Source organism: Paraburkholderia rhizosphaerae (assembly GCF_004366595.1).
GTDB classification, from domain to species: domain Bacteria; phylum Pseudomonadota; class Gammaproteobacteria; order Burkholderiales; family Burkholderiaceae; genus Paraburkholderia; species Paraburkholderia rhizosphaerae.
The window spans coordinates 1-56,798 of sequence record NZ_SORE01000027.1; the positions used below are offsets into that span (position 1 = coordinate 1).

General features: G+C 63.0%; 55 protein-coding genes, 2 pseudogenes and 1 riboswitch. Of the genes and pseudogenes, 49 read left to right on the top strand and 8 right to left on the bottom strand.

Annotated elements, in window-relative coordinates:
- The first annotated feature begins 267 nt into the window (after window positions 1-267).
- Both msrP and msrQ read left to right on the top strand, forming a co-directional pair.
- The gene (gene msrP / locus BX592_RS27345) at window positions 268-1,263 is read left to right on the top strand and encodes a protein-methionine-sulfoxide reductase catalytic subunit MsrP (RefSeq protein WP_134196416.1); all 996 of its coding nucleotides are present in this window, start codon (window positions 268-270) and stop codon (window positions 1,261-1,263) included.
- A 12-nt stretch (window positions 1,264-1,275) separates the two neighbouring features.
- Window positions 1,276-2,010 carry a protein-methionine-sulfoxide reductase heme-binding subunit MsrQ gene (gene msrQ / locus BX592_RS27350; protein ID WP_134196417.1) on the top strand — a complete coding sequence of 245 codons (735 nt, stop codon included), beginning with the start codon at window positions 1,276-1,278 and terminating at the stop codon, window positions 2,008-2,010.
- Window positions 2,011-2,104: 94 nt separating this feature from the next.
- Here the strand turns inward: msrQ and lysA are convergent, their stop codons facing one another.
- Together lysA and lptM are read right to left on the bottom strand one after the other, a co-directional pair.
- Entirely contained in the window at window positions 2,105-3,367 is a 1,263-nt protein-coding gene (lysA, locus tag BX592_RS27355) for a diaminopimelate decarboxylase (RefSeq protein ID WP_134196418.1), read from the bottom strand.
- 9 nt (window positions 3,368-3,376) lie between these two features.
- Entirely contained in the window at window positions 3,377-3,694 is a 318-nt protein-coding gene (gene lptM, locus BX592_RS27360) for an LPS translocon maturation chaperone LptM (RefSeq protein ID WP_134196419.1), read from the bottom strand.
- A gap of 36 nt (window positions 3,695-3,730) precedes the next feature.
- On the opposite strand from lptM, the gene cyaY reads away from it, so the two are divergent.
- The gene (gene cyaY, locus BX592_RS27365) at window positions 3,731-4,048 is read left to right on the top strand and encodes an iron donor protein CyaY (protein WP_134196420.1); all 318 of its coding nucleotides are present in this window, start codon (window positions 3,731-3,733) and stop codon (window positions 4,046-4,048) included.
- A 203-nt stretch (window positions 4,049-4,251) separates the two neighbouring features.
- On the opposite strand, the gene BX592_RS27370 is transcribed toward cyaY, so the two are convergent.
- Window positions 4,252-6,651, bottom strand: coding sequence for a penicillin-binding protein 1A (locus tag BX592_RS27370; protein ID WP_134196421.1), 2,400 nt, complete (start codon window positions 6,649-6,651; stop codon window positions 4,252-4,254).
- A gap of 330 nt (window positions 6,652-6,981) precedes the next feature.
- Between BX592_RS27370 and pilM the strand changes: the two genes are divergently transcribed.
- The 7 genes from pilM (at window position 6,982) to BX592_RS27405 (ending at window position 14,368) form a co-directional block, all read left to right on the top strand.
- Complete coding sequence (pilM, locus tag BX592_RS27375) at window positions 6,982-7,983, top strand: type IV pilus biogenesis protein PilM (protein WP_134196422.1); 1,002 nt, start codon at window positions 6,982-6,984, stop codon at window positions 7,981-7,983.
- Entirely contained in the window at window positions 7,980-8,675 is a 696-nt protein-coding gene (locus BX592_RS27380; RefSeq protein ID WP_134196423.1) for a fimbrial assembly protein, read from the top strand. Before pilM ends, BX592_RS27380 begins: the two co-directional genes overlap by 4 nt.
- Window positions 8,672-9,616 (top strand): hypothetical protein, encoded by a 945-nt coding sequence (locus BX592_RS27385; protein WP_134196424.1) that lies wholly within the window; start codon window positions 8,672-8,674, stop codon window positions 9,614-9,616. The genes BX592_RS27380 and BX592_RS27385 overlap by 4 nt, the downstream gene beginning before the upstream one ends.
- Window positions 9,613-11,265, top strand: a complete 1,653-nt coding sequence (locus tag BX592_RS27390; protein WP_134196425.1) for a type IV pilus secretin PilQ — start codon at window positions 9,613-9,615, stop codon at window positions 11,263-11,265. The genes BX592_RS27385 and BX592_RS27390 overlap by 4 nt, the downstream gene beginning before the upstream one ends.
- Window positions 11,266-11,360: 95 nt before the next feature.
- Window positions 11,361-11,912 carry a shikimate kinase gene (locus tag BX592_RS27395; RefSeq protein ID WP_134196426.1) on the top strand — a complete coding sequence of 184 codons (552 nt, stop codon included), beginning with the start codon at window positions 11,361-11,363 and terminating at the stop codon, window positions 11,910-11,912.
- A 20-nt stretch (window positions 11,913-11,932) separates the two neighbouring features.
- Window positions 11,933-13,009, top strand: coding sequence for a 3-dehydroquinate synthase (gene aroB, locus BX592_RS27400; protein WP_134196427.1), 1,077 nt, complete (start codon window positions 11,933-11,935; stop codon window positions 13,007-13,009).
- A 183-nt stretch (window positions 13,010-13,192) separates the two neighbouring features.
- Window positions 13,193-14,368: a deoxyguanosinetriphosphate triphosphohydrolase gene (locus BX592_RS27405; RefSeq protein ID WP_243849758.1), complete on the top strand. Its 1,176-nt coding sequence runs from the start codon at window positions 13,193-13,195 to the stop codon at window positions 14,366-14,368.
- A 252-nt stretch (window positions 14,369-14,620) separates the two neighbouring features.
- Here BX592_RS27405 and BX592_RS27410 read toward each other — a convergent pair whose 3' ends face one another.
- Together BX592_RS27410 and BX592_RS27415 are read right to left on the bottom strand one after the other, a co-directional pair.
- Complete coding sequence (locus BX592_RS27410) at window positions 14,621-14,998, bottom strand: ElaB/YgaM/YqjD family protein (protein ID WP_134196429.1); 378 nt, start codon at window positions 14,996-14,998, stop codon at window positions 14,621-14,623.
- 418 nt (window positions 14,999-15,416) lie between these two features.
- On the bottom strand, window positions 15,417-16,142 hold the full coding sequence (locus BX592_RS27415; RefSeq protein ID WP_134196430.1) for an OmpW/AlkL family protein: 726 nt from the start codon (window positions 16,140-16,142) through the stop codon (window positions 15,417-15,419).
- A 185-nt stretch (window positions 16,143-16,327) separates the two neighbouring features.
- Between BX592_RS27415 and BX592_RS27420 the strand changes: the two genes are divergently transcribed.
- The 4 genes from BX592_RS27420 (at window position 16,328) to thpR (ending at window position 24,584) form a co-directional block, all read left to right on the top strand.
- Window positions 16,328-17,035, top strand: coding sequence for a transposase (locus tag BX592_RS27420; protein ID WP_134196431.1), 708 nt, complete (start codon window positions 16,328-16,330; stop codon window positions 17,033-17,035).
- A gap of 329 nt (window positions 17,036-17,364) precedes the next feature.
- Window positions 17,365-22,068, top strand: a complete 4,704-nt coding sequence (locus BX592_RS27425) for a glutamate synthase-related protein (RefSeq protein WP_134196432.1) — start codon at window positions 17,365-17,367, stop codon at window positions 22,066-22,068.
- Between the two features lie 126 nt (window positions 22,069-22,194).
- Window positions 22,195-23,661, top strand: coding sequence for a glutamate synthase subunit beta (locus tag BX592_RS27430; RefSeq protein WP_134196433.1), 1,467 nt, complete (start codon window positions 22,195-22,197; stop codon window positions 23,659-23,661).
- A 320-nt stretch (window positions 23,662-23,981) separates the two neighbouring features.
- Window positions 23,982-24,584 carry an RNA 2',3'-cyclic phosphodiesterase gene (thpR, locus tag BX592_RS27435; RefSeq protein WP_243849756.1) on the top strand — a complete coding sequence of 201 codons (603 nt, stop codon included), beginning with the start codon at window positions 23,982-23,984 and terminating at the stop codon, window positions 24,582-24,584.
- A gap of 152 nt (window positions 24,585-24,736) precedes the next feature.
- Here the strand turns inward: thpR and BX592_RS27440 are convergent, their stop codons facing one another.
- Window positions 24,737-26,002 (bottom strand): D-amino acid dehydrogenase, encoded by a 1,266-nt coding sequence (locus BX592_RS27440; RefSeq protein ID WP_134196434.1) that lies wholly within the window; start codon window positions 26,000-26,002, stop codon window positions 24,737-24,739.
- A gap of 363 nt (window positions 26,003-26,365) precedes the next feature.
- Complete coding sequence (locus BX592_RS27445; RefSeq protein ID WP_134196435.1) at window positions 26,366-28,099, bottom strand: ABC transporter ATP-binding protein/permease; 1,734 nt, start codon at window positions 28,097-28,099, stop codon at window positions 26,366-26,368.
- Window positions 28,100-28,479: 380 nt separating this feature from the next.
- A riboswitch (TPP riboswitch) is annotated at window positions 28,480-28,589 on the top strand.
- A gap of 255 nt (window positions 28,590-28,844) precedes the next feature.
- Here BX592_RS27445 and BX592_RS27450 point away from each other — a divergent pair.
- The 30 genes and pseudogenes from BX592_RS27450 to tatC all read left to right on the top strand — a co-directional run bounded on the left by BX592_RS27450 (window position 28,845) and on the right by tatC (window position 50,892).
- Window positions 28,845-29,996: an FAD-dependent oxidoreductase gene (locus tag BX592_RS27450; RefSeq protein WP_134196506.1), complete on the top strand. Its 1,152-nt coding sequence runs from the start codon at window positions 28,845-28,847 to the stop codon at window positions 29,994-29,996.
- An 85-nt stretch (window positions 29,997-30,081) separates the two neighbouring features.
- Window positions 30,082-30,279, top strand: coding sequence for a sulfur carrier protein ThiS (gene thiS / locus BX592_RS27455; protein ID WP_134196436.1), 198 nt, complete (start codon window positions 30,082-30,084; stop codon window positions 30,277-30,279).
- Window positions 30,280-30,364: 85 nt separating this feature from the next.
- Window positions 30,365-31,189 (top strand): thiazole synthase, encoded by an 825-nt coding sequence (locus BX592_RS27460; protein WP_134196437.1) that lies wholly within the window; start codon window positions 30,365-30,367, stop codon window positions 31,187-31,189.
- Window positions 31,186-32,298, top strand: coding sequence for a thiamine phosphate synthase (gene thiE, locus BX592_RS27465; RefSeq protein WP_134196438.1), 1,113 nt, complete (start codon window positions 31,186-31,188; stop codon window positions 32,296-32,298). The genes BX592_RS27460 and thiE overlap by 4 nt, the downstream gene beginning before the upstream one ends.
- Window positions 32,299-32,376: 78 nt before the next feature.
- Window positions 32,377-33,216, top strand: a complete 840-nt coding sequence (locus tag BX592_RS27470; protein ID WP_134196439.1) for an ABC transporter ATP-binding protein — start codon at window positions 32,377-32,379, stop codon at window positions 33,214-33,216.
- Complete coding sequence (mlaE, locus tag BX592_RS27475) at window positions 33,213-33,980, top strand: lipid asymmetry maintenance ABC transporter permease subunit MlaE (protein ID WP_134196440.1); 768 nt, start codon at window positions 33,213-33,215, stop codon at window positions 33,978-33,980. The genes BX592_RS27470 and mlaE overlap by 4 nt, the downstream gene beginning before the upstream one ends.
- Window positions 33,981-34,061: 81 nt before the next feature.
- Window positions 34,062-34,598 (top strand): outer membrane lipid asymmetry maintenance protein MlaD, encoded by a 537-nt coding sequence (mlaD, locus tag BX592_RS27480; protein ID WP_208327985.1) that lies wholly within the window; start codon window positions 34,062-34,064, stop codon window positions 34,596-34,598.
- Between the two features lie 11 nt (window positions 34,599-34,609).
- On the top strand, window positions 34,610-35,602 hold the full coding sequence (locus tag BX592_RS27485) for an MlaA family lipoprotein (protein ID WP_134196442.1): 993 nt from the start codon (window positions 34,610-34,612) through the stop codon (window positions 35,600-35,602).
- A 127-nt stretch (window positions 35,603-35,729) separates the two neighbouring features.
- Window positions 35,730-36,359, top strand: a complete 630-nt coding sequence (locus BX592_RS27490) for an MlaC/ttg2D family ABC transporter substrate-binding protein (RefSeq protein WP_134196443.1) — start codon at window positions 35,730-35,732, stop codon at window positions 36,357-36,359.
- A gap of 77 nt (window positions 36,360-36,436) precedes the next feature.
- Window positions 36,437-36,712, top strand: a complete 276-nt coding sequence (locus tag BX592_RS27495) for an STAS domain-containing protein (protein WP_243849759.1) — start codon at window positions 36,437-36,439, stop codon at window positions 36,710-36,712.
- 174 nt (window positions 36,713-36,886) lie between these two features.
- On the top strand, window positions 36,887-37,813 hold the full coding sequence (locus BX592_RS27500; RefSeq protein WP_134196445.1) for an ABC transporter ATP-binding protein: 927 nt from the start codon (window positions 36,887-36,889) through the stop codon (window positions 37,811-37,813).
- Window positions 37,810-38,565, top strand: a complete 756-nt coding sequence (locus BX592_RS27505) for an ABC transporter permease (protein WP_134196446.1) — start codon at window positions 37,810-37,812, stop codon at window positions 38,563-38,565. The genes BX592_RS27500 and BX592_RS27505 overlap by 4 nt, the downstream gene beginning before the upstream one ends.
- 13 nt (window positions 38,566-38,578) lie before the next feature.
- Window positions 38,579-38,818: a BolA family protein gene (locus BX592_RS27510; RefSeq protein WP_134196447.1), complete on the top strand. Its 240-nt coding sequence runs from the start codon at window positions 38,579-38,581 to the stop codon at window positions 38,816-38,818.
- A gap of 132 nt (window positions 38,819-38,950) precedes the next feature.
- Window positions 38,951-40,219 (top strand): UDP-N-acetylglucosamine 1-carboxyvinyltransferase, encoded by a 1,269-nt coding sequence (murA, locus tag BX592_RS27515; protein ID WP_134196448.1) that lies wholly within the window; start codon window positions 38,951-38,953, stop codon window positions 40,217-40,219.
- Window positions 40,216-40,920, top strand: a complete 705-nt coding sequence (gene hisG, locus BX592_RS27520; protein ID WP_134196449.1) for an ATP phosphoribosyltransferase — start codon at window positions 40,216-40,218, stop codon at window positions 40,918-40,920. The genes murA and hisG overlap by 4 nt, the downstream gene beginning before the upstream one ends.
- 72 nt (window positions 40,921-40,992) lie before the next feature.
- A complete protein-coding gene (gene hisD, locus BX592_RS27525; protein ID WP_134196450.1) occupies window positions 40,993-42,315 on the top strand; it encodes a histidinol dehydrogenase in 1,323 nt (440 codons plus the stop codon).
- Window positions 42,316-42,326: 11 nt separating this feature from the next.
- A complete protein-coding gene (gene hisC / locus BX592_RS27530) occupies window positions 42,327-43,397 on the top strand; it encodes a histidinol-phosphate transaminase (RefSeq protein ID WP_134196451.1) in 1,071 nt (356 codons plus the stop codon).
- A 65-nt stretch (window positions 43,398-43,462) separates the two neighbouring features.
- Window positions 43,463-44,050 (top strand): imidazoleglycerol-phosphate dehydratase HisB, encoded by a 588-nt coding sequence (hisB, locus tag BX592_RS27535; RefSeq protein ID WP_134196452.1) that lies wholly within the window; start codon window positions 43,463-43,465, stop codon window positions 44,048-44,050.
- A gap of 117 nt (window positions 44,051-44,167) precedes the next feature.
- Window positions 44,168-44,788, top strand: coding sequence for a MarC family protein (locus BX592_RS27540; protein WP_134196453.1), 621 nt, complete (start codon window positions 44,168-44,170; stop codon window positions 44,786-44,788).
- A gap of 32 nt (window positions 44,789-44,820) precedes the next feature.
- A complete protein-coding gene (hisH, locus tag BX592_RS27545) occupies window positions 44,821-45,462 on the top strand; it encodes an imidazole glycerol phosphate synthase subunit HisH (RefSeq protein ID WP_134196454.1) in 642 nt (213 codons plus the stop codon).
- A gap of 166 nt (window positions 45,463-45,628) precedes the next feature.
- Window positions 45,629-46,381, top strand: coding sequence for a 1-(5-phosphoribosyl)-5-[(5-phosphoribosylamino)methylideneamino]imidazole-4-carboxamide isomerase (gene hisA, locus BX592_RS27550; RefSeq protein ID WP_134196455.1), 753 nt, complete (start codon window positions 45,629-45,631; stop codon window positions 46,379-46,381).
- Between the two features lie 176 nt (window positions 46,382-46,557).
- Window positions 46,558-47,331, top strand: a complete 774-nt coding sequence (gene hisF / locus BX592_RS27555) for an imidazole glycerol phosphate synthase subunit HisF (protein WP_134196456.1) — start codon at window positions 46,558-46,560, stop codon at window positions 47,329-47,331.
- A 1-nt stretch (window position 47,332) separates the two neighbouring features.
- Window positions 47,333-47,743 carry a phosphoribosyl-AMP cyclohydrolase gene (hisI, locus tag BX592_RS27560; protein WP_208327986.1) on the top strand — a complete coding sequence of 137 codons (411 nt, stop codon included), beginning with the start codon at window positions 47,333-47,335 and terminating at the stop codon, window positions 47,741-47,743.
- Entirely contained in the window at window positions 47,740-48,108 is a 369-nt protein-coding gene (locus BX592_RS27565) for a phosphoribosyl-ATP diphosphatase (protein ID WP_134196457.1), read from the top strand. Before hisI ends, BX592_RS27565 begins: the two co-directional genes overlap by 4 nt.
- Before the next feature lie 81 nt (window positions 48,109-48,189).
- Entirely contained in the window at window positions 48,190-48,585 is a 396-nt protein-coding gene (locus BX592_RS27570) for a DUF4870 family protein (protein WP_134196508.1), read from the top strand.
- A 91-nt stretch (window positions 48,586-48,676) separates the two neighbouring features.
- Window positions 48,677-49,042 carry a histidine triad nucleotide-binding protein gene (locus tag BX592_RS27575; protein ID WP_134196458.1) on the top strand — a complete coding sequence of 122 codons (366 nt, stop codon included), beginning with the start codon at window positions 48,677-48,679 and terminating at the stop codon, window positions 49,040-49,042.
- A gap of 171 nt (window positions 49,043-49,213) precedes the next feature.
- Window positions 49,214-49,459, top strand: coding sequence for a Sec-independent protein translocase subunit TatA (tatA, locus tag BX592_RS27580; protein ID WP_134196459.1), 246 nt, complete (start codon window positions 49,214-49,216; stop codon window positions 49,457-49,459).
- A gap of 61 nt (window positions 49,460-49,520) precedes the next feature.
- Window positions 49,521-49,797 (top strand): annotated as a pseudogene (gene tatB / locus BX592_RS35295) (Sec-independent protein translocase protein TatB); the annotation flags it as partial.
- A 116-nt stretch (window positions 49,798-49,913) separates the two neighbouring features.
- Window positions 49,914-50,069: pseudogene (gene tatB / locus BX592_RS35300) on the top strand (Sec-independent protein translocase protein TatB); the annotation flags it as partial.
- Between the two features lie 34 nt (window positions 50,070-50,103).
- On the top strand, window positions 50,104-50,892 hold the full coding sequence (gene tatC / locus BX592_RS27590; RefSeq protein WP_134196461.1) for a twin-arginine translocase subunit TatC: 789 nt from the start codon (window positions 50,104-50,106) through the stop codon (window positions 50,890-50,892).
- A gap of 182 nt (window positions 50,893-51,074) precedes the next feature.
- On the opposite strand, the gene BX592_RS27595 is transcribed toward tatC, so the two are convergent.
- Window positions 51,075-52,283: a Do family serine endopeptidase gene (locus BX592_RS27595; RefSeq protein WP_134196462.1), complete on the bottom strand. Its 1,209-nt coding sequence runs from the start codon at window positions 52,281-52,283 to the stop codon at window positions 51,075-51,077.
- Window positions 52,284-52,303: 20 nt separating this feature from the next.
- Between BX592_RS27595 and BX592_RS27600 the strand changes: the two genes are divergently transcribed.
- The 5 genes from BX592_RS27600 (at window position 52,304) to BX592_RS27620 (ending at window position 56,790) form a co-directional block, all read left to right on the top strand.
- Window positions 52,304-53,050: a Nif3-like dinuclear metal center hexameric protein gene (locus BX592_RS27600; RefSeq protein WP_134196463.1), complete on the top strand. Its 747-nt coding sequence runs from the start codon at window positions 52,304-52,306 to the stop codon at window positions 53,048-53,050.
- A gap of 238 nt (window positions 53,051-53,288) precedes the next feature.
- On the top strand, window positions 53,289-53,906 hold the full coding sequence (gene petA / locus BX592_RS27605; RefSeq protein ID WP_134196464.1) for a ubiquinol-cytochrome c reductase iron-sulfur subunit: 618 nt from the start codon (window positions 53,289-53,291) through the stop codon (window positions 53,904-53,906).
- On the top strand, window positions 53,907-55,292 hold the full coding sequence (locus tag BX592_RS27610) for a cytochrome b (RefSeq protein WP_134196465.1): 1,386 nt from the start codon (window positions 53,907-53,909) through the stop codon (window positions 55,290-55,292).
- A gap of 24 nt (window positions 55,293-55,316) precedes the next feature.
- Window positions 55,317-56,072, top strand: coding sequence for a cytochrome c1 (locus tag BX592_RS27615; RefSeq protein ID WP_134196466.1), 756 nt, complete (start codon window positions 55,317-55,319; stop codon window positions 56,070-56,072).
- Window positions 56,073-56,178: 106 nt separating this feature from the next.
- The gene (locus BX592_RS27620) at window positions 56,179-56,790 is read left to right on the top strand and encodes a glutathione S-transferase N-terminal domain-containing protein (RefSeq protein ID WP_006052302.1); all 612 of its coding nucleotides are present in this window, start codon (window positions 56,179-56,181) and stop codon (window positions 56,788-56,790) included.
- Window positions 56,791-56,798: the final 8 nt, after the last annotated feature.

Below are 56,798 nucleotides of genomic sequence, written 5' to 3' on the forward strand. Positions count from 1 at the left end.
CGCGTGGTGGGCGCTGACGGGCCTGCTGGTCACGACGTTCGCATTCCTCGGCGTGAACATGTTCCTGTCCGGGCTGCATAGTTACGGAAAGCTGTAATATCCGCCGTTCGAGTCCGACAAATAACCGCCGCGTGCAATGCACCGGCGGTTTTTTTATGGTCAAACGGGATGATTTCGGAATTCGTTTCGTTTGCTACAACAGAAGCAGTGAGACCACGCGTCGAACATCATTGAGCGCGCCCGGCGAGGCACGCAAGGAGTAGCAACATGAGGATCAAGCGTACTGACACTTCACGCCTGGCCGGCGACGATATTCCGCGCAGCGAGATCACGCCGCAGCGGGTATTCGAGAACCGCCGACGTATCCTGCAGGCGGCGGGTGCCGCGGCGCTCGGCGGTCTGATCGGGGTGCCGGGCGAGGCGTTCGCGACGTACTCGTCACCGGACCCGAAAGCGCAGAAGCTTGCCGCGACGACGAACCCGAAATTCGTCGTGATCGACAAGACGACGCCATACAAGGACATCACCACGTATAACAACTTCTACGAGTTCGGCACCGACAAGTCCGACCCGTCACGCAACGCCGGCACGCTGCGGCCGCGCCCGTGGAAGTTGAGCGTCGAGGGCGAGGTGAAGAATCCGAAGGTCTACGATATCGATGAGTTGCTAAAGCTCGCGCCGCTGGAAGAGCGTGTTTACCGGCACCGCTGCGTCGAAGGCTGGTCGATGGTGATTCCGTGGATCGGCGTGCCGCTGGCGGATCTGATCAAGCGCGCGCAGCCAACCGGCAACGCGAAGTACGTGCAATTCATCACGCTCGACGACCCGTCGCAAATGCCCGGCTTGTCGGACCCGATTCTGAACTGGCCGTATTCGGAAGGCCTGCGGATGGACGAAGCGATGAATCCGCTGACGCTGCTGACGATGGGCCTGTACGGCGAGGTGCTGCCGAACCAGAACGGCGCGCCGGTGCGGATTGTGGTGCCGTGGAAATACGGCTTCAAGAGCGCGAAATCGCTGGTGAAGATCCGCTTTGTCGACAAACAGCCGCCGACCAGCTGGAACGCTTATGCGCCGAACGAATACGGCTTCTATTCGAACGTGAACCCGAACGTCGACCACCCGCGCTGGAGCCAGGCGACCGAACGGCGCATCGGCGAAGACGGCTTTTTCACGCCAAAGCGCAAGACCTTGATGTTCAACGGCTACGGCGATCTGGTCGCGTCGATGTATCAGGGCATGGACCTGAAGAAGTACTTCTAGGCGGGGACGCAGATGGCAACCGATACGCAAACGGCATCCGCGGACGGCGCGCAGCGCTCGACCGCCGCAGCACGCAGCGCCGTCGGCGTCGGCTCTGCAAGCGCGAAGAAACGGCCGGCCGCGGCGAGCGGCCCGCGCTGGGTCGTACCGGCCAGGATCGCGGTGTTTATCGCGGCACTGTATCCGCTCGGACGGCTGGTGCTATTCGGCTTCACCGATCAACTGAGCGCGAACCCGATCGAGTTCATCACGCGCTCGACCGGCTTGTGGACGCTGGTGTTTCTTTGCATCACGCTGTCTGTCACGCCGTTACGCAGGCTGACGGGTATCAACGCGCTACTGCGGTTCCGACGGATGGTCGGTCTTTATGCGTTCTTCTACGGCGCACTGCACTTCACGACGTACTTCTGGTTCGACAAATGGTTCGACGTTGCCGAGATTCTGAAAGATATCGGTAAGCGCCCGTTTATCACGGTCGGATTTGCCGCGTTCGTGCTGCTGATTCCACTGGCGGTTACATCGACGAAGGGGATGGCGCGCAGACTTGGCCGTCGCTGGCAGATGCTGCACCGCGCGATCTATCTGATTGCCGCGCTGGCGATTCTGCACTTCTGGTGGATGAAGGCGGGCAAGCATGATCTGATCTTGCCGAAAATCTATGGCGCGATCGTGATTGCGCTGCTTGGGTGGCGGCTGATTGTGTGGGCGCGCGGCCGAATGGAGCGGCGTCAGGCGGTGCGACGCTGATTTACCTGGTCGGGTATCGACTCGGCGCCCGCGGGCGTTTGATAGGCGGCGTGGCGCGTGTGTGACCGTGCCACACGCTCACGCCTTCCCAGCTTCAATCAGGTAACCGCGATTCGCCGGCGAACAGCTGCGTGACCTCTTCACGCGCGCGAATCAGATGCACGGTGTCACCATCGACCATTACTTCCGCGGCACGCGGGCGCGTGTTGTAGTTCGAGCTCATTACGAAGCCGTACGCGCCCGCCGAGCGGATCGCAAGCAGATCGCCCGGTTCCGCGGCCAGTTCCCGTTCGCGGCCGAGCCAGTCGCCGCTTTCGCAAACGGGACCGACCACGTCGTACACCTGCTTCGGCGCGGAGCGCGCCACCACCGGCTCGATCGAGTGGTACGCGTTGTACATCGCCGGGCGTGCAAGGTCGTTCATCGCGGCGTCGACGATCAGAAAGTTCTTCTCGATGCCGGGCTTCAGGAACTCGACACGCGTCAACAGGATGCCCGCGTTGCCGACGAGCGAGCGGCCGGGCTCGAAATAGACGTCCCGATGACCGTGCCCGCGCGCGTCGATACGATCGAGCACGGTGCGCACGAACACGTCGATTTCCGGTGGCGTTTCGTCGTCGTAGGTGATTCCGAGGCCGCCACCGACATCGATGTGGCGAATCTTTACGCCATCGGCCTCGATCTGCTCGACGAGCTCCAGTAGACGATCGACCGCATCGAGGTAAGGCGAGACCTCGGTGATTTGCGAACCGATGTGGCAATCGATGCCGACCACCTCGAGGTGCGGCATCGCCGCGGCCGCCCGATAGGTCGCACGCGCGTCATCGAACGCGACACCGAACTTGTTCGACTTGAGGCCGGTGGAGATATACGGATGCGTTTTCGCATCGACATCCGGATTCACGCGCAGTGACACCGGCGCCCGCTTGCCGATCGCGCCCGCTACCTCATTCAGGCGGTCCAGTTCCGGAATCGACTCGACGTTGAAGCATTTCACGCCCGCGACGAGCGCGTCGCGCATTTCGGCGGCGCTCTTGCCGATGCCCGAAAAGACGGTGTTCTCCGCCTTGCCTCCCGCCGCTAGCACCCGCGCGAGCTCGCCGCCCGACACGATGTCGAAGCCGGCGTTCATGCGCGCGAACACGTTCAGCACCGCGAGATTGCTATTCGCTTTCACGGCGACATGGACGCTCGCGCGACGACCCGCGCATGCGCCCGCATAGGCTTGCCATGCGGCCGTCAGCGCGGCGCGCGAGTAGACGTAGAGCGGAGTGCCGAAGCGCTCGGCGAGCGATACGGCGGACACGCGTTCGGCGTGCAGGACGCCGTCAACGTGGGCGAAGACTGATCGAGTCATGCGAAGGTCTTATTGAGCTTGAGGAACGTCGGATGCGGGACGTTGCGGCATCGGCGTGGCGGTGCCGCTCGCGGGCGTCTGCATGGTGTCGTCCGGCGACAACGCAAACGGTTCGCCCGATGTGTCCGGAATGCTCGACGATGCGGTTTCCGGACTGGGTTTCACATCTTCGGGCGACGGCGGTTGCGTCTGTTGCTGCGGTTTTGGCGGCAGCGGCGGAACGGTAGGCAGATAGAGCGGGCCGCGTTGCCCGCAACCGGTGAGCGCGCCCGCTGCGAGAATGGACAAAGCCGCTACAATCGCGCTCATCCGGGATACGGCTCGCATGACAGTCCCTGTATAACGAATCCGCTGGAGTTTAGCATGTCCGATACTGATTACCTGGCTCGTGCAGAAGGTGTGCTGGCGGCGGTTGAGCGTGCGCTCGACTATACCGACGCCGATATCGAGTTCGAACGCAGCGGCAATGTGCTGACGCTCGAATTTGCGAACGACACGAAGATCATCGTGAACCTGCAGCCGCCGATGCACGAAATCTGGATTGCCGCGAAGTCGGGCGGGTATCACTTCCGTTTCGTCGACGATGCATGGCGCGATACGCGTAACGGCACTGAGTTCTTCTCCGCATTGTCGGACTACGCGACGCAGCAGGCGGGCGAGCCGGTGCGGATTACGCCTTGAACCGCAGGTGAAAGCGGCGCGGTGATGTAATGGCCGCGTGCGCCGGTGCGTGTGCGGTTGCACATGTGGGTGCGTCTGCGCATGCGTGTGGTCGGCCGTCGATGCGCGTCAATGGCGCGCTAAAGCTCGCCGTCGCCTTCGCCGGCGGCTGCCGCTAGCGTCGGCGAGCGCCGGCTAGTGCCGCGAGCGCTCGCCATTCTTCGCTAATGCCCGCGGAACAGGTTCATGATGTCCTGCTTCTCCTGTTCTCCGACCTGTTCCGGCGCGCCTTGCGTGCCGCTCGCTTCCTCGCCCGGCTGCGGCAGCGAAACACCGACCGCCGCGACGAAGCCGTTGCCCGGCGTAAAGCCATCGAGATACAACTCATCGCCGATCGTAACGACGCCACTGGGCATCGGCATCTTGTATTCGGGCACGCCTTTGAGCGCGCGGCCCATGTAGTCGATCCACACCGGCAGTGCGAGCCCGCCGCCGGTTTCCTTGTCGCCGAGGCTGCGCGGGTTGTCGTAGCCGATCCATGCGATCGCGGTGAGCGTGTGCTGGTAGCCGGCGAACCACGCGTCGCGTGAGTCGTTGGTGGTGCCGGTTTTCCCCGACAGGTCGGTGCGCTTCAATACGTTCGATTTCGCGCCAGTGCCGCGTTGCGCGACGCTTTGCAGCAGGCTGTTCATCACATACGCATTGCGCGGATCGATCGCGTGCGGCGCGCTTTGTCCGGCAACGAGCGGCTGCGCGTGCGCGACAACGACGCCGCGCTGATCGGTGACTTCCGCGATCAGATAGGGGTTGATCCGGTAGCCACCATTCGCGAACACCGAGTACGCGCCCGCCATCTGCAACGGCGTGACGAGGCCCGCGCCGAGCGCCATCGGCAGATATGCGGGGTGGCGATCTGCGTCGAAGCCGAATTGCGTGATGTAACGCTGTGCGTATTTAGTGCCGATGTGGTTCAGGATGCGAATCGACACCATGTTCTTGGACTTTTGCAGCGCGGTGCGCATCGTCATCGGGCCGTCGAAGCCGCCGCCGTAGTTTTTCGGTTCCCACGCCTGGCCACCGGTCTCGGCCGCGCTGAAAAAGAGCGGTGCATCGTTGATGATGGTTGCGGGTCCGAGACCTTTCTCGAGCGACGCCGAATAGATGAATGGCTTGAAGCTCGAACCGGGCTGGCGCCATGCCTGCGTCACGTGGTTGAACTTGTTCTTGTTGAAGTCAAACCCGCCGACTAGCGCGCGAATCGCGCCGTCCTGCGGCACGATCGATACAAATGCGCCCTCCACTTGCGGCAACTGCGTGATCGACCAGTCGCCGTCGGCATTCTTGACGACACGCACAATCGCCCCCGGCCTGATCCGCTGGTTCGGCTGTGCGCGCGCGTTCAGCGCAGACGCCGCATAGCGCAGCCCATCGCCGCTGACCGTCACGGAGTTGCCGCCGATCAGTGTGGCCTGCACCTGTTTCGGGTTCGCCGATGTCACGACCGCCGCGAAAATGTCGCCATTGTCCGGATGCTCGAGGAGCGCGTCGTCGATGGCCTGCTCGCGGTCGTCCGGGTCGCCGGGCAGGTCGATGAAGGCCTCCGGGCCGCGGTAGCCGTGCCGGCGCTCGTAGTCCAGCAGACCTTTACGCAACGCGCGATACGCGACGTCCTGATCGGCGGAGTCGATTGTGGTGACCACGTTCAGACCACGCGTGTAGGCCTCCTCGCGATATTGCGCGTACATCATCTGCCGGACCATCTCCGCGACGTACTCCGCATGCACGCTGAATTCCTTGCCGGCGCCCTTGACGACGAGCGGCTGGCGCACCGCATCGTCGTACTGCTGCTGCGTGATGTAGCGCAGTTCGAGCATGCGTTGCAGGATGTATTCTTGGCGAACCTTCGCCCGCTTCGGATTGACGACCGGGTTATACGCGGACGGCGCCTTCGGCAGCCCGGCGAGCATCGCGGACTCAGCGAGCGTGAGGTCTTTCAGATCCTTGCCGAAGTACACGCGCGCGGCGCTTGCAAAACCGTACGCGCGTTGGCCGAGGTAGATCTGATTCATGTAGACCTCGAGAATCTGATCTTTCGACAGCTTCGACTCGATCTTGTACGCGAGCAGCATTTCGTACACCTTGCGCGTGTACGTCTTCTCGCTCGACAGAAAGAAGTTGCGTGCGACCTGCATCGTGATCGTGCTTGCGCCCTGGGTTGCGTGGCCGTTCGTCAGCGCGACGAAGCCCGCGCGCAGGATGCCGGTCAGATCGACGCCGCCGTGATCGTAGAAGCGCGCATCCTCGATGGCCAGCACGGCCTTCTTCAGGTTGTCCGGCACGTCGCGTATGTGCACGATGTCGCGCCGTTCCTCGCCGAATTCACCGATCAGCACGTGATCGGCGGTATAGATACGCAGCGGCACCTTCGGTTGATAGTCGGTCAGCGCATCGAGCGACGGCAGGTTAGGCGTTGCGACGACGAGCGCGTAGCCGAGAACGAGCGCCACGCTCACGATGCCCGCGACGATAAGGCCTACGAAACCCAGGATAAGCGTGAGCCACAGCGGACGCCTGCGTTTGCGCGGCGCCGGCGGCGGGGACGAAGGACTTGAAGTTTGTTGCATATGACCACCAGAAACCAGTCCCGCGATTATAGCCGCGCACATCGAGAGCTTTCGATGCGCTTACATTGCGAGACACCCGTTACAGCCAGCGATGACGGCCAATGACAGCAGCCAACGACAGCTGTCAACGACAGCGGCAGACGCACGCGAGCTGCAACGGAAACGACATCACGGAATGACATCACTGTAGCGCCTCCAGCCGCGCCCGGGCACTTCTTCTGTTTGCGTTAGCCATTCGGCCGAATTTCGCAGAACGGATGGTCTGAGCACAATCCTCTCCGTTGTCCGCGTTCGAATGGGTTGTCCGCGGGTTGGTGAAAGGGAGGCAAGATGGCATTGAAAACTTCGTTGCAAATGGCGATGCGCCGGTTCGCGGCAGGCATCGACGTGAGTCCGCGGGCCGTGCGGCTCGTAGTGCTGAGCCGGCGCCCGCGCGGTGACGACACGCTGCGGATCGAGTGCGTCGCGTCGATGCCGCTGCGGCCCGGTGCGATGGCAGGCGCCGAGATTGTCGATCGGCAGGCGGTTTCGCATGCGCTGTACGAGCTGTTCGACAGCTTGCAGATCGAACGCGTGGTGGCGTCGTTGCCATGCGCGATGGCAATTCCCGGTTCGGCGACGCTCACCGCAAGCGTGCCGCTGCGTCAGCTCGTGCCGCTTTTGCGGCGCGGCGGGCCGTTATCGAAGGGCGAGGACGGCAGCGGCGATGCACTGGCAGTACTCGAGCCGGCGGTGCTGATCGAGGTGGAACGCATCGCCGGTATCGAGCGGCATGCGCTCGCGGTCGACTGGTATATCGACGAGTCGCCGTTGAACGAGGGTGAGGTAACGATCGCCGCCACTGCGCGACAGCATCTCGAAGCGCGCATCGAATGCGCGGCGATTGCCGGCATCTCGTTGACGTCGATCGACGGCGAACCGCACGCCGCGTTGCGGGCGATGCGTTACGCCGCGGCGATCGAACTCGAGTTGAACGACGAGTACCTGGCCATCTGGGTCGGCACCGACGGTGTCTATGGCTGGCGTATCGCTGAGGACGAGGTCGCTGCACATATGCGCTACCCGGCACCCGAGCACGGCAGTCTGGCCGATGCGCTGCGCGAACTCGGCGGCGGTAACGAACTCGCGTCGGTGCTCGTGTCCGGCGAAATCGATTTGCTCGACGGCGTCTCGTTGTCGCTTGCCGACATCGGCGACGTGCTCGGCTGCACGGTGCTGCCATTTCAGTGCGCGCTGCTTGGCCAGGCCGCGCATCCCGACGACGAGGAATTGCTGCGCGATCCCGCGTGTGCGGTCGCATTCGGCCTCGCGATACGCGGGGTTTACGAATGAAGTGGCTCACGTTGCGCTTCGGCGAAAGTCCCGCGCGGCGTGAGCGGCCGGTGTGGATAGGCGGATTCAATCTGCTGCCGCACCGGCAGCGCGCCGCGCGTCGCCAGCAGCGACGCCGCGTCATCGACGCGTTGGCCGCGGTGGCGCTCGGGTGCATCGCTGTACTTGCGCTGGCCGTCTGGCAGACCGTCGATCGCGCGCGGCTCGATGCGCAGCGCGTGTCATTCGAGCGGTCGCTCGCGCAATTGGCCGCACCGCTTGCCGAACACGCCCGGCTGACCCGTGACATCCATGATGCACGGACACGCGCCGCGCACGCGGCAACGTTCTCCGAACCACTCGCGCAGCTAGCGGCGCTGCTCGATGAGCTTGCTGCGGAGCCACGCGAACGAGTGCTGGTGCGGCAACTGCGGCATCGTGACCACGAAACGGAACTGTTCGCGCTCGCGGCAGATCATGCGGCGCCGGCGTCGTGGGTGAAGCGTTTGGGTGCGATCCGCGGAGTGAAGGACGCTGATGTCAAAGATCTGCGTCGCGCGACGCCTGCGCGCGGCGCCGTCGAAAACGCCAGCGATGCGATCGGGTTCTCGGCGCGCCTCTACTGGAACAGCTCACGTGAACTTGCGGCACGCAGGCCCGCGCCTGCTGCAGCACGTCCGGTACAAGGCGTCGACATGCGAGGTAACAAATGAGTGCAAGTATCACGGGCCGCTTCGGTGCGGCCAATCAACGAAAAACGCGCTGGCGCTGGGCGGACCTGCGCATCGCGCGTGGTGCGTCGAGCCCGCGCCGCCGGCTGCTGGTCTCGAGTGTGATCGCGGTGGCGACGTTTGTGTTGGGCGCCAACGCGTGGAATGCGGCGGATGTCGCAGGCGAGCGTGCGATGCGCACGGTAGTCGACGACACGCAACGCCGTTTCGACAGCGCGCAACGCGCAATCAGCGAACTGCCGGCACTGCGTGCGTCGGCGCGCGCAGCCAGTTCAATGCGCCTGGCAAGAGTGACCGAAAGCAGCGCCTCGACGGACGACGTGCGCATCGTGTCGCAACTCGCGGCGCGCGGCGGCATGACATTGATCTCGCTTGAGCCGGGTGCAGTAACGGGCGTTGGAATCGATGCAATGCGCCCGTTGCGTATGACCGCGCTTGCACACTTTTCGCAAGTGTTGGCCTTTGTGCGCGCGCTACCAAGCCTTCCGGTGCTGATCGTGCCAGACGAATTGCTGGTCAAACAAGCCAGCGACGCGCCGACAAGCGGTGGTTTGCTGTCAATCAGCGCGACATTGAATGTATTCGACGCGCTACGTCCGCTCGAGCAGCCCGCCGCCGCGGTACAGGACGATGCAGCCATCGACGATGACGAAGATTTCTTTCTCTACGATCCATTCTTGCGCCCGCCGCGACCTGACGCACCTGTAGCAGCCGCTGACAGCGCGGGCATTCGCCTCGTCGGTCTCCTATACGATCTCGCCCGCGGCCTCGGGCTCGTCGAAACGCCCGATGGCGAAACGATGCTTGAAGCCGGGCAGCGCCTGCGCGGCGAAAGCGTTGCGCGCATCGATGGATTCGGCGTCACGCTTGCGGCACGAGACGGCAGCGAGCATCGGCTGACGTTTGAGGAAACGGCGCAATGAACGCGCGATATCGGTTGAAGTACCGGTTGAGGTGCGCGACGGCCGCGGCGTCGATCGTAACGGCGGCAGCGCACGCGTCGCTGCCGCCGTTACCCGAGTCGATGCCGGACGACGACACGCTCGTGCGATATGGTGCGCCGCCGTTACCGCCGCTCCTGCGTACGGCATCTTCATTCGACGACGTGCGCAATCCGTTCACCGCGGATGCGCAAATCGACGAACGTGTGCCGGTCGACGTGGCGGCTGATCAGCGTGTGGCGCCATTCAACGGCGACGATGGATCACGGGCAATCGCAGCGGGCAGCGGCGAATCGACAATGCCGCGCGAGCCGACGCGCGCCGAGAGCCAGCAAGACACACTGGAAGGACCGCCGGTCCCGCTTGCTCCATTGGCAAGGCTCACTGATGCGCCGGTCGCATCCGCTGCCGACGGTCTACCGCCCGACCGGCCGATTTCGCTGAATTTCCGGCATGCGGAGCTTGGCGCCGTGCTGAACGCGTTCGCGCAATTCACCGGACTGAACATCATCGCGAGCGACAAGGCACGCGGTGCGGTCACGCTGCATCTCGACAAGGTGCCATGGCGCACCGCGTTCGATACGCTGCTTGACGTCAACGGGCTTGCGATGGAGCGTCGCGGCAACGTAATCTGGGTCGCGCCGCTTGCGGAACTCGCAGCGCGTGAACGGCTGCGTTTCGAGGCGCACGCACGCGGCGCCGATCTCGAACCGCTCGCGAGCCGGGCGTTCGAATTGCACTATGCGCACGCCGACGAAGTCCGCAAGATGCTGACCGGATCAGGCAACCAGCGCGTACTGTCCAAGCGCGGCTCGGTAATGGCCGATCCGCGTACGAATCTGCTCTTCATCACTGATCTGCACGCGCGTCTCGCGGAAATCGCGAAGCTGATCGATGCGATCGACCAGCCCACCCGTCAGGTGATGATCGAGGCGCGCATCGTCGAAGGCGAGCGGGGCTTTTCGCGCAACCTCGGAGTGAAGCTGTCGATGGCGACCACCAGTGAGGACGGGGCGGCGCGCGGCTTGACCGGCGGCAACGAAGGCGCGATTCACGACCTTTCCGCGCGGCCGATTTCCGGATTCGACGCGGCAACCGCCGGCCTGACGCTTTTCGCCGCGCGCGCAACGCGCCTGATCAACCTCGAGTTGAGTGCGCTCGAAGCGGAAGGGCGCGGGCAGATCGTGTCGAGTCCACGCGTCGTGACCGCGGACCGGATGAAAGCGATCGTTGAGCAAGGTACGGAGCTGCCGTATCAGGCCAAAGTCGGACAAGGCGTGTCTGGTGTGCAGTTTCGCCGCGCGAGCCTGAAACTCGAGGTGGAGCCGCAAATCACGCCGGACGGCCGCGTCGTGCTCGACCTCGACGTTGCGAAAGACAGCGTCGGCGAGCAGACCGCGGCCGGGCCGGCGATCAACACAAAACACGTGCAAACGCGCGTGCAGGTCGAGGACGGCGGCACGGTGTCGATCGGTGGCATCTATGAGACCGACGATCGCGACGATGTGACTCGCGTGCCGGTCCTGGGCAAAATACCGCTTTTGGGTGCGCTTTTTCGTCATCGCGCGCATCGCGACGCGCGCAGCGAGCTGGTCGTGTTCATTACGCCGACCGTTGTGCAGATGAATTGATGCGGGAAAGACCACGCCGGGCGCAGGCTCGACAAGCCGGCCGCTTTGACAGTAAGCTGCGCCACACACCAAACCGGATTAGCCAGAGGACACCGTTGCAAGCGCGGGACGCACACGCCAATGTTTTTTTCGTAGGGCTCATGGGAGCGGGCAAGACGACCGTGGGCCGCGCCGTGGCGCGGCGGCTCGATCGTCCGTTCTTCGATTCCGATCATGAGATCGAGGCACGCACGGGCGCCCGCATTCCGGTCATTTTCGAGCTCGAAGGCGAATCGGGGTTCCGCGAACGCGAAGTGCAGGTCATCGAAGAGCTGACCGGCCGCTCAGGCATCGTGCTCGCGACCGGTGGCGGCGCGATCCTGCGGCCCGAAAATCGCGATGCGTTGCGCAATCGCGGGCTGGTCGTCTATCTGCGCGCGAATCCGCACGATTTGTGGCTGCGTACCCGGCGCGACAAGAATCGCCCGCTGCTGCAAACTGAAGACCCCAAAGCGAAGCTCGAAGCATTGTATGAAGTGCGGGACCCGCTTTACCGCGAATGCGCGCACTTCGTGATTGAAACCGGACGTCCGTCGGTTAACGGCCTCGTCAACATGGTGCTGATGCAGCTCGAGATGGCGGGCGTCGGCAAACCCGCTGAGTCATAATTGCGAGCATGAGCACTTCCATGATTACCGTTAACGTCGATCTGGGCGAACGCGCCTATCCGATTCATATCGGCGCCGATCTGATCGGCAAAGCTGATCTGTTCGCGCCGCATATCGCGGGCTCATCGGTCACGATCGTCACGAACACGACGGTCGAGCCGCTGTACGGCGATGCGCTGCGTCGCGCGCTGGCGCCGCTCGGCAAGAACGTGTCGACCGTCGTGCTGCCGGATGGCGAAGCCTATAAGAACTGGGAAACCCTGAACCTGATCTTCGACGCGCTGCTCGGCGCGCGCGCGGATCGCAAAACCACGCTGATCGCGCTCGGCGGCGGCGTGATCGGCGACATGACCGGATTTGCTGCCGCGAGCTACATGCGTGGCGTGCCGTTTATCCAGGTGCCGACCACGCTGCTGTCGCAGGTCGATTCGTCGGTGGGCGGCAAGACGGGCATCAACCATCCGCTTGGCAAGAACATGATCGGCGCGTTCTATCAGCCGCAAGCGGTGATCGCCGATATCGGCGCGCTGCGCACGCTGCCGCCGCGCGAACTGGCAGCCGGCATCGCCGAAGTGATCAAGACAGGCGCGATTGCCGACGCGTCCTTCTTCGACTGGATCGAAGCGAATATCGACGCATTGAATCGCTGCGAGCCGCTGGCGCTTGCGGAAGCGGTCAAGCGGTCGTGCGAGATCAAGGCGTCGGTCGTCGCGGCGGACGAACGCGAAGGCGGTCTTCGTGCGATTCTCAACTTCGGCCATACGTTTGGCCATGCAATCGAAGCGGGCCTTGGCTATGGCGAATGGCTGCACGGCGAGGCGGTCGGTTGCGGGATGGTGATGGCCGCGGATCTGTCGGTGCGGCTGGGTCATCTCGACGACGCTGCGCGCGCGCGCCTCGTTGCGCTCGTCAAGGCTGCGCATTTGCCGACACGCGCGCCGGCGCTCGGCGCCGCTCGTTACGTGGATTTGATGCGTGTCGACAAGAAAGCGGAAGCCGGCGAGATTAAATTCATCCTGCTCAAACGTTTTGGCGAGACGCTGATCACGCGTGCGCCCGACGACGCAGTGAACGCGACGCTCGCAGCAAGCGTCTAAGCGCCGAACGCGCCGCGCGCCGGCCGACGGTACATCGACGTGTGCGCCTACCCGTCGACAACACAGGGCGCACGGTTTTGAGCACGCCGTCGCGTACGTCAACGATTGCACAGCCGTTTGCCCTGGATTCCGGAGAGGCCGGTGACCGAAAAACTCAGCGACAATCCGCTCGAAGCGCTTCATGTGTCCGACACTGCGCCGCGACACGCGGTGACGCTGCCATCGGTCGCCGCGCTCGACGCGCACCTTGCACCGTATGCCGCGCATTCCGCGCAGTCCCGCGGCCGCCGCCATCCCGAAGCGCCGCCGAGCGCGCGCACCGAGTTTCAGAGGGATCGCGACCGCATCGTCCACTCAACCGCATTCCGGCGGCTCGAGTACAAGACGCAGGTATTCGTCAATCATGAAGGCGACCTGTTCCGCACGCGGCTCACGCATAGTCTCGAAGTCGCACAGATTGCGAGGTCGGTTGCGCGCAACTTGCGCGTGAACGAGGACCTGGTCGAAGCGATCTCGCTCGCACACGACCTTGGCCACACGCCTTTCGGTCACGCGGGGCAGGACGCGCTCAACGACTGCATGCGCGATCACGGCGGCTTCGAGCACAATCTGCAAAGCCTCGCGGTGGTCGACGAACTGGAAGAGCACTACGGCGCGTTCAATGGCCTGAACCTCTGCTTCGAAACGCGCGAAGGTATCCTGAAGCACTGTTCTCGGGAAAACGCGCGGCGGCTCGGCGCGCTCGGCGAGCGCTTCCTGCAAGGGCGGCAACCGTCGATCGAAGCGCAGATCGCCAATCTCGCAGACGAAATCGCCTATAACAACCACGACGTCGACGATGGGCTGCGTTCCGGGTTGATCACGTTCGAACAGCTCGCCGATGTCGAGCTATGGCGCGTGCACTACGATGCGGCACGCGCTGAATATCCGCAAATCGAAGGGCGTCGGCTAGTTCACGAGACCGTGCGGCGCATCATCAACACGTTGATCGTCGATCTGATCGATACGACAATGCGCAACCTGATGCGGCATGCGCCACGCTCACTCGACGACGTGCGCGCAGCGCCGCCGCTCGTCGCGCACAGCGAAGCGGTGTCCGCTCAAGCGACGGTGCTCAAGCGCTTCCTGTTCAAGAACCTGTACCGGCACTACCGCGTGATGCGCATGGCCAACAAGGCGCGCCGCGTCGTAACGGGCCTGTTCAACGCATTCAGCGAAGATGCGCGGCTGCTGCCGCCGAATTACCAATCGGCGGACCCGCAGGTGCAAGCCCGTCTCATCGCGCATTACATCGCGGGCATGACCGACCGCTATGCGCTGAAGGAGTATCGGCGGCTGTTTGTCGTCGATGACAATTGACGCGCGCTGGCGCGCAACAGCGCAGTAGCGGAGCAGCGTACAGCGGCGATGCAATACGCGCCAACACGTCAACGGCACGCGCCAGCGCGCATCGACAAACGTCAACAGCACGGCGGCGCGCCCGACGCAGCGCGCGAGTGTGCCGCGCCCGACACATCGCGACGAGCGGTCCGGAAGAACTCGCAAGCCGGACGCCAAGCCCATCCCGCTCAACATCCGGCGCGTCACGCAAGTAATGTCAGCGCATCGGCATCAATGTCGATGCGACAGCAGCGCTCCGGCAACCACCGCAAGCGCGGCAACGACCGCGATGGTCCGCCATGGGTTTTCATGCACGTAGTCGTCCGCACCGGCTAACGCGTCTTGCGCGCGCTCGCGCATCACCGTGCGCGTGTCGTTGAGTCGCTCACGCGCATCGTCCAGGCGCTTGCGCACCTGGTTGCGCAGCGCGGCCGCGTCGGCCTGGGTGCCGTCGCCGAGTGTGGTTTCAAGTTCGGCAATCAGCGTGCGCAGCTCGCTCGCGATGTCTTCCGCAGCGTGGCGGCTGTGACGCGCAATACGGCGCGCACGACGCCCGGTCGTCGTCCAGGATTCGCCAATCGCATCTCGCGTATTCGGTAGTGCAGTCATGGTCGCTCCGATGATGGTTTGATGGATGTCTCCGCTGCCTGATGCGGTAAAGCGGTAAATTCAACCCGACGCAACTTCGGTGCCTGGCGCGCGAAGTCGTTGCGCGTACGGCGAAGTGCAGCGTATCGCATGCTGCCGCGCGGGACAAACGATCATCAGATGACGAGGCCGGCGTCACACGCGCGACACATCGCCGCACGCACGCGTGTGATCCGCTGCCACTCGACGGATATCGCGCGCCGCCATCACAAGCAGCAGAATTTTCAGCGACAGCCACTGCGGAGCGTCAAAATTACAATGCTTGCACGGTTAACTGCATGCGCCGCGAGATCGCGACGTGCGATTGCGCAAAAACGAAAACGCCGTTGCGCATCGCGCGACGGCGTTGTCCAAGCCCGAAAAACTCGACTAACCTAGGTTAGAAGCGATAGCCGACGCTTAGCAGCGTGACGATCGGGTTTAGTCGAATCTTGGTTTGCGATTGCACGTTGAGCGTACCGACCGGCGTTTGCGCGGCGGTATTCAGCTTCGCGGTGGTGCTGACCGGCAGATACGAAATCGAGAAGCCCGCGAACCAGTGTTCGGTGAACGCGTAGGTGAAGCCAGCATTAAACACAGGTGCCCACGAACTATCCGTGTCGACTGTGGTCGGACCATGCAGTACGCCCTGTTCGAACGTGCCGTTCGTGATGTGCGCATCGGTGAACCAGACACGGCTGACACCGATGCCAACGTACGGACGGAACTTCGACTGTGGTGCGAGGAAGTAGTACTTAAGCAGTAGCGCGGGGCTCCACTGTTTTGCCTGGCCAAGCTTGCCGAACTGTGCGAGCGATCCAGTGCCTTCGATATCGAAGGTCGGTGGAACGCCAATGTCGAACTGGGTGGCGATATGGTCGGTGATGAAGTAGCCCGCAGTGAAGCCAACGGTGTCGGCAGAGCTGATTTTGGCGCCTGTATTTGGAACCGTGATGTTCACGGGCGTGCCGCCGACATTTGTCTCCTTCAACGGATCACTACTGGACTGAGGCGCAAGATGGAACCAGCCTGTCGTGACGTAAAAGCTTCCGGCCGTTTGAGCGTGAGCGGCAGTCGATATGCATGCGAATGCAACGGCCCCCGTGATCGCTTGTTTTAATTTCATATGTGCCCCTCCTGAAAGGCCCGCACATTATGACCACAGCGTTTGAAACAAACCATACGCGTCGGCTAGAGCATTCACTCTGGGCGGCGCGCGGTTTCTGGCTCAGGCCCGCCGCGCGGAACGCCGCGCCGGGGGCGCCTGTCGGACCTTCGGGTATCTACCAACGCGAATTTGGATAATCCAGCATGGCACGGCTTGCACGTCTTTATGTTCCTGACCAGCCGCAACACGTGATCCTGCGCGGACTCGACCAGCAGCCCGCGTTTGTCGACGACCAGGACTACGAACTCTTCATCGATTGTCTGAAGGCGGCTTCACGCGATCATCACCTCGCGGTTCATGCGTATGCGCTGATGCCAGGCGCAGTGCAACTGCTCGTCACACCGACCGACGAGTCGAGCCTGCCGAAGGCGATGCAGGCGGTGGGCCGACGTTACGTCGCGCACTTCAACCGGCGGTACTCGCGACGCGGTACGTTGTGGGAAGGGCGATACCGCGCAACGGTAATCGAGGGCGAGCGCTACTTTCTGCTCGCAAGCCGGGTCGTCGAAATGTCGCCGGTGCGCAGCCAGCTGGTTGGCACGCCCGAGGACTACCGATGGTCGAGTTACCGGCATCACATCGGCCTCACGCTCGACAGCCTGATCACCGATCATCCGTTGTACTGGTCGCTCGGCAATACGCCGTTCGAGCGGCAGCGCGCGTATCGCGAACTATGCGAACAGCCGCTCGATGAACGCGAAGCCAGTCAGTTGCAGCAGGCGACACTCAAAGGCTGGGTGCTCGGCAGCGACTCGTACCGCGAATGGGCGGCGCGCGCAGCGAACCGTCGCGTTTCGCCGTTGCCGCGCGGCCGGCCGCGCAAAGTCCGCGAGACACCGCAAACCCAGTGAGCCTGCCATGACGCGGCAATTAACCATTTAGCATCAAGGGTTTGCAAAAAACGGCATGTTCGCATGCCGTTTTCTTTTGCCTGCATTTGATATGGAACCAATTAATCTAATGCGCAATGCACCATTGTGATAATTGGGGTTCTATCACCATGTTTTGTTTGCTATTTCATTGATTCGTCGCGTATATTCCGAATTCCGGTGAGCCGGGGCGCGCACGCGTACCTCGGTGTCCGTGCGGTTGCAGCGGAGTTCCCCACCCGCTACGGCAACCCGAAACGGTAAGCAGACGATTTAACGGCCGCCCGGCCTCTGACAGACGGTGTCCCCCCATGAACGACCAACAGCAACCGATCCATACGGTTCCAGCGGCGCAAGGTCTGTACGACCCGCAAAACGAACACGACGCGTGCGGCGTCGGTTTCGTCGCGCATATCAAGGGCAAGAAAAGCCACGAGATCATCGAGCAGGGCTTGAAGATTCTCGAGAATCTCGACCACCGTGGCGCGGTCGGCGCCGATCCGCTGATGGGCGACGGCGCCGGCATCCTGATTCAGATTCCCGACGGCTTCTATCGCGAGGAAATGGCCAGGCAAGGCGTGACGCTGCCGCCTGCCGGCGAATACGGCGTCGGCATGATCTTCCTGCCGAAGGAACATGCATCGCGTCTCGCGTGCGAGCAGGAGCTCGAGCGCACGGTGAAGGCTGAAGGCCAGGTCGTGCTCGGCTGGCGCGACGTGCCGGTCGATCATTCGATGCCGATCTCGCCGACCGTGAAGGCGAGCGAGCCGCTGATCCGCCAGATCTTTATCGGTCGCGGCAAGGACATCATGGTGACCGACGCGCTCGAGCGGAAGCTGTACGTGATCCGCAAGACCGCGAGCCACCGCATCCAGGCGCTGAAGCTCAAGCACGGCAAGGAATACTTCGTGCCGTCGTGCTCGGCGCGCACGATCGTCTACAAGGGTTTGCTGCTTGCGGGCCAGGTGGGCGTTTACTATCGCGACCTGCAGGATGAACGTGTCGTGTCGGCCCTGGCGCTCGTGCACCAGCGCTTCTCGACGAACACGTTCCCCGCGTGGGAGCTCGCTCACCCGTACCGGCTGATCGCGCACAACGGCGAAATCAACACGGTGAAGGGCAACGTCAACTGGCTGAACGCGCGCACCGGCGCGATCGCATCGCACGTGCTCGGCGACGACCTGCCGAAGCTGTGGCCGCTGATCTATCCGGGCCAGTCCGACACCGCATCGTTCGACAACTGTCTCGAACTGCTGCTGATGGCCGGCTACCCGCTCGTGCACGCAATGATGATGATGATTCCGGAAGCGTGGGAACAGCACACGCTGATGGACGACAACCGTCGCGCATTCTACGAATACCACGCCGCGATGATGGAGCCGTGGGACGGCCCCGCGGCGATCGCGTTCACCGACGGCCGTCAGATCGGTGCGACGCTCGACCGTAACGGCTTGCGTCCGGCGCGCTACCTCGTCACCGACGATGATCTCGTGATCATGGCGTCGGAGGCCGGCGTGTTGCCGATTCCCGAGTCGAAGATCGTCAAGAAGTGGCGTCTGCAGCCGGGCAAGATGTTCCTGATCGACATGGACCAGGGCCGCATCATCGACGACAAGGAACTAAAGGACAACCTCGCGAACGCGAAGCCGTACAAGAGCTGGATCGACGCGGTGCGCATCAAGCTGGACGAGATCGAACCGAAGGCCGAGGACGTGCTCACGGAACGCCGTGAAGCAGCGGCGCTGCTCGACCGTCAACAGGCGTTCGGCTACACGCAGGAAGACCTGAAGTTCCTGATGGCGCCGATGGCGCAGGCCGGCGAAGAAGCGGTCGGTTCGATGGGCAACGACTCGCCGCTCGCGGTGATGTCGAACAAGAACAAGACGCTGTACCACTACTTCAAGCAGCTGTTCGCGCAGGTGACGAACCCGCCGATCGACCCGATCCGCGAAAACATGGTGATGTCGCTGGTGTCGTTCGTCGGGCCGAAGCCGAACCTGCTCGATACGAACAACATCAACCCGCCGATGCGTCTCGAAGTGTCGCAGCCGGTGCTCGACTTCAAGGACATCGCGAAGATCCGCGCGATCGATCAGTACACCGGTGGCAAGTTCAGCTCGTACGAACTGAACATCTGCTATCCGGTCGCGTGGGGCAAGGAAGGCATCGAAGCGCGCCTCGCTTCGCTGTGCGCGGAAGCTGTCGATGCGGTGAAGTCCGGCTACAACATGCTGATCGTGTCGGACCGCAAGACCGACCGCGACAATGTCGCGATTCCGGCGCTGCTCGCCACGTCGGCAATTCATACGCACCTGGTCACGCAAGGCCTGCGCACCAGCACGGGTCTGGTCGTCGAAACCGGCTCCGCGCGTGAAACGCACCATTTCGCGCTGCTCGCGGGCTACGGCGCGGAAGCCGTGCACCCGTACCTCGCGATGGAAACGCTCGCACAACTGGCAAGCGGTCTGAAGGGCGACCTGTCGGCGGACAAGGCGATCTACAACTTCACGAAGGCAGTCGGCAAGGGCCTGCAGAAGGTCATGTCGAAGATGGGCATTTCGACGTACATGTCGTACACCGGCGCGCAGATTTTCGAAGCGGTTGGCCTCGCCGAAGAGCTCGTGCTGAAGTACTTCAAGGGCACCGCGTCGAAGGTCGGCGGCATTGGTCTTTTCGAAGTCGCGGAAGAAGCGATCCGTCTGCATCGCGAAGCGTTCGGCGACAACCCGGTGCTCGCGGGGATGCTCGATGCCGGTGGCGAATACGCATACCGCGTGCGCGGCGAAGAGCATATGTGGACGCCGGATGCGATCGCGAAACTGCAGCACTCGGCGCGCAGCAACTCGTACCAGACGTACAAGGAATACGCGCATCTGATCAACGATCAGACGAAGCGTCATATGACGTTCCGCGGTCTGTTCGAATTCAAGTTCGATCCGATGAAGGCGATTCCGCTCGACGAAGTCGAGTCGGCGAAGGACATCGTCAAGCGTTTCGCAACGGGTGCGATGTCGCTCGGCTCGATCTCGACCGAAGCGCACGCAACGCTCGCGGTCGCGATGAACCGGATCGGCGGCAAGTCGAACACCGGCGAAGGCGGCGAGGACGAAAAGCGCTATCGCAACGAACTGCGCGGCATTCCGATCAAAAACGGCGACACGATGAAGTCGGTGATCGGCGATGAAGTGATCGTCGACATTCCGCTGAAGGACGGCGATTCGCTGCGCTCGAAGATCAAGCAGGTTGCATCGGGCCGCTTCGGCGTAACTGCGGAGTACCTCGCGTCGGCCGATCAGATCCAGATCAAGATGGCGCAAGGCGCGAAGCCGGGCGAAGGCGGTCAGCTGCCGGGTCACAAAGTGTCCGGGTACATCGGCAAGCTGCGCTACTCGGTGCCGGGCGTCGGTCTGATCTCGCCGCCGCCGCACCACGACATCTACTCGATCGAAGACCTCGCGCAGCTGATTCACGATCTGAAGAACGTGAATCCGTCGTCCAGCATTTCGGTAAAGCTCGTCTCGGAAGTGGGCGTCGGCACGGTGGCCGCGGGCGTCGCGAAGGCCAAGGCCGATCACGTCGTGATCGCCGGCCATGACGGCGGCACCGGCGCGTCGCCGCTGTCGTCGATCAAGCACGCAGGCACGCCGTGGGAGCTCGGCCTCGCGGAAACGCAGCAGACGCTGGTGCTGAACCGCCTGCGCGGCCGCATCCGCGTGCAAGCCGACGGCCAGATGAAGACCGGCCGCGACGTCGTGATCGGCGCGCTGCTTGGCGCGGACGAGTTCGGTTTCGCGACCGCGCCGCTGGTCGTCGAAGGCTGCATCATGATGCGCAAGTGCCACCTGAACACGTGCCCGGTCGGCGTTGCGACGCAAGACCCGGTGCTGCGTGCGAAGTTCAAGGGCCAGCCGGAACACGTGGTGAACTTCTTCTTCTTCGTCGCTGAAGAAGTGCGCGAGATCATGGCGCAACTGGGTCTGCGCAAGTTCGATGAACTGATCGGCCGCGCGGATCTGCTCGACATGAAGAAGGGCGTCGAGCACTGGAAGGCGAAGGGTCTCGACTTCTCGCGCGTGTTCTATCAGCCGGAAGTGCCGGCGGACGTCGCGCGTCTGCACGTCGAATCGCAGGACCACGGCCTGGATCGCGCGCTCGATCACACGCTGATCGAAAAGGCGAAGGCGGCCATCGAGAAGGGCGAGCACGTGTCGTTTATCCAGCCAGTGCGCAACGTGAACCGTACGGTCGGCGCGATGCTGTCCGGCACGATCGCGAAGAAGTACGGCCACGACGGTCTGCCCGACGACACCGTGCATATCCAGCTGAAGGGCACCGCAGGTCAGAGCTTCGGCGCATTCCTCGCGAAGGGCGTCACGCTCGATCTCGTCGGCGACGGCAACGATTACGTCGGCAAGGGCCTGTCGGGCGGCCGGATCATCATCCGTCCGACCAACGACTTCCGCGGCAAGTCCGAGGAAAACATCATCTGCGGTAATACGGTGATGTACGGCGCGATCGAAGGCGAATCGTTCTTCCGCGGCGTCGCGGGCGAGCGCTTCTGCGTGCGCAACTCGGGCGCGACGGCGGTCGTCGAGGGTACCGGCGACCACGGCTGCGAGTACATGACGGGCGGCACGGTTGTCGTGCTCGGCGAGACGGGCCGCAACTTCGCGGCGGGCATGTCCGGCGGCCTCGCGTATGTGTACGACCCGGAGGGCACGTTCGCCGGCAAGTGCAACAAATCGATGGTCACACTCGACCCGGTGCTGCAGCAGGCCGAGCAGGAACGCACGGTCGACAAGGCGCTGTGGCACGCAGGTCAAACCGACGAAGCATTGCTCAAAGGCCTGATCGAGCGTCACTTCCAGTTCACCGGCTCGCCGCGTGCGAAGGCGCTGCTGGAAAACTGGGACGCGGCGCGCCGCCAGTTCGTCAAGGTCTTCCCGACCGAGTACAAGCGTGCGCTCGGCGAACTGGGCGCGAAGAAGGCCAGCAGCGAAGTGCTCGCGGCCTGATTCGCCGGCGGTTTTGACCGCCGCGACGTCAGCCTGTAGCAAAGACATTAATCTGCGCACCCGCCGCTCGCCACGAAGTGCGGTAGCGGGTGCCACCCCACCGATCTGGATAGACACGAGAACCACATGGGCAAGGCAACCGGTTTTCTCGAGTTCGAACGCCGCCATGAGGCGTACGAAGCTCCGCTCACGCGTGTGAAGCATTACAAGGAATTCGTGTCGGCACTCACCGACGAAGACGCGAAGATTCAAGGCGCACGCTGCATGGACTGCGGCATTCCGTTCTGCAACAACGGCTGCCCGGTCAACAACATCATCCCGGACTTCAATGATCTGGTGTTCCGCCAGGACTGGAAGAACGCGATCGAAGTGCTGCACTCGACCAACAATTTCCCCGAGTTCACGGGCCGCATCTGCCCGGCGCCGTGCGAGGCAGCTTGCACGCTCGGCATTAACGACGACCCGGTCGGCATCAAATCGATCGAACACGCGATCATCGACAAGGCGTGGGCCGAAGGCTGGGTTGCGCCGCAGCCGCCGAAGCACAAGACCGGCAAGAAGGTCGCGGTGGTCGGTTCGGGTCCGGCGGGGCTCGCGGTTGCGCAGCAGCTCGCGCGCGCCGGCCATGAAGTGACGGTGTTCGAAAAGAATGACCGTATCGGCGGCTTGCTGCGCTATGGCATCCCCGACTTCAAGCTCGAGAAGTGGTTGATCGACCGCCGGATGCGCCAGATGGAAGCCGAAGGCGTGACGTTCCGCACGAACGTGTTCGTCGGAAAAGACGCGATTCCCGCGCATATCGGCAATACTGCGAAAGACACGATTACGCCTGCCGAACTCAAGGAACAGTTCGACGCGGTGGTGATCGCGGGCGGCTCGGAAACGCCGCGCGATTTGCCGGTGCCGGGGCGCGAACTCGCGGGCATTCACTACGCGATGGAGTTTCTGCCACAGCAGAACAAGGTCAATGCGGGCGACAAGGTCGCGGACCAGATTCTCGCGAAGGGCAAGCACGTGATCGTGATCGGCGGCGGGGACACAGGTTCGGACTGCGTCGGCACGTCGAACCGCCACGGCGCGAAGCACGTCACGCAATTCGAACTGCTGCCGCAACCGCCCGAAGAGGAAAACAAGCCGCTCGTGTGGCCTTACTGGCCGGTCAAGCTGCGGACGTCGTCGTCGCACGAGGAAGGCTGCGAGCGCGATTGGGCGGTCGCGACCAAGCGCTTCGAAGGCAAGAACGGCAAGGTCGAGAAGCTCGTCGCCGCGCGCGTCGAATGGAAGGACGGCAAGATGCAGGAAGTGCCGGGCTCGGAATTCGAAATGAAGGCCGACCTCGTGCTACTCGCAATGGGCTTTACGCAACCGCTGTCGCCGGTGCTCGAAGCGTTCGGCGTCGACAAGGATGCGCGCGGCAACGTGCGTGCGTCGACGGAAGGCGACAATGCGTATTACACGTCGGTCGACAAGGTGTTCACCGCGGGCGATATGCGTCGCGGCCAGTCGCTGGTCGTGTGGGCGATTCGCGAGGGTCGGCAGTGCGCGCGCTCGGTCGACGCGTATCTGATGGGCTCGTCGGAGTTGCCGCGCTAACGCGCATAGGCGTTCACTGAGGCAGGCGGACCAGCGAGGTCCTGGCTGCCGGGACGTCAGGCTTTTTTTGCAGGAAGAGGTGGAGACGACAGGTGTGGCATCGGGCTTGCGGCCTGATGGTCACGTCCGGAAGGCCGGGCGCCCGCGAGGGTGACCCGGCCTTTCGTTTTCTTGCGTCGGACGCCCGGCGTTGCGTTGACACGCGGCGTCTGCGCGTAGCCGGCTGGATTCAACGGCAAAGGACGCGTGATCGCCGATTCGCGCCCGTACGGCGATAATGCGACGATGACTTTGCCGCGCGACTGGCGTCGACCGAAGCGATGCAGCAGCACGACTCCTCCACCGAAACCGGCGGCGACGCCGGGACCGAAGCCGGGCATGATGCGATGCAAGGCTGGCAGCGCTGTTTCATCGCGCTCGTGCCCGACACCGCAACGCGCGATGCGCTCGCCGCGGTGCCGGTTCCCGCTGCGGCGCGCCGCGTGCCTCACGAACAATTGCATCTGACGGTCAGGTTTATCGGCGCATTGACGCATGAACTCGGGACCGCGCTGATCGGCGCGCTGGCTTTGCAGCCGATTCGATTGACGCCGACGCCAGTGACGCGCATCGAACACTGGCCGCGCGCCTCGCATCCACGGCTGACGGTGGCGATGCTCGCGATGTCCGACGAATTCATCGCGCTCGACCGGCACGTGCGTTCGCTGACGATCAATCTGGGTTTGACAGTCGATGCGCGCGCTTTTCGGCCGCATGTGACGCTTGGGCGCTATCGCCGCGATGCGCCTGCGGCGGGACGCGCACCGGATGCGCCGGACAATCTGTTCGCGCGGTTCGATTCGTTGACGCTGTATTCGAGCACGCTTGCGCGCACTGGCGCACGTTATCGCGCACTGACGAGCGTGCCGGTTGTCGCGCGTTGATGGCTGGTGTGTGTGCCGCGATTCGTGAATCGATGAATCACTGCTGGCTGTGCGTGTGCGCGCGACGGCATGCACCGGGCGCGCCACGAACACACCACACGCCCACCACACGCACGCGTGCCACACGCACGCCACGCGCGCAGACGCTTCACTCACCCGCGATAGCGCGCAATCGTCAGTCCATCGAGGTCGATCTCGGGGCGCCTTTGCGTCACCAGATCGGCGACCACGCGTCCCGACCCGAGCGCCATCGCCCAACCCGTCGAGCCGTGCCCGATGTTTAGCCACAGGTGGTCGATGCCGGACGGGCCGAGTAGCGGCGCACCGTCCGGCATCATCGGCCGGCGCCCGACCCAGAATTGCGCGGACGACGGCGCGCTCGCGTGAGGAAACCAGTCGTCGAGCACTTTCAGAAGCGTGCGCAGCGACTGTTCGCGCAGCGTCGCTTGCCGATCGCCGAGTTCCGCCGTGCCGGCGACCCGCAGATTGGGCCCGAGACGCGTGATCGCCGTTTTCAGCGCCTCATCCATCAGTGCGGCGCGCGGCGCTTTCTGGTCGTCGATGACCTGCAGTGTGGCCGAATAGCCTTTCACCGGATAAAGCGGTACCCGTACGCCGCTCGGCTCCAGCAACGCAGCGCTATCGACGCCCGCCGCGACGACGACCGCGTTGGCCGCGAGCGTCTCGCTGCCTTGTACGCTCTCGACATGCACGCCGCGCGCCGCACCGCCGCGCACATCCAGTGCGCTCACTCGCGTATCGAAGCGGAACTGCACGCCGCGCCGCTCGCAGACCACGCGCAGTTCGCGCGTGAACGCGGCGCAGTCGCCGCATTCGTCGTCGGGCAAATACAGGCCCGCGGTTGGCGCGTGGCGCGCCCAGCGCAGCCCGGGCTCGATCGCCACGCATTGCGCGCCGCTCAATTCGCGGTGCGGGACGCCGGCATCGCGCAGAACGGCGAGCGCGGGCTGCGCGTGCTCGACGTCGTATCCGGTACGAAAGAGCTGCAGATAGCCATGGCTGCGCCGGTACTCGAACGGGTGCGCCGCGCGGAATTCGTGCAGGCACGCGCGGCTGTAGTGCGCGACGCGCTGCATCCGTTGCTTGTTCGCCCGGAACCGCTCGAGTTCGCATTCGCGCAGCCACCGGCCGATCCAGCGCCATTGCGCGACGTCGAGCGTCGGGCGGAAGATCAGCGGCGAAGCGGGTCTAAACAGGTACTTGAGAATTTTTGCAGGCATGCCGGGCGCGGCCCACGGCGTCACATAGCCCGGCGCGATCACGCCCGCGTTGGCGAAACTCGTTTCGAGTGCGACATCCGTTTCGCGTTCGACGACGGTGACGTCGCATCCGCGTTCACGCAAATAGAAAGCGGTGGCTACGCCGATCACACCGGCGCCGAGAACGATCGTCTTCATGCACGCGAAAGTACCATCAGATGACAGCGGTCGCATCAGCGGGCGACTTGTCCTTTGTTTCCGGCACGCACAGCCTGAAGGATGAACGACGCGCGGTGGTCGATCCGGTCGCACCGGGTCGCGCGGACGATGCAGCAGGAGAATGAGCGGACCGCCGGAACCGGGCGCGCTGCAAAAATGCAGTGGCAGGAAAGTTGTGTGTGCGACGAGATCGCTGGTGAGCATCGACGCGCATCGTGCGTAGCGATTAGTCACCTGCGTTAGACGAGCAAAAGGCGGCCTTGCCGACCGCGCGCTCGATGCCGTCCACCCTGGCATCGCGGTGCCCGTCGCGCGCTCGCGACAGACACCGCGCCGCGCCGCTTACGCGGCTTCGCGTTCGATCGCGCGCTCGACGTACAGCGTCTGATCGTGGAAAGCTTCGAGCGTCTTGCGATGCGCGACGCTGACGATCGCGGAATCGGTAAGCCGCTCATTGAGCGCGGTGTAGATTGCCGCTTCGTTCTCCGGATCGAGCGCGCTCGTCGCTTCGTCGAGGAACAGGAAGTCGGGCTTTTGCAACAGCGCACGTGCGGCTGCGACACGTTGTTGTTCGCCGGGCGACAACGTCCGTTCCCAATGCGCCGATTCGGCGAGACGATCGGCAAGCTCTGGCAGCCGGCAGACCGTGAGCACTTCACGGCACGCGTCGTCGCTAAACGCGTCTTCCAGCGACGGGTAGCAGAGCGCCGCCTTCAGCGTACCGATAGGCAAATAGCTGCTCTGTGGAATGAACAGCAGCTTCGCGCCAACCGGAGCTTCGATCGCGCCTTCGCCGAACGGCCACAGTCCCGCGAGCGCGCGCAGCAGCGTGCTCTTGCCGGCACCCGATGGTCCGCGCACCATCCAGCGCGACTTGCGGGCAATCCTGAACGAGCCGATCGTCGCGATCGGCTGGCCGTCCGGGCGCTTGAGCACGAGGTCCTGCACGTCGAGTACCGGTGTGTCCGTCATGCGGACGTTGATGCCGCCGTGCGCGGTCCCTCCGACCACCGACTCATGCAGATGCTGGTCGCGCATTACGCGGTGAAATTCCCGCAGACGATTGACGGTTGCGCGCCACTCGGCGAGCGAATCGTAATTGTTGATGAACCACGAGAACGAATCGCTGACGGTGCCGAATGCGCTGGTCAACTGCTGATAGACGCCGAACGAAATAGCTTTCGAAAAATACTTCGGGGCGGCCGCAATATACGGAAACACGATCGCGAGCTGCGAGTAGCTGATCACGACGATCGATAGGCGCCGCGTGAAACGCATCACCAGCCGCCAGTTGTCGCGGATATGGCCGAACACGCCTTGCAGCGATTTCTCTTCCGCCTCTTCGCCTTTATACAGCGCGATCTGATCGGCGTTCTCACGAATGCGGATCAACGAGAAACGGAAGTCCGCTTCGACGCGCTGCTGCTGGTAGTTGATCGACACCAGCGGGTGGTTGACCTTGTGCGTGATCCACGAGCCGATTGCCGCGTAAATCAGCGCGACCCACACCATGTAACCGGGAATCGAGATCTGATGGCCGAACACCGGGAACGCGAGCGCGCCGGACAGATTCCACAGAATCACGATGAACGAGAACAGGGTGACGGTAGTCGACAGCAGGCCAAGCGACAGGTTCAGCGTGTTGCTCGCGAGACCTTGCAGGTCGGCGGAAACCCGCTGGTCGGGGTTGTCGGCGAGGCGGTCGCGCTCGATCCGGTAGAACGCGTCGTCGCCGAGCCATGCATTCAGGTACTTGGTCGTGAGCCACTGCCGCCAGCGAAATTCGAGCATCTGGCGAAAGTACGTGCGGTACGAGCCGAGCAGGATCAACGCGAGCGCGATGACCGTGAACTGCAGCAGTGAATGCTTGAAAACAGGGTAGTTGTACTGCTGGATCGCGTCGAAGAAGATGCCTTGCCAGCGGTTGAACCACACGTTGGCGGCCACCATCGTCATGTTCATCGCGACGACGATCGCGAGCAGGCCCCACGCGCGCCATTTGTCCTCAGACACCCAGTAGGGCTTGATGAGACCCCACGCGGTGATGTCCGCGGAGCTGTTCGGGTTTTCGGTCATATGCGTCCTCTGAAGCGCGTGCTTTGATGCGGCGTTCTGTAATGCCATTCGACGCGACGCGCGGGGCGACACGACGACGCGTTCGCCGGGGTTCGTCCGAGGCGCGATTGTCGCGGCGAACGCTTAACCGGAACTTAATTCGTGCGACAGCGGGCATCCGCCGTGCCGGTGGTTCGCCATCGACGATTGGGGATCGGCGATGGCCGGATTGGCCACGGCGTCAGACCGCTACGCATACCGACTGCGTGTCGCGCATTATGTCAGAGCCGCTTGTGTGGCTCATATTGAATTTGTCCTGCCGCGTGTGTGCTTGAGCTTGCATCGCGTACGCCCGTGAAACCCTCGGGTTTTCGCGAAGGGTCTTTTATGTTCTAATGACCAGGACGAAACAGGGGTGCTTTGGCGCGGACATACATCGCGGCGAGGCTGAGAGAGACCCTTCGCACCCGATCCGGGTAATACCGGCGCGGGAAGTTTCGAAGTCTTTCGTTTCCTGCCGGGCGGCTTTCATCCGAAGGCCAGGGTCCGGCCGGTTCCACCTGCCGCCGCGTCTGCTGCCGCCTCCGCGAGTTTCGTCCTTGTGTACGTGCGTTTTGTTGCCGTACGGAAAGGATCCGATGACCGCTCATATTTCAGTTTTTTGTCTGGCCTGTCCCCAGTTCGTTCGACGCGCTCGTGGCGGCGCGGTGAGGTTTGCTGCATCGCGCAACGGGCGGTTGCTATGAGCGCGCCTGCGAGTTCCGCGGTGCGGACCGGCTCGCAGCCCGATTTCGCCGTGATCGGCGGCGGGCTGTGCGGACGGCTTGTCGCGTGGCGGTTGGCCGGCGCAGGGTGCAGCGTCGCCCTGTACGAGCGCGGCGACGCGGCCGGCACACAGTCGGCCGCGTGGGTCGCCGCCGCGATGCTCGCGCCGCTTGCCGAAGCGGCCAGCGCGGAATTGCTGATCACCCGGCTCGGCGCGGCTTCGCTCGATATCTGGCCGCGCATCATTGCCGAACTGCCCGAGCCGGTGTTCTTCCAGCGCAACGGCACGCTCGTCGTCTGGCATCACAGCGACCGCAGCGAGGCGCCGCTGTTCGAGCGGCGGCTGCGCGCGAATGCGCCGGCGGAACTGCTCGACGGTGGCCTGCTTGCGTTGTCCGGTGTGCAGATCAATGCCGCTGAGCCCGCGCTCGGCGGGCGCTTCGCGCAAGGTTGGCTGCTGCCGCATGAAGGGCAGCTCGACAACCGGCAGGTGCTGGCGGCATTGGCCGCGGGTCTCTCCGAGCGCGGCGTACAGACGCACTGGAACACGCCGGTCGATGACCGCGCGCTGCCAGCGGCGCGCGTCACGATCGATTGCCGCGGCCTTGGCGCGAAGCCGGCGTTGCCGACGCTGCGCGGCATCCGCGGCGAGGTCGCGCGCGTGCACGCGCCGGGCATCGGGCTTGCGCGTCCGGTGCGGCTGCTGCATCCGCGCTATCCGCTTTACGTCGCGCCGAAGCAGAACGACCTGTATGTGATCGGCGCGACTGAAGTGGAAGGTGAAGATATGTCGCCAGTCAGCGTGCGCTCTGCGCTCGAACTATTGAGTGCCGCGTTTTCGGTGCATCCCGGTTTCGGCGAAGCGCGCATCCTGGAGTTGAATTCGCAGTGCCGGCCGACGTTGCCTGACCATCGTCCGGCGCTCGTCTGGGACGGTGGAAAGACGCTGCGCGTGAATGGCCTGTACCGGCACGGCTACATGATCGCGCCGGAAGTCGCCGACGAAGCGGTGCGCTTTGCGCTCGCGCTCGCTGACGGCAAGCTCGCCGACGCCGATGCATTTGCCGACTGGCGGGACCACGCGCGCTGGAACGAGCTGTTCCATCCCGATCAACGGAGCCCGCGTGATGCCGACACGCGCGAGCCCGCTTGAGCTTGCGTGAGCCGGCCAGCAGCACGACGACACCGACAACCTCGATTCGAACATCGCTTCGCGAACAACGTAGATGCAAACCATCATGGATATTCAAGTCAACCAGAAGCCGCTGACCTTGCCCGAGGGCGCGACGGTTGCCGACGCGCTCGCCGCGTTTGGCGCCCGGCCGCCGTTCGCGGTTGCGCTGAATGGCGATTTCGTCGCGCGTGCGCAGCATGCGGCGCGCCCGCTAAGCACGGGCGACCGGCTCGATGTCGTGCAGCCGGTCGCGGGCGGCTAGCGTGCCACAGAGTGACTACGCCGTGCCGCATCCCAACACAGACAGCACAAAGACCCAGGCAACTGCCACAGGCAAGGACTGACCGATGACTTCCACTCAATCCGCGCCCGCCGACGCGCTCACGCTATACGGCGAGACTTTCGCGAGCCGCGTGCTGCTTGGCACGTCGCGCTATCCGTCGCTGCAATCGCTGTCCGATTCGATCGCGGCCGCGCAGCCTGGCATGGTCACGGTCGCACTGCGCCGGCAGATGAACGAAGGCAGCGCGCAAGCGGGCTTTTTCGATCTGCTGAAGCGTCACGCGGTGCCGCTGCTGCCGAACACGGCCGGCTGCCAGACGATCGCTGAAGTGATCACCACCGCGCAGATGGCGCGCGAGGTGTTCGAAACCGACTGGATCAAGCTCGAGCTGATCGGTGACGACTACACGCTGCAACCCGATCCGGTCGGCCTGATCGAAGCCGCTGCAAAGCTCGTGAAGGACGGCTTCAAGGTGCTGCCGTATTGCACTGAAGACCTGGTGATCGGACGGCGTCTGCTCGACGCCGGTTGCGAAGCGCTGATGCCGTGGGGTGCGCCGATTGGCACCGGCAAGGGCGTGGTCAATCCGTACGGGTTGCGCGTGTTGCGCGAACGGCTGCCCGACGTGCCGCTGATCGTCGACGCCGGGCTCGGCGTGCCGTCCCACGCAAGTCAGGTGATGGAGTGGGGCTTCGACGGCGTGCTGCTGAACACGGCGGTGTCGCAGGCGACTCATCCGGAGACGATGGCGCGCGCGTTCGCGCTCGGCGTCGAAGCCGGCCGTACCGCGTTTCTCGCTGGGCCGATGGCCGAACGCGAAGCCGCGCACGCGAGCACGCCGGTGGTCGGCATGCCGTTCTGGCATCAGGATGGGAGCGCCGCGGCATGACTCAGACGCTGAAGCTCGCGGGCCGCGACCTGTTCTGGCCGCCCGCCGACGAACTCACCGAAGCCACTGAACGGATTCGCGCACGCCTTGGCGACTGGCCGCCGACGCTTGCTCCGTGGCGTCTCTGCCTGACTCCGCCGGAGCAACCGAACGGCGGCGATCTGATCGTGGTCGCGGACGAACAGCATCATGGCGAGAACATTGCGCGCTGGATTGTGCAGGGCGCCGGCGTGATCGAAGCGGGCACGGGCGGCGCGACGTTGCATCTGGGCGGCGAGCGCTACCGGCTCGAAGGTCAGCTGGCGGAAGACTGGATCGCGGCGCTGGCCGCGTTTCTCGATTGTGGCTTTGCTCCGCACGATGCACTGGTGCTGGCACTCGCGTGGCGCGACGGCGACGAAAAGCGTGCGGCCGATGCGTGGCCGTCCGATTTCGCGCGTTTTCCGCGCGTCGTCGGCTTGCCGGCTGCGCCTGCGCAACCGTTCGCGCCGTGTCCGCACGACCTGGGTCTGTATCCGGTGCTGCCGACCGCAGAATGGGTCGAACGGGTCGCCGCTTTCGGCGTGAAGACAATCCAGCTGCGCCGCAAGACGGCTGGGCCCGGCGAACTGCTGCGCGAGATCGAGCGGTCGGTTGCGGCGGGGCGCGCGCACGACGCCCGCGTGTTCATCAACGATCACTGGCGGGATGCCATCGACGCGGGTGCGTACGGTGTCCACCTCGGCCAGGAAGACGTGCACACCGCCGATCTGCACGCGGTCGCGGCGGCCGGCCTGCGGCTCGGTCTGTCGACGCACGGCTACTACGAAATGCTGACCGCGCTGCATTTCCGGCCCAGCTACATCGCGCTTGGCGCGGTCTTCGCGACTACCACGAAGGTGATGCCGACCGCGCCGCAAGGCCTCGCACGACTCGAGCGCTATGTGCGGCTGCTCGACGGCGTGGTGCCTTTGGTCGCGATCGGCGGTATCAGCGCCGACGTGCTGCCTGACGTGCTTGCAACGGGCGCGCGCTGCGCGGCGCTGGTGCGTGCGGTGACGGAAGCCGCCGATCCCGCGGCGGCCGTCGCGTCCCTTCAAAAAGCTTTCGATAAGAATTTGTCAGATTAAGTAAGGGGACGGAACGCATCGCGGCAGCAAACTCACGATGGCCCTATAATTCGCCTTCCGTGTAAAGGACTGTCAGAGTTGCCTTCTTCTTCCGAGACCCTCCTAGAGCTACGCGACGTCGACTTCGGCTACAACAACGATCGGCTCGTTCTATCGAACCTGAACCTGCGCTTTGGGCGCGGCCAGGTCGTGGCGGTCATGGGCGGCTCCGGATGTGGCAAAACCACGGTGCTGCGGCTGATCGGCGGCCTCGAGCGCGCGCGGCGCGGCCAGGTGCTGTTTCATGGCGAGGACATCGGCGCGCAGACGCGCGATGGCCTGTACGCGCTGCGTCGCCGGATGGGCATGCTGTTCCAGTTCGGCGCGCTCTTCACCGACATGTCGGTGTTCGAGAATGTCGCATTTGCGCTACGCGAGCACACCGATCTCCCCGAAGAACTGATCCGCGACCTGGTGCTGATGAAGCTCAACGCAGTCGGGTTGCGCGGCGCGCGCGATCTCGCGCCGTCGCAGATTTCCGGCGGCATGGCGCGGCGCGTGGCGCTCGCGCGCGCGATTGCGCTCGATCCCGAATTGATGATGTACGACGAGCCGTTCGCCGGCCTCGACCCGATTTCGCTCGGCATCACCGCGAACCTGATCCGCGCGCTGAACAGTGCGCTCAACGCCACGTCGATACTCGTCACGCACGACGTGCCCGAATCGTTCGCAATCGCCGACTACGTGTACTTTCTCGCGAACGGCGGCGTGCACGCGCAGGGCACGCCGGATGAACTGCGCGCATCGTCCGACCCGACCGTGCGGCAATTTATCGACGGCGCGCCGGACGGTCCTTTCAAGTTTCACTACTCGGGCGGCGCGTCGCTCGCGGCGGATTTCGGCCTCAGTGCGGACGTCAACGCGGGAGGCCGGTCATGATTTCGTCAATCGGACGATCCGTTCTCGACGGCCTCGGCACCGCCGGCTACGCCGCGCGCCTGTTCGTGCGACTGGTGCTCGAATTTTTTCCGCTGCTGCGCCGTCCACGGCTTGTCACAAAGCAGATTCATTTTGTCGGTAATTACTCGCTCGTGATCATCGCGGTGTCGGGGCTGTTTGTCGGTTTCGTGCTGGGCCTGCAGGGCTACTACACGCTGAACCGCTATGGCTCCGAACAGGCGCTCGGCCTGCTCGTCGCGCTGTCGCTCGTGCGCGAACTCGGGCCGGTCGTCACGGCGCTGCTGTTCGCCGGGCGCGCGGGCACGTCGCTCACCGCCGAAATCGGCCTGATGAAGGCCGGCGAGCAGCTGACCGCGATGGAGATGATGGCGGTCGACCCGGTGAAGGTGGTCGTCGCGCCGCGTATGTGGGCCGGCATTGTCGCGATGCCGATCCTGGCCGCGATCTTCAGCGCGGTGGGCATCGTCGGCGGATATGTGGTGGGTGTGCTGCTGATCGGCGTCGATTCCGGCGCGTTCTGGTCGCAGATGCAAGGTGGCGTCGATGTCTGGCGCGACGTCGGCAACGGCGTGATCAAGAGCATTGTGTTCGGTTTTGCGGTGACGTTCATCGCGCTTTTCCAGGGCTACGAAGCGAAGGCGACACCCGAAGGCGTGTCGCGTGCGACGACGAAGACAGTCGTCTATGCATCGCTTGCAGTACTCGGCCTCGATTTCCTGCTGACCGCACTGATGTTCAGCTAAGTCCCGCGAGGGTGCGCCGCAAGGCGGCGCGGGGCGCGCGCGCCCTGCGCTGCGCGTTGGCGCGTGATGATTTACTTTGGGATGACGATGAAAAAAACTGCTCTCGACTTCTGGGTCGGCCTGTTCGTGGTGCTGGGCTTTATTGCGCTGCTGTTCCTTGCGCTGAAGGCCGGCAATATGAGCTCGCTGTCGTTTCAGGCGACCTACCCGGTCAAGCTGAAGTTCGACAATATCGGCGGCCTCAAGCCGCGCGCGCCGGTGAAAAGCGCCGGCGTGACGGTTGGCCGTGTCGGGTCGATCGGCTTCGACAGCAACACGTACCAGGCGGTCGTGACGATCGATATCGACAAGCAGTACCAGTTTCCGAAGGACAGCTCCGCGAAGATCCTCACGTCGGGGCTACTGGGTGAGCAATACATCGGGCTCGAGCCGGGCGGCGATACGGAAATGCTGAAGGCCGGCGACACGATTGCGATGACGCAGTCGGCGATCGTGCTCGAGAACCTGATTGGACAGTTCCTGTATAGCAAGGCCGCCGATGCCGGCGCAGCGAAGCCGGGGTCGCCCCCCGCTCCGGCTGCGGCGCCGGCTCAACCCGCTTCGGGCGCGGCACAATAAGGAGAAAAGGATTGCAGATCAAACCCCAGCGCGCCGCGGCGATCGCGCTTGCGGCAGCGGTTTTGGCCGGTTGTGCGACCGTTACGACGCCGACCAAGGAAGATCCGTGGGAAGGCTTCAACCGGACCGTGTTCACGTTCAACGACAAGGTTGACCAGTACGCGGTCAAGCCGGTCGCGCAGGGCTACGTGAAGATCACGCCGCAGCCGGTGCGCGACAGCGTGACGAACTTCTTCTCGAACATCGGCGATGTTTACATCGCGGCGAACAACCTGCTGCAACTAAAGATTGCCGACGGCGTCGGCGACATCATGCGGATCGTGATCAACACGGTGTTCGGCGTCGGCGGCCTGTTCGACGTCGCGACCATTGCGAAGCTGCCGAAGCATGACAATGACCTCGGTCTGACGCTTGGGCACTATGGCGTGCCGGCGGGGCCGTATCTGGTGCTGCCGCTGTTCGGGCCGAGCACGGTGCGCGACGCGGCCGGCTACGTCGGCAACTACTTCGCGAATCCGATTTCGTATATCGATTCGGACGCGATCAGCTGGAGCTTGTGGGGCGTGCAGCTGGTCAACACGCGTGCGAATCTGCTGAGCGCGACCAACTTGCTGGAAGGCGCTGCGCTCGACAAGTACTCGTTCGTGCGCAACGCGTATCTGCAACGCCGGCAATTCCTGCTGACGGGCGGCAACAGCGGTTCGCTGCCGAACTATGGCGATGGCGCGCCGCTGCCGAACTACGATCAGGAGGGTGCGGGCGCGGCAGGGGCGCCTGCGGCCGGCGCAGCTGGCGCGCCCGCGGCGCCGGCCATGCCCGCGTCGTCGGCGGCTCCGGGTGCGTCGCAGGACACCTCGGGCACACCGGCTGCTGAAGGTGCTATTCCGGCTTCCGGCACGCAGGCTCAGCCGCCGGTCGACTCGAACGGCATGCCGTCGCCGACCACGGTGCCGGGCGGCCAGGTTGTCCCGCCGGGACGTTATCCGTCGCTGAGGTTACGCTAACCCGATCCGGTACCGCGAGCGCCCGTAACAGCGGGATACAACTCTCGCAAGTTTCCGATGGTTTAGGATAGAACTTGCGTGATATTGTCAGATCGAAGTTAGCGATCTCTTTTTTGCAGGACTGGAAATGAAAAAATTCTTCTTTATCCCGTTATTTGCAGCATTGTTCTCGTTCGGCAGCGTCGCGTTTGCGCAAGCCGTCGACACCAATAACCCGGACAAGATGGTGCAGACCGTCACGCAGCAGGTGGTCGACACGATCCGTTCGGACAAATCGATCCAGCAAGGCGATATCAACCGGATCACGCAGCTCGTCAACGAAAAAATCCTGCCGTACATCGATTTCCGTCGCACCACGCAACTCGCGATGGGCCGCAGCTGGCGCACTGCGACGCCGGAGCAGCAACAGCAGGTCATCGAGCAGTTCAAGATGCTGCTGATCCGCACGTACGCGGGCGCGCTCGCGCAGGTGAAGAACCAGGAAATCCAGTACAGGCCGTTCCGCGCGAATCCGGACGATACCGACGTGGTCGTGCGTTCGACGGTGATGAACAACGGTCAGCAGATCGAGCTCGACTACCGCCTGTACAAAACGCCGCAAGGTTGGCGCGTGTATGACATCAACGTGCTCGGCGCGTGGCTGATCCAGGCCTACCAGCAGCAGTTCAACGAGCAGATCCAGCAGCATGGCGTCGACGGGCTGATCCAGTTCCTCACGCAGCGCAACCAGCAACTGGCGGCAGGCAAGCAGTCGTGAACCGCGCGCCGCTTCCTGGCAATCTCGCTGGCAACGTCGCCGGTAACGTCGCAGGCGGTTTTGCGACTGGCCCGACGCTGACCCACGCGAGCGCGCGCGCGACGCTTGCGAGCGGGCTTGAGCGGATCGCGGGCGGCGCGCGCAGCGTCGATTGCGCGCCGCTCACGCAGTTCGATTCGTCGGCGCTCGCGGTGCTGCTCGCATGGCAGCGCGCGGCTAGCGCACGCGGCGCCACACTCGAAATCGTCAATCTTCCCGCCGGGCTTGCCAGTCTTGCGCAAGCCTATGGCGTCGACACGTTGCTGTCGGCGCGACATTCACGCTCACTCGATACCGAGCGCTCACCATCCTGATGCACGGATAAAGCCGGCGACGTGTCGGCTTTTACCCCGACGTTTGCCGCAGCCTTTTAGCCTATAATCAAACGTTTTTTGGGGCGAGCAATCGGCCCCAATTTTGCTTTTCCTTGCACTTTTCTCGTGCGCGAAGCGCACTTTTCAGTCGCTGCCCCCCGGCGGCGCATAGTCATGCCAGCCATAGAATTCCGTAACGTCAAGAAGCGCTACAAGAGTCTGCAGGCGCTCAAAGGCGTGAGCCTGACGGTCGAAGAGGGTGAGTTTTTCGGGCTGCTCGGCCCGAATGGCGCGGGCAAAACGACGCTCATCAGCATCCTCGCGGGTCTTGCGCGCGCCGACGAAGGTAGCGTTGCGGTGCGCGGTCACGATGTCGTCGACGATTTCCGCGGCGCGCGCCGCGCACTCGGCGTCGTGCCGCAGGAACTGGTGTTCGATCCGTTTTTCACCGTGCGCGAAACGCTGCGCATCCAGTCCGGATACTTCGGTCTGCGTCGAAACGATGATTGGATCGACGAAGTGATGGCCAATCTCGATCTGACCGAAAAGGCCGATGCGAACATGCGCGCGCTGTCCGGTGGCATGAAGCGGCGCGTGCTGGTCGCCCAGGCGCTCGTGCACCGGCCGCCGGTCATCGTGCTCGACGAGCCGACCGCCGGTGTCGACGTCGAACTGCGCCAGACGCTGTGGAAATTCATCTCGCGTTTGAACGGCGAGGGCCACACGATCGTGCTGACCACGCATTACCTCGAAGAAGCCGAATCGCTGTGCGATCGCATCGCGATGCTGCGGCGTGGTGAAGTGGTCGCGCTCGATCGCACCAGTGACCTGCTGCGGCGCTTCGCGGGCCTGCAGCTCTTCGTGCGCTTCGCGCAGGGTGTGCTGCCGGCCGATCTGCGCGCACTCGAAGTCGATTCGGGCGCGGTGAATACGCGCGAGCATCTGCTGCGCCTGACAAACTACGACGAGGTCGAACGGATTCTCGCGCAGTGCCGCGCGGCCGGTTGTACATTCGATGAAATCGAGGTGCGCAAGGCGGATCTCGAAGACGTGTTCGTGCAGGTGATGAACACGCCGGAAATGATCGAGGGTCTTGCATGAGCGGGTTTCGCACGCTGTTTTACAAAGAGCTCCTGCGGTTCTGGAAGGTTGCATTCCAGACGGTGCTCGCGCCGATCGTCACCGCGCTGCTGTACCTGATGATCTTCGGTCACGCGCTGCGCGATCATGTACAGGTGTATAGCGGAGTCGGCTACACGAGCTTCCTGATTCCCGGCCTCGTGATGATGAGCGTGCTGCAGAACGCGTTTGCGAACAGCTCGTCGTCGCTGATCCAGTCGAAGATCACCGGCAATCTCGTGTTCGTGTTGCTGCCGCCGCTGTCGCATTGGGAAATGTATGGCGCCTATGTGCTCGCATCGGTGATGCGCGGCCTCGCGGTCGGCTTCGGCGTGTTTATCGTGACGATCTGGTTCGTGCCGGTGAGCTTCACCGCGCCGCTCTTTATCGTGCTGTTCGCTGTGCTGGGTTCGGCGATTCTCGGTACGCTGGGTGTGGTGGCGGGCATCTGGGCCGAGAAGTTCGACCAGCTCGCGGCGTTTCAGAACTTTATTATCGTGCCGCTCACGTTCCTGTCGGGCGTGTTCTATTCGACTCATTCGCTGCCGCCTGGCTGGCGCGAGGTGTCGCGGCTCAACCCGTTTTTCTACATGATCGACGGCTTTCGCTATGGCTTTTTCGGTGAGTCGGATATCAATCCGCTCGTGAGCCTTGCAATCGTCGCCGCATTTTTCGTGGTGCTGGCCGTGCTCGCAATGCGTCTGCTTGCAAGCGGCTACAAGCTGCGCCACTGACCAGGAGCGTCCCATGTTACCGACTCCCGAACAGATCAAGACTTACATCTCCGCCGGCCTGCCGTGCGAGCACCTCGAGGTCGATGGCGATGGCCAGCATTTCTTTGCGACCATCGTTTCGCCGAGCTTCGAAGGCAAGCGGTTGATTCAGCGTCATCAGCTGGTGTACGCGGCGCTCGGCGACCGCATGCGCGAAGAGATCCACGCCCTCAGCATGAAAACACTGACGCCTGCCGAATGGCAGAGCGCGTAATCTGGAACACTAGTGCGTATTACACAAGACAGCCACGGCGTTGTGAGCGGCGCCACTGAACTTTCCGCTCATGCGCAACTTGATGTGCAACCCGCGCAAATCATCGCGCGCAACGATCAGGAACCGACAGGCATGGACAAACTCGTCATCGAAGGCGGCCGGCAGTTGGCAGGGGAGATCAAGGTTTCGGGGGCGAAGAATGCGGCGTTGCCGATTCTTTGCGCAAGTCTGCTGAGCGCGGACCCGGTACAGCTCGCGAATGTGCCCGACCTGCAGGACGTGCGCACCACGCTGAAGCTGCTGCGCCAGATGGGCGTGCAGGCGGAGACGGTCGAAGGCGCGGGAAAGGTGATGCTCGATGCGTCGAAGGTGAACAACCTCGTCGCGCCGTACGAACTCGTGAAGACGATGCGCGCGTCGATCCTCGTGCTCGGTCCGCTGGTTGCGCGTTTCGGCGAGGCGAAGGTGTCGCTGCCGGGCGGCTGCGCGATCGGCGCGCGGCCGGTCGATCAGCACATCAAGGGCCTGCAGGCGATGGGCGCCGAGATCAGCATCGAGCATGGCTTTATCGAAGCGCGTGCGAAGCGGCTGAAGGGCACGCGCATCATCACCGACATGATCACCGTGACCGGCACCGAAAACCTGCTGATGGCGGCGGTGCTCGCCGAAGGCGAGACGGTGCTGGAGAACGCGGCGCGCGAACCGGAAGTCGGCGATCTTGCGCATCTGCTGGTGGCGATGGGCGCGAAGATCGACGGGATCGGCACCGACCGTCTCGTGATTCAAGGCGTCGACAAGCTGCACGGCGCCGAGCATACGGTGGTGCCGGATCGTATCGAAACTGGCACGTTCCTGTGCGCGGTCGCAGCTGCGGGCGGCGATGTGACACTGCGCCATACGCGCCCGCAGACGCTCGAAGCGGTGATCGACAAGCTGCGCGAAGCCGGCGTCACGATCGACGAAGGCGATGACTGGCTGCGCGTGCGGATGAATCGGCGCGCGAGCGCGGTGTCGTTCCGCACATCCGAATATCCGGCGTTCCCGACTGATATGCAGGCGCAGTTCATGGCGCTCAATGCGGTCGCCGACGGCCCGTCGCGCGTGGTCGAAACGATTTTCGAGAACCGCTTCATGCACGTGCAGGAGTTGAACCGGCTCGGTGCGAACGTGACGATCGACGGCAATACCGCGCTGGTGAACGGCGTAGCGAAACTGTCCGGCGCGAAGGTGATGGCGACCGATCTGCGCGCGTCGGCCAGTCTCGTGATTGCGGGTCTGTGCGCCGAAGGCGAAACGCTGATCGACCGTATCTATCACCTGGACCGTGGTTACGACCGGATGGAAGTGAAGCTCACCGCAGTGGGCGCCAATGTGCGGCGCGTGTCGGGTAAGCAGGCATGAGCACGTTGCAGCCACGCGCGTCGCAGCAGACGTCTTCCGCGCAGGCGGTCGGCGTGCCCTTAACGCTTGCGTTGTCAAAAGGGCGTATTTTCGAGGAAACGGTGCCGCTGCTCGCGGCCGCCGGCGTGCAGGTCGCGGAAGATCCGGAGTCGTCGCGCAAGCTGATTCTGCCGACCACCGATCCGAACCTGCGGGTGATCATCGTGCGTGCGACCGATGTGCCGACCTACGTCGAATACGGTGCAGCCGACTTCGGCGTCGCTGGCAAGGACGTGCTGATCGAGCATGGCGGCAGCGGGTTGTATCAACCGGTCGATCTGGATATCGCGCGCTGCCGGATGTCGGTCGCGGTGAAGGCCGGTTTCGACTATGCGAACGCGGTGCGCCAGGGCGCGCGATTGCGGGTCGCGACGAAGTATGTGCAAACCGCGCGCGAGCATTTCGCGGCGAAAGGCGTGCACGTCGACCTGATCAAGCTGTACGGCTCGATGGAGCTTGCGCCGCTGGTCGGTCTTGCCGATGCGATCGTCGACCTGGTCAGCTCGGGCGGCACGCTGCGCGCGAACAATCTGGTCGAGGTCGAGGAGATCATGCCGATCTCGTCGCGCCTCGTCGTGAATCAGGCCGCGCTGAAATTGAAGCGCACCGCGCTGCGGCCATTCCTCGACGCGTTCGAACGCGCATCGAGGCGCGCGGCGTGACGACGCACGGGCGCCTCGCACCGCGAACGGATGCGAAGGCGGCCCGCGCGTTTTACCGAAACGGATATCAGCATGTCTATCAAGATTCGCAAACTCGATTCCCGCGCTGACGGCTTCCAGAAATCGTTGCATGCGGTGCTCGCGTTCGAGGCGAGCGAAGACGAGGCGATCGAGCGCTCGGTCGCGCAGATCCTCGCCGACGTCAAGGCGCGCGGCGATGACGCCGTGCTCGAGTACACGAATCGCTTCGACCGGCTCGCGGCGAAAAACGTGGCCGCGCTCGAATTGCCGCTAGCGGAGCTCGAAGCGGCGCTCGACGGGCTCGGACCGAAGCGTCGCGCGGCGCTCGAAGCGGCGGCCGCGCGCGTGCGTGCGTATCACGAGAAACAGAAGATCGAGTGCGGCAGCCATAGCTGGCAATACACGGAAGCGGACGGCACCGTGCTGGGCCAGAAGGTGACGCCGCTCGATCGCGCCGGTATCTATGTGCCGGGCGGCAAGGCGGCGTATCCGTCGTCGGTGCTGATGAATGCGATTCCGGCGCGGGTGGCCGGCGTGCGTGAAATCGTGATGGTCGTGCCGACACCGGACGGCGTGAAGAATCCGCTCGTGCTCGCAGCCGCGCTGCTCGGCGGCGTCGATCGCGTATTTACGATCGGCGGCGCCCAGGCGATCGGCGCATTGGCGTACGGCACCGCAACGGTGCCCGCGGTCGACAAGATCTGCGGACCGGGCAATGCGTATGTCGCGTCGGCGAAGCGGCGGGTGTTCGGCACGGTCGGCATCGACATGATTGCCGGACCGTCGGAAATTCTCGTGCTGTGCGACGGCACGACCGATCCGCGCTGGGTCGCGATGGATCTGTTTTCGCAGGCCGAGCATGACGAACTCGCGCAATCGATCCTGCTGTGCCCGGACGACGCGTTCATCGCGCGCGTCGAAGATGCGATCAACGAACTGCTGCCGACCATGCCGCGGCGCGACGTGATCGAGACTTCGCTGTCGGGCCGCGGCGCGCTGGTCAAAGTGCGCGACATGGCCGAAGCGTGCGCGATTGCAAACGATATTGCGCCGGAGCACCTCGAAATCTCGGCACTCGAGCCGCAGCAATGGGCGCAGCAAATCCGCCATGCGGGCGCGATTTTCCTTGGCCGCTATACCAGCGAGAGTCTCGGCGACTACTGCGCGGGCCCGAACCACGTGCTGCCGACGTCGCGTACCGCACGGTTCTCGTCGCCGCTTGGCGTCTATGATTTCTTCAAGCGTTCGAGCGTGATCGAAGTCAGTTCGGAAGGCGCGCAAACGCTCGGTGAGATCGCGGCGGAACTCGCATACGGCGAAGGTTTGCCCGCGCACGCGCGCAGCGCCGAATACCGGATGAAGCAGAACGGCTAACGCTTCACGTTATGACCACACCGCAAGACATCATCCGCCGCGACGTGCTCGCGATGACCAGCTATCCGGTACCGGATGCGACCGGCTTCGTGAAGCTCGACGCGATGGAGAATCCGTTCCCGCTGCCGCCGCCGCTTGCCGCGCAGCTTGCGGAGCGTCTGGCGGGCGTCGCGCTGAACCGCTATCCGGCGCCGCGGCCGGGCGCATTGATCGACAAGCTCAAGCGCGTGATGCATGTGCCGGCGGACTGCGATGTGCTGCTCGGCAACGGTTCCGATGAAATCATCAGCATGATTTCGGTCGCGTGCTCGCAGCCGGGGGCAAAGGTACTCGCGCCGGTGCCGGGATTTGTGATGTACGAGGCGTACGCGCGGCTCGCGAATCTCGAGTTCGTCGGCGTGCCGTTGAATGCCGATTTCACGCTCGATATCGACGCGATGCTCGCGGCCATCGAAACGCACCGTCCGGTCGTCATCTATCTCGCGTATCCGAATAACCCGACCGGCAACCTGTTCGATGAAAACGCGATCGAGCGGATCATCGCGGCCGCAAATCGTAGCCTCGTCGTGATCGACGAGGCGTATCAGCCGTTCGCCGAGCATAGCTGGATGCCGCGCGCGGGCGAATTCGACAATGTCGTCGTGATGCGCACTGTGTCGAAGCTCGGGCTTGCTGGCATCCGTCTCGGCTATCTCGCGGGCCGTCCGGCGTGGCTCGCCCAATTCGACAAGGTGCGTCCTCCGTTCAACGTCAACGTGTTGACCCAGGCGACGGTCGATTTCCTGCTCGATCACGTCGATGTGCTCGATGCGCAGGCCGCGCAACTGCGTGCGCAGCGCACGAAGCTGGCGCAGGCGGTCGCTAACCTGCCCGGTGCCGAAGTGTTCGCGAGCGCCGGCAACTTTCTGCTGGTGCGTGTGCCCGATGCGGCCGCAACGTTCGAAGCGCTGCTTGCCGCGCGGGTTCTGATCAAAAACGTGAGTAAAATGCATCCATTGCTGGCTAATTGCGTACGTCTGACGGTCGGGGCCCCGGACGAGAACACGCAATTGCTCGCCGCGCTGAAACACGCACTGCATTGATCGGTGAACGCGGCAACAGCCTACTTCCCCTACCTTATCTTTCAAGCAAGCTTCGAGGAATTGTCATGCGCCTTGCGGAAGTCGTTCGCAACACCAGCGAAACGCAGATCCGTGTAAAGATCAACCTGGACGGCACCGGCCAGCAAAAGCTCGCCACCGGTGTGCCGTTCCTCGACCACATGCTCGACCAGATTGCGCGGCATGGACTGATCGACCTGGATATCGACGCGCATGGCGACACCCATATCGACGACCACCATACGGTGGAAGACGTCGGCATCACGCTGGGCCAGGCGGTCGCGAAGGCGGTCGGCGACAAGAAGGGCATCCGGCGTTACGGCCACGCCTATGTGCCGCTCGACGAGGCGCTGTCACGGGTGGTGATCGACTTTTCCGGCCGCCCGGGTCTTGAGTTCCACGTGCCGTTCACGCGCGCGCGGATCGGCACGTTCGACGTCGATCTGTCGATTGAATTCTTCCGCGGCTTCGTGAACCATGCGGGCGTCACACTGCATATCGATAATCTGCGCGGGCTGAATGCCCATCATCAGATGGAAACTGTGTTCAAGGCGTTTGGCCGTGCACTGCGTATGGCGGTGGAACTGGACGAACGCGCGGCGGGGCAGATTCCGTCGACCAAGGGCAGCCTCTGACACATCTTGTGGGGCTGATTCTCGCGGCAGTGCCCGTCTGACGTATCGGGCGAATGCTTCGCAGACGCCAAACCGACTAACCAGACTGACGCCGCGCCGACGAGTGCCCGGCTTGCGATGGATATCCTCAAGTCGTTTATCTCGCTGCTTGCGCTGATCAATCCGGTCGGAGCGGTGCCGTTTTTTCTCAGCCTGACCGCGCAGCAGTCGGCGGCCGAGCAGCGGCGAACGATTCGTATCGCATCGATTTCAGTGTTTTGCGTGATTGCGGTGACGGCGCTGTGCGGCAAGCAGATCATCAGCTTTTTTGGCATTTCGATCGGCTCGCTCGAAGTGGGCGGCGGCATCATCATGCTTTTAATGGCGATCAGCATGCTCAATGCGCAGATCGGCAATGCCCGCTCGACGCCCGAGGAGCGTTATGAAGCCGAGTCGAAGGACAACATCGCGGTCGTGCCGCTCGCGATTCCGCTTCTGACCGGGCCGGGGTCGATCAGTACGGTCATCGTCTATTCGGCTAGCTTTCGCCATTGGTACGACCGCGTTAGTCTGATCGCTATCGGTGCGGTGCTCGCGGCAATCTGCTTCGCGTCGTTGCGGCTGGCTGAACCGATCGCGCGCTGGGTCGGACGCACCGGTATCAATATCGGTACGCGTCTGATGGGGCTGATGCTGTCGGCGCTGGCGGTGGAGTTCATTGTCGACGGGTTGAAGACGCTGCTACCCGGCCTGAAATAAAACCCTGTTGAAGCGAAAACCTCGGTTCTGAAATGAAGACTTCGATTGCGATTGTGGACTACGGAATGGGCAATCTGCGCTCGGTTGCGCAGGCGCTGAGAAAAGCGGCGCCTGAGGCGGACGTCGCGATTGTCGATCGGCCCGAGGCGATCCATGCGGCAGACCGTGTCGTATTGCCCGGTCAGGGTGCGATGCCGGACTGCATGCGCTCGCTCGGCGAATCCGGTCTACAGGACGCGGTGATTGACGCGTCGCGCACCAAACCGCTGATGGGCGTGTGCGTCGGCGAGCAAATGCTGTTCGACTGGAGCGCCGAGGGCGACACCCGCGGGCTGGGCCTGCTGCCGGGCAAGGTTGTGCGCTTCGAACTCGACGGCCAGCTGCAGGACGACGGCTCGCGCTTCAAGGTGCCGCAGATGGGCTGGAACCGGGTCCGTCAGACGCAGCCGCACCCGCTGTGGGACGGCGTGCCGGACGACAGCTTCTTCTACTTTGTGCACAGCTACTATGTGGTGCCCGACAACGCGGCGCATACGTCCGGTGAAACGGTCTACGGCGTGCCGTTCACGTCGGCCGTTGCGCGCGACAATCTTTTCGCGACCCAATTCCACCCGGAAAAAAGTGCGGATGTGGGTTTGCGCGTGTACCGGAATTTCGTGCACTGGAACCCATGAGCGATGCTGTCTTCGCTGGCCGGCCATACCTGTTGCGGCGGTCCCCTGACATTAGCAAGGCCGCCGAAAGAGTTGTACTAAACTAACGGAACGGTCCGGCGCGGCACCGCCGCAGGCTTCGCGCCGGCCGAACATCAACCTTCTTCCCAGATATCACCCGATTGCTATGCTGCTGATCCCCGCCATCGACCTGAAAGACGGTCAATGTGTTCGCCTCAAACAGGGCGATATGGACCAGGCGACGATATTTTCCGAGGAGCCGGCGGCAATGGCCCGCCACTGGCTCGAGCGTGGCGCCAGGCGCCTGCATCTCGTCGACCTGAATGGCGCATTCGCCGGCAAGCCGCGTAATGAAGAGGCGATTCGCGCGATCATCGAAGAAGTCGGCGCCGAGATTCCGGTGCAGCTAGGCGGCGGTATTCGCGATCTGAACACGATCGAGCGCTATCTGGACGACGGTCTCGAGTACGTGATCATCGGCACAGCGGCGGTGAAGAATCCCGGGTTTCTGCTGGAAGCGTGCACCGCGTTCGGCGGCCATATCATCGTGGGTCTCGATGCGAAAGACGGCAAGGTTGCGACCGACGGCTGGAGCAAGCTGACCGGCCATGAAGTCGCGGATCTCGCGCGCAAGTTCGAAGACTACGGGTGCGAATCGATCATTTACACCGACATCGGCCGCGATGGCATGATGCAGGGCATCAATATCGAGGCGACGGTGCGGCTCGCGCGTGCGGTGAAGATTCCGGTGATCGCGAGCGGCGGTTTGTCGAACCTCGGCGATATCGAAGCGCTGTGCGAAGTCGAGGACGAGGGTATCGAGGGCGTGATCTGCGGCCGCGCGATCTACTCGGGCGATCTGGATTTCTCGGCCGCGCAGTCGCATGCGGACCGGCTGCGCGAATCAGACGACGCCTGAGCGGACCACGAGGTCAGGTCGTTCGGAGTCGTCTGTGCGTTGTCCGCAACGCCGATGCATCGCTTCATGCATGGTTCATTAAGCACGGCCACCCTCACGGCACACAGTAGCGTGCGGCGCATTTGCGCAGCACGGCACGCGAAGCACACCCGATACACCAGGTAAGCGCACCCATCATGGCTTTAGCTAAACGCATCATCCCCTGCCTGGACGTGACCGCCGGGCGCGTCGTCAAGGGCGTGAACTTCGTCGAATTGCGCGACGCCGGCGATCCGGTCGAAATCGCGCGCCGTTACGACGATCAGGGCGCGGACGAACTCACGTTTCTCGACATCACTGCAACCTCGGACCAGCGCGACCTGATCCTTCCGATCATCGAAGCCGTCGCGTCGCAGGTGTTCATTCCGCTGACAGTCGGCGGCGGTGTGCGCGCGGTCGAAGACGTGCGGCGTCTGCTGAACGCAGGCGCGGACAAGATCAGCATGAATTCGTCAGCGGTGGCCAATCCGCAGTTGGTGCGCGACGCGACGGACAAGTACGGCTCGCAGTGCATCGTCGTTGCGATCGACGCGAAGCGCGTGTCCGCCGATGGCGAGCCGTCGCGCTGGGAAGTGTTCACGCATGGCGGACGCAAGCCGACCGGTCTCGACGCCGTTCAATGGGCGTGCAAGATGGCGGAACTCGGCGCCGGCGAGATATTGCTCACCAGCATGGATCGCGACGGCACGAAAAGCGGTTTCGATCTCGCGTTGACGCGGGCGGTGTCGGATGCCGTGCCGGTGTCGGTCATCGCGTCGGGCGGCGTCGGCTCGCTGCAGCATCTGGCCGACGGCATCAAGGACGGCCACGCGGATGCGGTGCTGGCCGCCAGCATCTTCCACTATGGCGAACACACGGTCGGCGAGGCCAAGCGCTTTATGGCCGATCAGGGCATTTCAGTGAGGTTGTGACGTGGTGAACGCTTCGGGTGTCGACTGGCTCGACAAGGTCAAATGGGACGCGAACGGCCTCGTGCCGGTAATCGCGCAGGAAGCCGCGACGAACGACGTGCTGATGTTCGCGTGGATGAACCGCGAGGCGCTCGCGAAGACGGTCGAGACCGGCCGCGCGGTGTATTTCTCGCGCTCGCGTCAACGTCTGTGGTTCAAGGGCGAGGAGTCCGGCCACGTGCAGCACGTGCGTGAGGTGCGGCTCGATTGCGACGAGGACGTCGTGCTGCTGAAGGTCGAACAGGTGTCGGGCATCGCTTGCCACACCGGCCGTCACTCGTGCTTCTTCCAGAAATTCGAAGGCTCGGTCGACGAAGGCGAGTGGGTCGCCGTCGACCCGGTACTGAAAGATCCCGAACATATCTACAAATGACGCAACCCCAACTACATGACACGCTGCTGCGCCTCGCCGCGGTAATCGACAGCCGCAAGGGCGGCGATCCCGACGCTTCGTACGTGTCGCGCCTTTTCCATAAGGGCGATGACGCAGTGCTGAAAAAGATCGGCGAAGAGGCAACCGAGGTGGTGCTCGCCGCGAAGGACGTGCGGCACGGCCGCGAATCGAAAGCCCTGGTCTACGAGATGGCTGATCTGTGGTTTCATTGCCTCGTGACGTTGTCGCATTTCGGCCTGAACCCGGCCGACGTGCTCGCCGAACTGGAGCGGCGCGAGGGACTGTCCGGCATCGAGGAAAAGGCGCTGCGCAAGAGCCGGGACCGCGAGCAGAACGGCGACTGACCGCCCACCCATACACCGCATCGCACGTCACTACGCCGGATAACCACGCTTTTGATCGCACCTGAAGGAGAATGCAATATGGTGGAGCAGTCGCATAGCGGATATCCGCCGCCGTCGTATCAGAGCGCGGTCGAAATCGACCGGCAGCGCAGCCTGCGCACGCTGACGCACGTGCTGTATGCGCTCTATGCGGTCTACTGGCTGACGGGCGGCGTGTCCGTGCTGGTCGCGATCATCATCAACTACATGAAGCGCAGCGAAACAGTCGGCACACCCTACGAGGCGCATTTCGAATGGCAGATCCGTACGTTCTGGATGGGGCTGATCGGCCATCTGATCGGCGTCGCGCTTCTTATTGTGCTGATCGGCGTGCCGATCCTCTGGGCTGTCGCGATCTGGACGTTGTACCGTATTATCAAGGGCTGGCTATATCTGTATGACAATAAGCCGCTGCAAAATCCGCGCGCGTGGTTCTAACAGGTTTGCGACCGGGGTTTGCGACGGGGTCAGCCTTCGTAGCAACCGCGCAAGCGAATCCGGGAAGTAACGGGAGACAGACGGGAACATCATGAGCCACGATCCGAACTGCCTTTTCTGCAAGATCGCCGCCGGCGAGATTCCGTCGACCAAAGTTCACGAAGACGACGAGTTCGTCGCGTTCCGCGACATCCGGCCGGCAGCTGATACGCACGTGCTAGTCATCCCCCGCAAACATATAACCACGTTGACCCATTGCGACGAAAGCGACGCCCCTCTGCTTGGTAGAATGCTCATATTGGTCGCGCGTCTCGCGGACAAGCTCGGGGTCGCGTACACGGGCGGTGAAACGGGCTTTCGGACGGTAATCAATACCGGTCCCGGTGGAGGTCAGGAGGTCTATCACCTGCACGCGCACCTGCTTGCGGGTCCGCGTCCATGGTTGCGAATGGGGTGACATACATTGGTGACATACATTCATCACCAATCACCAGCGATACTGTCGGGCTGCGCGCAGTAATGGTTTTGAAAAGTAAATCTTGGACGAAGCGCCCGCGCTTCGAATTGGGCCGCAAGGTCTAAGCGTTTTTCTTCACGTCGGTGGGCGACGGGAGACAAGGAGAGTTTCATGGGTTCGTTTAGCATTTGGCACTGGCTTATCGTTCTGCTGATCGTTGCGCTGGTGTTCGGTACGAAGAAGCTGCGCAATATCGGTAGCGATCTGGGCGGCGCGGTGAAGGGCTTCAAGGAAGGCATGAAGGACGCGGAAGGCGGGGCCGCCGACGCGCAGGCGCAGCAGCGTGAACTGCCGCGCGCGGGAACGATCGACGTCGACGCGAAAGAAAAGGCCACGCATTCGGGTGACGCGCGCTAATTCGCGTGCTGAACCTGCGTTAATCACCTTTTACCTGGCGCACTGACGGGAAACCCATTCGATGCTGGACCTCGGTCTCACCAAGATGGCGTTGATCGGCGTGGTCGCGCTGGTCGTGCTCGGCCCTGAGCGGTTGCCGCGCGTCGCGCGCACGGCGGGTGCGCTGTTCGGGCGTGCGCAGCGCTATATCAACGACGTAAAGGCCGAAGTGACGCGTGAAATCGAACTCGACGAGCTGCGCCGGATGAAGAGCGAGTTCGAAACGGCCGCGCATAACGTCGAAACGACGATTCACGACAATATGCGCAAGCAGGAAACCGAGCTGAACGAAGCGTGGAAAGCCGGCACGTCCGTTTCGCCGAGTATCGCGGGGAGCGGCACCGAGGACAGCGCGACGGCATCCGGCGACACGTCGTCGTCCTGGAACAGCTTCAGTACTTCCCCGTCATCCTATAGCGCGCCGAAGCGCAAAAACTGGCGCATCAAACAAACGGCCACACCGACGTGGTACAAGCGCGCAACGACGCGCCGTACGCACGTTCAATCGGGCGCCGCGCGCGTCGCGCGCCACAAGCCTGTCAGCATGCGGCGCACGACGCGCTTCTTCTGATCACTCGTGAATCCATCTCCTACCGAGGGCCGGTGTGAGCGACCCCCAGCACAACCAGAACGAAGTCCCTGAAGAGACCTTCATCTCCCATCTCGTCGAACTGCGTAATCGGATCATCCGCGCCGGCATCGCGGTGATCGTCGTGTTCGTGGGGCTCGTCTATTGGGCGCCAGACATTTTCCGGCTGCTCGCACGGCCGCTGATGATGAACCTGCCGAAGGACGGCAAGATGATCGTCACCGACGTCACCGGCTCGTTCTTCGTACCGATGAAAGTGACGATGCTTGTCGCGTTCGTGATCGCACTGCCGATCGTGCTGTATCAGATCTGGGCGTTCGTCGCGCCGGGGCTGTATCAGCACGAGAAGAAGCTTGTGATGCCGCTCGTCAGCAGCAGCTATCTGCTGTTCCTGTGCGGGATGGCATTCGCGTACTTCGTGGTGTTTCCGACCATCTTCCGCGTGATGGCGCACTACAACGCGCCGCTAGGCGCGGAGATGACCACCGACATCGATAACTACCTAAGCTTCGTACTGACGATGTTCCTTGCGTTCGGCGTCACGTTCGAGGTGCCGATAGTGGTCGTGCTGCTGGTGCGCATGAACGTGCTCACGGTGCAAAAGCTCAAGCAGATTCGTCCGTATGTGGTGGTCGGCGCGTTTATCGTGTCCGCTGTCGTGACGCCGCCGGACGTGTTTTCACAGTTGATTCTCGCGGTTCCGCTCGTTGTTCTGTACGAGGCGGGCATCATCGCGGCGCGGCTCTTCGTCAGCAAACCGGCGGTGGAGGCGGAAAAAGAGAGCGAAGGGAACGCGGCGCAGTGATGCGGTGTAGCGCCGCGGTGTAGCGCCGCGGTGTAGTGCCGCGGCATGCAGCGACTCCATGCCGCGTCGTGCGACGGCGGCTATGCGCATCGAGCCCGCGATCCAGTGAGTAGGTCTTACGCCGAAGTCGTCCCGGTATCACGCACGTCTTGCGCGGCCGCCCGCCGCAGCAACCTCTCACCTCAACCGCCGTCGCCCTGATCCTCGTCATCGGATGACGACTGCTTCGGCGGCGGCGGGCGTTTGCCGATCGTCACCGTCAGATCCAGTTCCTTGTTCTTGCGCACCAGGTGCACCTTCGCGCCGGTGCCCGGCTTGATCTGCGCGATCACGTTCAGCAGACGCGTTGTATCGGTGATGTCCTGGCCATTCACGCCGACCAGAATATCGCCCGGTTTGATCCCTGCCTTGTCCGCCGGCCCGCCCTTCAGCACGCCCGCGACGATCGCGCCGGTTTTCTGCTCGAGCCCGAACGATTCGGCGATCTCAGGCGTCACATCCTGCGGCTCGACGCCGATCCAGCCACGCGTGACCGTGCCGGTGGTGATGATGCTCTCCAGCACGCTGCGCGCGGTCGACACTGGGATTGCGAAGCCGATGCCGAGCGAGCCGCCGGAGCGCGAATAGATCGCCGTGTTGATGCCGAGCAGATTGCCGTGAATATCGACCAGTGCGCCGCCCGAGTTGCCGGGGTTGATCGGCGCGTCGGTCTGAATGAAGTTCTCGAAGGTGTTGATGCCGAGGTGGTTGCGCCCGAGCGCGCTGACGATGCCCATCGTCACGGTCTGACCCACGCCGAACGGGTTGCCGATCGCGAGCACCACATCGCCGACGCGTGTCTGATCCATGCGGCCAAGCGTGATGGTCGGCAGATTGGTCATATTGACCTTCAGCACCGCCAGATCGGTCTCCGGGTCGACGCCGATCACTTTCGCTTCGCTCGTGCGGCCATCGGCCAGCGCGATTTCGATCTGATCCGCGCCGTCCACCACGTGCTGGTTCGTTAGAATGTAGCCTTCCGAACTCACAATCACGCCTGAACCCAGATTCGCGGCCGGCTGCTCCTGCTGGCGGCGATTACGGTCGCCGAAGAAGTAGCGGAATAGCGGGTCTTTCGCGCGCGGGTCCGGCGGCAGCGATCCGTCCTTGCTGGAGAATACGTTGACCACCGCAGGCATGGCTTTCTGGGCCGCGTCGGCATAGGAGCTCTCCAGCTTCCCGCTGCCGATGCCCGGAGCCACTTCCCGCAGGGCGACGATCGGTTCGGCCAGCTGCTTGCCGAATTGCCCTTGTCGCTGCACCCACTGCGGCTTGAGCGTCGCAATGATGAACATCAGCGCGAGCAGGACCGTCACCGCCTGGGCGAACAACAGCCAAAAGCGTCTGAGCATCTGAAAAATTAGAGGTTTATATGGATCGGATCGAACTGGAATTGTACTTGAACAACGTTCTCGAAGCCTCACGGTTCAAGGACTATTGCCCAAACGGACTACAGGTCGAAGGGCGTCGCAAGGTCGAGAAAATCGCAACCGGCGTGACCGCGTCACTCTCGTTTCTCGAGGCCGCGCACGAGTGGGGCGCGGACGCGGTGCTTGTGCATCACGGATACTTTTGGCGCAACGAAGCGCCGGAAATTACCGGGCGCAAATACCATCGTATGAAGCTGCTGCTCGCCAACGACATCAACCTGTTCGCGTATCACCTCCCGCTCGACGACCATCCGGTCTACGGCAATAACGCGCAGCTTGGCGCGAAGCTGGGCCTGATCGGAGACGCGCGTTTCGGCGACAACGATATCGGCTGGATGACGACTTTGCCGATGCCGATCACGCTCGCCCACTTCTCAGCACAGGTCGAGCAGACGCTGGGCCGCACGCCGCTCGTACTCGGCGATCCGGATCAGGAACTGCGTCGCGTCGCATGGTGTACCGGCGCCGCGCAAGGCTATTTCGACGCGGCGATCGAAGCGGGCGCAGACGTCTATCTGACCGGCGAAATCTCCGAGCAGAACACGCATATGGCGGCGGAGAGTGGCGTCGCGTTCGTCGCGGCGGGACACCACGCGACCGAGCGTTTCGGCGTGCAGGCGCTCGGTGCGCACCTGTCCGAAGCGTTCGAACTCGAGCACCTCTTTATCGATATTCATAATCCGGTCTAGTTGCGACAAAAACGGTGCAAAGCAGTCAAAGAGATGCAAACCGGGTAATTAAAAACGCAGGAAATACTTAAATCCGCAGCGCCTGAATGTTTGCAAACCGTGCGGGAATACCCTGATTTATCAATAACTTCGTACGGTTTTTGGTTATCGGCCCTTGTAAATGGCGACTCCATTCGAGCAAACTAGCGGCGGTAGAAGCGACGGAAGGAAAAAATCCAACTCAGAAGTGGGGCGTGTGATGCGAGACAAGGAAGATGGACGCGTCGACGGCAGCCGTCGTACCTGGCTGATCGCGACGACCGTAACAGGTGGCATCGGAGGAGTCGCCACCGTAATACCCTTTGTTAGTTCATTTGCACCATCCGAAAAGGCCAGAGCGGCGGGCGCGCCGATTCAGGTCGATATCGGCAATCTGAAGTCCGGCGAGATGATGACCGTTGCGTGGCGCGGCAAGCCGGTGTGGATTCTCAACCGCACCGACCAGATGCTCGCGGAGGTTCAGAAGGCTGATAACGAAGTCGCAGATCCGCATAGCAAGAATCCGTTTTCGATGCCGTTGCCCGAGTACTGCAACAACGAATACCGGTCGCGGCCCGAACGCAAGCATGTTCTTGTCACCGTGGCGGTGTGCACCCATCTGGGCTGCACGCCGACACCGCGTTTTCAGCCGGGTGCGCAGCCCAATCTTCCGGACGACTGGCCAGGCGGCTTCCTGTGCCCGTGCCACGGCTCGACGTATGACCTGGCCGGCCGCGTCTTCAAGAACAAACCTGCGCCGCAGAACCTCGACATCCCGCCATACATGTACGCGGGCAATACGCTCGTGATCGGCCGGGACGAGAAAGGAGAGGCGTAAATGGCGACGACCGAAAAAGACGTGGAGACGACGTCCGGGCTCGTCGGCTGGATCGACCGGCGCTTCCCGATGACGTCGACGTGGAAGGCTCACGTTTCCGAGTACTACGCGCCGAAGAACTTCAACTTCTGGTACTTCTTCGGCTCACTCGCGCTGCTCGTGCTGGTGAACCAGATCGTCACCGGCATTTTCCTGACGATGAACTACAAGCCCGATGCGACGCTCGCGTTCGCCTCGGTCGAGTTCATCATGCGCGAGGTGCCGTGGGGCTGGCTAATCCGCTATATGCACTCGACGGGCGCGTCGATGTTCTTCGTGGTCGTGTATCTGCATATGTTCCGCGGGCTTTTATACGGCTCGTATCGCAAGCCGCGCGAACTGGTGTGGATTTTCGGCTGCGCGATTTTCCTGTGCCTGATGGCCGAGGCGTTCTTCGGCTATTTGCTGCCTTGGGGGCAGATGTCGTACTGGGGCGCGCAGGTGATCGTGAACCTGTTCTCGGCCATTCCGTTTATCGGCCCGGACCTTTCGCTGTGGATTCGCGGCGACTACGTGGTGTCCGACGTCACGTTGAACCGCTTTTTCGCGTTCCACGTGATTGCGATTCCGCTGGTGCTGATCGGCCTCGTGATCGCGCACATCGTCGCGCTACACGAAGTGGGGTCGAACAACCCGGACGGCATCGAGATCAAGGCGAAAAAGGACGAGAACGGCATTCCGCTCGACGGCATCCCGTTCCACCCGTACTACTCGGTGCACGACTTCATGGGCGTGTGCATCTTCCTGATCGTGTTCGCGGCGATTATTTTCTTCGCGCCGGAGATGGGCGGCTATTTCCTCGAAGCGAACAACTTCGTGCCGGCCAATCCGCTGCAGACGCCGCCGGAAATCGCTCCGGTCTGGTACTTCACCGCGTTCTACGCGATGCTGCGCGCGACCACCGATCCGTTCAAGATCGTGCTGATGATCGTCGTCGTGCTGCTCGGCCTGCTTGCGCTCGTGCGGGCGCGCGGCAAATGGCGCGTCGGCTTGCCGGTGCTCGCGTTGCTGGTCGTGCTCGCGATGTACTTCACCGAATCGAAGTTCTGGGGCGTCGTCGTGATGGGTAGCGCGGTAGTGTCGTTGTTCTTCCTGCCGTGGCTGGACCGCTCGCCGGTCAAGTCGATTCGCTACCGGCCGCTTTTTCACAAGGTCTTCTACGCGATCTTCGTGCTGGCGTTCCTGACGCTAGGGTTCCTCGGCACGAGGCCGCCTTCGCCGGTGGCTACGCTGATCGCGCAGATCTGTGCGCTGGTGTACTTCGCGTTTTTCCTCGGCATGCCGTTCTGGACGCCGCTTGGCCGTTTCAAGCAGCCGCCCGAACGAGTGCGGTTCAAACCCCACTGAATGCCACGCGAGGAGAACCCGAACATGAAAAGACTGCTTTCGATGCTCGCGCTGATCGGCGCGATGCTGGGTGCGCTGGCGGCTGCGCCGGCGCTTGCACAGGAAAATGTTCCGCTCGACCGGGCGCCGGATAATGCGGACAATTTTGCCTCGTTGCAACATGGCGCCCAAATCTTTGTAAACTATTGCATGGGATGCCACAGTGCGAACCTGGTTCGGTTCAGCGCGCTGCAGCAAATCGGCATTTCGCCGAAGGAAATCGAGCAAAACCTGATGTTCACGACGGATAAGATCGGCAACACGATGTCGATCGCGATGCGTCCGGACGACGCGAAAGCGTGGTTCGGCGCGGCGCCACCCGATCTTTCCGTGATTTCTCGCGCGCGGGGCCGCGACTGGCTTTATTCGTACCTGCGCGGCTTTTACCGCGACGATACGCGCCCGACCGGCTGGAACAATATCGCGTTCGAGAATGTGAGCATGCCGAATGTGCTGTGGCAGTTGCAGGGGGAGCGCACGGTGAAGTTCGAGGAGCAAACCGACGAACGGACGGGGGAAAAGGTGCGCACTTTCGCCGGCTTTCAACAGGTCACGCCGGGGACGATGTCGCCGGTAGATTATGATTCGGCTGTGGCCGATCTCGTCGCGTACCTGTCGTGGATGGGTGAGCCGACCCAGAAGTTCCGCCAGCAGCTTGGCGTGTGGGTGCTTCTGTTCATCGGTCTGTTGAGCTTTTTCGCCTGGCGACTGAACGCCGCGTACTGGAAAGATATCAAATAAACACACCGTAGCGGGTGTGGGGCCGGCGCAAGGAAAGACCGCACGGGGCACCCGTGGAACGGTTTTTCGGCGTGCTGGCCCTTCAGCTTTTTGAGGAAACGTAAAAATGATGGTTCTGTATTCCGGCACTACGTGCCCGTTCTCCCAGCGTTGCCGGCTGGTGCTGTTCGAGAAGGGCATGGACTTCGAAATCCGCGACGTCGATCTGTTCAACAAGCCGGAAGACATCGCGGTGATGAATCCGTATGGTCAGGTGCCGATTCTCGTTGAACGTGATCTGATCCTGTATGAGTCGAACATTATCAACGAGTACATCGACGAACGCTTCCCGCACCCGCAACTGATGCCGGCCGATCCGGTGCAACGTGCGCGCGCGCGTCTGTTCCTGCTGAACTTCGAGAAGGAACTGTTTGTGCACGTCGGTACGCTCGAAAACGAGAAGGGCAAGGCTGCGGAGAAGAATCATGAGAAAGCGCGCCTCGCGATTCGCGACCGCCTGACGCAACTCGCGCCGATTTTCCTGAAGAACAAGTACATGCTCGGCGAAGAGTTTTCGATGCTCGACGTCGCGATCGCGCCGCTGCTGTGGCGCCTCGATCACTACGGCATCGAGCTGTCGAAGAATGCGGCACCGCTGATGAAATACGCTGAACGGATTTTTAGCCGTCCGGCCTATATCGAAGCGCTGACGCCGTCGGAAAAAGTGATGCGTCGTTGAGTTTGGGT

Coding starts and splice junctions, on each gene's coding strand:
- lysA (WP_134196418.1), bottom strand. CDS start 3,367: ATGACTCGATCAGTCTTCGCCCACGTTGACGGCGTCCTGCACGCCGAA.
- BX592_RS27595 (WP_134196462.1), bottom strand. CDS start 52,283: ATGCTCAGACGCTTTTGGCTGTTGTTCGCCCAGGCGGTGACGGTCCTG.
- msrP (WP_134196416.1), top strand. CDS start 268: ATGAGGATCAAGCGTACTGACACTTCACGCCTGGCCGGCGACGATATT.
- BX592_RS27440 (WP_134196434.1), bottom strand. CDS start 26,002: ATGAAGACGATCGTTCTCGGCGCCGGTGTGATCGGCGTAGCCACCGCT.
- BX592_RS27385 (WP_134196424.1), top strand. CDS start 8,672: ATGAGTGCAAGTATCACGGGCCGCTTCGGTGCGGCCAATCAACGAAAA.
- murA (WP_134196448.1), top strand. CDS start 38,951: ATGGACAAACTCGTCATCGAAGGCGGCCGGCAGTTGGCAGGGGAGATC.
- BX592_RS27620 (WP_006052302.1), top strand. CDS start 56,179: ATGATGGTTCTGTATTCCGGCACTACGTGCCCGTTCTCCCAGCGTTGC.
- BX592_RS27565 (WP_134196457.1), top strand. CDS start 47,740: ATGACGCAACCCCAACTACATGACACGCTGCTGCGCCTCGCCGCGGTA.
- hisF (WP_134196456.1), top strand. CDS start 46,558: ATGGCTTTAGCTAAACGCATCATCCCCTGCCTGGACGTGACCGCCGGG.
- BX592_RS27430 (WP_134196433.1), top strand. CDS start 22,195: ATGGGCAAGGCAACCGGTTTTCTCGAGTTCGAACGCCGCCATGAGGCG.
- BX592_RS27600 (WP_134196463.1), top strand. CDS start 52,304: ATGGATCGGATCGAACTGGAATTGTACTTGAACAACGTTCTCGAAGCC.
- hisG (WP_134196449.1), top strand. CDS start 40,216: ATGAGCACGTTGCAGCCACGCGCGTCGCAGCAGACGTCTTCCGCGCAG.
- petA (WP_134196464.1), top strand. CDS start 53,289: ATGCGAGACAAGGAAGATGGACGCGTCGACGGCAGCCGTCGTACCTGG.
- aroB (WP_134196427.1), top strand. CDS start 11,933: ATGATTACCGTTAACGTCGATCTGGGCGAACGCGCCTATCCGATTCAT.
- thiE (WP_134196438.1), top strand. CDS start 31,186: ATGACTCAGACGCTGAAGCTCGCGGGCCGCGACCTGTTCTGGCCGCCC.
- msrQ (WP_134196417.1), top strand. CDS start 1,276: ATGGCAACCGATACGCAAACGGCATCCGCGGACGGCGCGCAGCGCTCG.
- pilM (WP_134196422.1), top strand. CDS start 6,982: ATGGCATTGAAAACTTCGTTGCAAATGGCGATGCGCCGGTTCGCGGCA.
- BX592_RS27510 (WP_134196447.1), top strand. CDS start 38,579: ATGTTACCGACTCCCGAACAGATCAAGACTTACATCTCCGCCGGCCTG.
- mlaE (WP_134196440.1), top strand. CDS start 33,213: ATGATTTCGTCAATCGGACGATCCGTTCTCGACGGCCTCGGCACCGCC.
- BX592_RS27445 (WP_134196435.1), bottom strand. CDS start 28,099: ATGACCGAAAACCCGAACAGCTCCGCGGACATCACCGCGTGGGGTCTC.
- BX592_RS27610 (WP_134196465.1), top strand. CDS start 53,907: ATGGCGACGACCGAAAAAGACGTGGAGACGACGTCCGGGCTCGTCGGC.
- BX592_RS27420 (WP_134196431.1), top strand. CDS start 16,328: ATGGCACGGCTTGCACGTCTTTATGTTCCTGACCAGCCGCAACACGTG.
- lptM (WP_134196419.1), bottom strand. CDS start 3,694: ATGCGAGCCGTATCCCGGATGAGCGCGATTGTAGCGGCTTTGTCCATT.
- BX592_RS27410 (WP_134196429.1), bottom strand. CDS start 14,998: ATGACTGCACTACCGAATACGCGAGATGCGATTGGCGAATCCTGGACG.
- thiS (WP_134196436.1), top strand. CDS start 30,082: ATGGATATTCAAGTCAACCAGAAGCCGCTGACCTTGCCCGAGGGCGCG.
- thpR (WP_243849756.1), top strand. CDS start 23,982: ATGCAGCAGCACGACTCCTCCACCGAAACCGGCGGCGACGCCGGGACC.
- BX592_RS27380 (WP_134196423.1), top strand. CDS start 7,980: ATGAAGTGGCTCACGTTGCGCTTCGGCGAAAGTCCCGCGCGGCGTGAG.
- hisB (WP_134196452.1), top strand. CDS start 43,463: ATGCGCCTTGCGGAAGTCGTTCGCAACACCAGCGAAACGCAGATCCGT.
- hisA (WP_134196455.1), top strand. CDS start 45,629: ATGCTGCTGATCCCCGCCATCGACCTGAAAGACGGTCAATGTGTTCGC.
- hisC (WP_134196451.1), top strand. CDS start 42,327: ATGACCACACCGCAAGACATCATCCGCCGCGACGTGCTCGCGATGACC.
- BX592_RS27415 (WP_134196430.1), bottom strand. CDS start 16,142: ATGAAATTAAAACAAGCGATCACGGGGGCCGTTGCATTCGCATGCATA.
- BX592_RS27370 (WP_134196421.1), bottom strand. CDS start 6,651: ATGCAACAAACTTCAAGTCCTTCGTCCCCGCCGCCGGCGCCGCGCAAA.
- hisD (WP_134196450.1), top strand. CDS start 40,993: ATGTCTATCAAGATTCGCAAACTCGATTCCCGCGCTGACGGCTTCCAG.
- BX592_RS27505 (WP_134196446.1), top strand. CDS start 37,810: ATGAGCGGGTTTCGCACGCTGTTTTACAAAGAGCTCCTGCGGTTCTGG.
- BX592_RS27425 (WP_134196432.1), top strand. CDS start 17,365: ATGAACGACCAACAGCAACCGATCCATACGGTTCCAGCGGCGCAAGGT.
- mlaD (WP_208327985.1), top strand. CDS start 34,062: ATGACGATGAAAAAAACTGCTCTCGACTTCTGGGTCGGCCTGTTCGTG.
- BX592_RS27500 (WP_134196445.1), top strand. CDS start 36,887: ATGCCAGCCATAGAATTCCGTAACGTCAAGAAGCGCTACAAGAGTCTG.
- hisH (WP_134196454.1), top strand. CDS start 44,821: ATGAAGACTTCGATTGCGATTGTGGACTACGGAATGGGCAATCTGCGC.
- BX592_RS27390 (WP_134196425.1), top strand. CDS start 9,613: ATGAACGCGCGATATCGGTTGAAGTACCGGTTGAGGTGCGCGACGGCC.
- BX592_RS27615 (WP_134196466.1), top strand. CDS start 55,317: ATGAAAAGACTGCTTTCGATGCTCGCGCTGATCGGCGCGATGCTGGGT.
- BX592_RS27490 (WP_134196443.1), top strand. CDS start 35,730: ATGAAAAAATTCTTCTTTATCCCGTTATTTGCAGCATTGTTCTCGTTC.
- cyaY (WP_134196420.1), top strand. CDS start 3,731: ATGTCCGATACTGATTACCTGGCTCGTGCAGAAGGTGTGCTGGCGGCG.
- BX592_RS27575 (WP_134196458.1), top strand. CDS start 48,677: ATGAGCCACGATCCGAACTGCCTTTTCTGCAAGATCGCCGCCGGCGAG.
- BX592_RS27540 (WP_134196453.1), top strand. CDS start 44,168: ATGGATATCCTCAAGTCGTTTATCTCGCTGCTTGCGCTGATCAATCCG.
- BX592_RS27460 (WP_134196437.1), top strand. CDS start 30,365: ATGACTTCCACTCAATCCGCGCCCGCCGACGCGCTCACGCTATACGGC.
- tatA (WP_134196459.1), top strand. CDS start 49,214: ATGGGTTCGTTTAGCATTTGGCACTGGCTTATCGTTCTGCTGATCGTT.